This is a genomic window from Nostoc sp. DedSLP04, assembly GCF_034530775.1.
GTDB lineage: Bacteria > Cyanobacteriota > Cyanobacteriia > Cyanobacteriales > Nostocaceae > Nostoc.
This window is the reverse complement of the sequence record NZ_JAVRCL010000052.1, coordinates 1-57,377: the sequence shown is the minus strand read 5'-3', so window position 1 is coordinate 57,377 and position 57,377 is coordinate 1. Positions and strand designations below refer to the sequence as shown.

Annotated in this window: 58 protein-coding genes and 2 pseudogenes (1 of these 60 running past the window's edge); 28 read left to right on the top strand and 32 right to left on the bottom strand. The window is 41.5% G+C overall.

Annotation, left to right across the window (positions count from 1 at the left end):
* The 3 genes from RMX89_RS25165 to ctpB all read right to left on the bottom strand — a co-directional run.
* Positions 1-252, bottom strand: the start of a protein-coding gene (locus RMX89_RS25165; RefSeq protein ID WP_322690866.1) for an EAL domain-containing protein. 1,635 nt of this gene lie to the left of the window's left edge; the window shows 252 of its 1,887 coding nt (coding positions 1-252); the start codon lies at positions 250-252; the stop codon falls past the left edge of the window.
* Positions 253-909: 657 nt separating this feature from the next.
* Positions 910-1,899 (bottom strand): glycosyltransferase, encoded by a 990-nt coding sequence (locus tag RMX89_RS25160; protein WP_322690865.1) that lies wholly within the window; start codon positions 1,897-1,899, stop codon positions 910-912.
* A 148-nt stretch (positions 1,900-2,047) separates the two neighbouring features.
* Positions 2,048-3,388 carry a carboxyl-terminal processing protease CtpB gene (gene ctpB / locus RMX89_RS25155; protein ID WP_322690864.1) on the bottom strand — a complete coding sequence of 447 codons (1,341 nt, stop codon included), beginning with the start codon at positions 3,386-3,388 and terminating at the stop codon, positions 2,048-2,050.
* 312 nt (positions 3,389-3,700) lie between these two features.
* Here ctpB and RMX89_RS25150 point away from each other — a divergent pair, with 312 nt between their 5' ends.
* Positions 3,701-4,399, top strand: a complete 699-nt coding sequence (locus tag RMX89_RS25150; RefSeq protein WP_322690863.1) for a YdcF family protein — start codon at positions 3,701-3,703, stop codon at positions 4,397-4,399.
* Between the two features lies 1 nt (position 4,400).
* On the opposite strand, the gene RMX89_RS25145 is transcribed toward RMX89_RS25150, so the two are convergent.
* Together RMX89_RS25145 and RMX89_RS25140 are read right to left on the bottom strand one after the other, a co-directional pair.
* A complete protein-coding gene (locus RMX89_RS25145; RefSeq protein ID WP_322690862.1) occupies positions 4,401-4,709 on the bottom strand; it encodes a Txe/YoeB family addiction module toxin in 309 nt (102 codons plus the stop codon).
* Entirely contained in the window at positions 4,706-4,948 is a 243-nt protein-coding gene (locus RMX89_RS25140; protein WP_416212007.1) for a type II toxin-antitoxin system Phd/YefM family antitoxin, read from the bottom strand. The genes RMX89_RS25145 and RMX89_RS25140 overlap by 4 nt, the downstream gene beginning before the upstream one ends.
* A 102-nt stretch (positions 4,949-5,050) precedes the next feature.
* Here RMX89_RS25140 and RMX89_RS25135 point away from each other — a divergent pair, with 102 nt between their 5' ends.
* Positions 5,051-5,344 carry a type II toxin-antitoxin system RelE/ParE family toxin gene (locus tag RMX89_RS25135; RefSeq protein WP_322690860.1) on the top strand — a complete coding sequence of 98 codons (294 nt, stop codon included), beginning with the start codon at positions 5,051-5,053 and terminating at the stop codon, positions 5,342-5,344.
* A 13-nt stretch (positions 5,345-5,357) separates the two neighbouring features.
* Positions 5,358-5,663, top strand: a complete 306-nt coding sequence (locus RMX89_RS25130; RefSeq protein ID WP_322690859.1) for a HigA family addiction module antitoxin — start codon at positions 5,358-5,360, stop codon at positions 5,661-5,663.
* 131 nt (positions 5,664-5,794) lie between these two features.
* Here RMX89_RS25130 and RMX89_RS25125 read toward each other — a convergent pair whose 3' ends face one another.
* Positions 5,795-6,997, bottom strand: a complete 1,203-nt coding sequence (locus RMX89_RS25125; protein WP_322690858.1) for a 3-dehydroquinate synthase — start codon at positions 6,995-6,997, stop codon at positions 5,795-5,797.
* Positions 6,998-7,470: 473 nt separating this feature from the next.
* Between RMX89_RS25125 and RMX89_RS25120 the strand changes: the two genes are divergently transcribed.
* The 9 genes from RMX89_RS25120 (at position 7,471) to RMX89_RS25080 (ending at position 17,275) form a co-directional block, all read left to right on the top strand.
* Positions 7,471-8,334, top strand: a complete 864-nt coding sequence (locus RMX89_RS25120; RefSeq protein WP_322690857.1) for an EboA family metabolite traffic protein — start codon at positions 7,471-7,473, stop codon at positions 8,332-8,334.
* 125 nt (positions 8,335-8,459) lie between these two features.
* On the top strand, positions 8,460-9,422 hold the full coding sequence (locus RMX89_RS25115) for a TatD family hydrolase (RefSeq protein ID WP_322690856.1): 963 nt from the start codon (positions 8,460-8,462) through the stop codon (positions 9,420-9,422).
* A gap of 91 nt (positions 9,423-9,513) precedes the next feature.
* The gene (eboC, locus tag RMX89_RS25110) at positions 9,514-10,446 is read left to right on the top strand and encodes a UbiA-like protein EboC (protein ID WP_322690855.1); all 933 of its coding nucleotides are present in this window, start codon (positions 9,514-9,516) and stop codon (positions 10,444-10,446) included.
* A 142-nt stretch (positions 10,447-10,588) separates the two neighbouring features.
* Positions 10,589-11,815 (top strand): metabolite traffic protein EboE, encoded by a 1,227-nt coding sequence (eboE, locus tag RMX89_RS25105; RefSeq protein WP_322690854.1) that lies wholly within the window; start codon positions 10,589-10,591, stop codon positions 11,813-11,815.
* A gap of 121 nt (positions 11,816-11,936) precedes the next feature.
* Entirely contained in the window at positions 11,937-13,310 is a 1,374-nt protein-coding gene (locus tag RMX89_RS25100; RefSeq protein ID WP_322690853.1) for an alkaline phosphatase family protein, read from the top strand.
* Between the two features lie 354 nt (positions 13,311-13,664).
* Positions 13,665-15,158: a catalase gene (locus RMX89_RS25095; protein ID WP_322690852.1), complete on the top strand. Its 1,494-nt coding sequence runs from the start codon at positions 13,665-13,667 to the stop codon at positions 15,156-15,158.
* Between the two features lie 465 nt (positions 15,159-15,623).
* Positions 15,624-16,049: a hypothetical protein gene (locus tag RMX89_RS25090; RefSeq protein WP_322690851.1), complete on the top strand. Its 426-nt coding sequence runs from the start codon at positions 15,624-15,626 to the stop codon at positions 16,047-16,049.
* Positions 16,050-16,246: 197 nt separating this feature from the next.
* On the top strand, positions 16,247-16,492 hold the full coding sequence (locus RMX89_RS25085) for a DUF433 domain-containing protein (protein WP_322690850.1): 246 nt from the start codon (positions 16,247-16,249) through the stop codon (positions 16,490-16,492).
* A 231-nt stretch (positions 16,493-16,723) separates the two neighbouring features.
* Positions 16,724-17,275 (top strand): opioid growth factor receptor-related protein, encoded by a 552-nt coding sequence (locus tag RMX89_RS25080; RefSeq protein ID WP_322690849.1) that lies wholly within the window; start codon positions 16,724-16,726, stop codon positions 17,273-17,275.
* Positions 17,276-17,417: 142 nt separating this feature from the next.
* Here the strand turns inward: RMX89_RS25080 and crtR are convergent, their stop codons facing one another.
* Positions 17,418-18,317 carry a beta-carotene hydroxylase gene (gene crtR / locus RMX89_RS25075; RefSeq protein WP_322690848.1) on the bottom strand — a complete coding sequence of 300 codons (900 nt, stop codon included), beginning with the start codon at positions 18,315-18,317 and terminating at the stop codon, positions 17,418-17,420.
* A 372-nt stretch (positions 18,318-18,689) separates the two neighbouring features.
* On the opposite strand from crtR, the gene pyk reads away from it, so the two are divergent.
* Positions 18,690-20,459 (top strand): pyruvate kinase, encoded by a 1,770-nt coding sequence (pyk, locus tag RMX89_RS25070; RefSeq protein WP_322671537.1) that lies wholly within the window; start codon positions 18,690-18,692, stop codon positions 20,457-20,459.
* Between the two features lie 169 nt (positions 20,460-20,628).
* On the opposite strand, the gene RMX89_RS25065 is transcribed toward pyk, so the two are convergent.
* The gene (locus RMX89_RS25065) at positions 20,629-22,410 is read right to left on the bottom strand and encodes a M61 family metallopeptidase (protein WP_322690847.1); all 1,782 of its coding nucleotides are present in this window, start codon (positions 22,408-22,410) and stop codon (positions 20,629-20,631) included.
* A gap of 467 nt (positions 22,411-22,877) precedes the next feature.
* Between RMX89_RS25065 and RMX89_RS25060 the strand changes: the two genes are divergently transcribed.
* The 3 genes from RMX89_RS25060 to RMX89_RS25050 are packed head-to-tail and all read left to right on the top strand — an operon-like array spanning position 22,878 to position 25,132.
* The gene (locus tag RMX89_RS25060; RefSeq protein ID WP_322690846.1) at positions 22,878-23,240 is read left to right on the top strand and encodes a MoxR family ATPase; all 363 of its coding nucleotides are present in this window, start codon (positions 22,878-22,880) and stop codon (positions 23,238-23,240) included.
* 51 nt (positions 23,241-23,291) lie between these two features.
* Complete coding sequence (locus RMX89_RS25055; RefSeq protein ID WP_322690845.1) at positions 23,292-23,879, top strand: hypothetical protein; 588 nt, start codon at positions 23,292-23,294, stop codon at positions 23,877-23,879.
* On the top strand, positions 23,876-25,132 hold the full coding sequence (locus RMX89_RS25050) for a DUF2201 family putative metallopeptidase (protein WP_322690844.1): 1,257 nt from the start codon (positions 23,876-23,878) through the stop codon (positions 25,130-25,132). The genes RMX89_RS25055 and RMX89_RS25050 overlap by 4 nt, the downstream gene beginning before the upstream one ends.
* 180 nt (positions 25,133-25,312) lie before the next feature.
* Here the strand turns inward: RMX89_RS25050 and RMX89_RS25045 are convergent, their stop codons facing one another.
* From RMX89_RS25045 to RMX89_RS25020, 6 genes are all read right to left on the bottom strand, one after another.
* Positions 25,313-27,352 carry a hypothetical protein gene (locus tag RMX89_RS25045; protein ID WP_322690843.1) on the bottom strand — a complete coding sequence of 680 codons (2,040 nt, stop codon included), beginning with the start codon at positions 27,350-27,352 and terminating at the stop codon, positions 25,313-25,315.
* A 109-nt stretch (positions 27,353-27,461) separates the two neighbouring features.
* Entirely contained in the window at positions 27,462-28,145 is a 684-nt protein-coding gene (locus tag RMX89_RS25040; protein WP_322671542.1) for a Crp/Fnr family transcriptional regulator, read from the bottom strand.
* Positions 28,146-28,334: 189 nt separating this feature from the next.
* Positions 28,335-29,603 carry a pilus assembly protein PilB gene (locus RMX89_RS25035; RefSeq protein WP_322690842.1) on the bottom strand — a complete coding sequence of 423 codons (1,269 nt, stop codon included), beginning with the start codon at positions 29,601-29,603 and terminating at the stop codon, positions 28,335-28,337.
* A gap of 268 nt (positions 29,604-29,871) precedes the next feature.
* The gene (locus RMX89_RS25030; protein ID WP_322690841.1) at positions 29,872-31,059 is read right to left on the bottom strand and encodes a HetZ-related protein 2; all 1,188 of its coding nucleotides are present in this window, start codon (positions 31,057-31,059) and stop codon (positions 29,872-29,874) included.
* A gap of 1,111 nt (positions 31,060-32,170) precedes the next feature.
* A complete protein-coding gene (locus tag RMX89_RS25025) occupies positions 32,171-32,518 on the bottom strand; it encodes a carbon dioxide-concentrating mechanism protein CcmK (RefSeq protein WP_012409276.1) in 348 nt (115 codons plus the stop codon).
* 81 nt (positions 32,519-32,599) lie between these two features.
* Entirely contained in the window at positions 32,600-32,911 is a 312-nt protein-coding gene (locus RMX89_RS25020) for a BMC domain-containing protein (protein WP_322690840.1), read from the bottom strand.
* Between the two features lie 377 nt (positions 32,912-33,288).
* Between RMX89_RS25020 and RMX89_RS25015 the strand changes: the two genes are divergently transcribed.
* Complete coding sequence (locus RMX89_RS25015) at positions 33,289-34,182, top strand: alpha/beta hydrolase (protein WP_322690839.1); 894 nt, start codon at positions 33,289-33,291, stop codon at positions 34,180-34,182.
* A gap of 360 nt (positions 34,183-34,542) precedes the next feature.
* Here RMX89_RS25015 and RMX89_RS25010 read toward each other — a convergent pair whose 3' ends face one another.
* The 3 genes from RMX89_RS25010 to RMX89_RS25000 are packed head-to-tail and all read right to left on the bottom strand — an operon-like array spanning position 34,543 to position 36,237.
* The gene (locus RMX89_RS25010; protein ID WP_322671547.1) at positions 34,543-34,932 is read right to left on the bottom strand and encodes a tautomerase family protein; all 390 of its coding nucleotides are present in this window, start codon (positions 34,930-34,932) and stop codon (positions 34,543-34,545) included.
* Positions 34,933-34,960: 28 nt separating this feature from the next.
* On the bottom strand, positions 34,961-35,602 hold the full coding sequence (locus RMX89_RS25005; RefSeq protein WP_322671548.1) for a hypothetical protein: 642 nt from the start codon (positions 35,600-35,602) through the stop codon (positions 34,961-34,963).
* A gap of 2 nt (positions 35,603-35,604) precedes the next feature.
* Positions 35,605-36,237, bottom strand: a complete 633-nt coding sequence (locus RMX89_RS25000; protein ID WP_322671549.1) for a ParA family protein — start codon at positions 36,235-36,237, stop codon at positions 35,605-35,607.
* Here RMX89_RS25000 and RMX89_RS24995 point away from each other — a divergent pair.
* From RMX89_RS24995 to RMX89_RS24985, 3 genes are all read left to right on the top strand, one after another.
* The gene (locus tag RMX89_RS24995; RefSeq protein ID WP_322671550.1) at positions 36,224-36,418 is read left to right on the top strand and encodes a hypothetical protein; all 195 of its coding nucleotides are present in this window, start codon (positions 36,224-36,226) and stop codon (positions 36,416-36,418) included. The genes RMX89_RS25000 and RMX89_RS24995 overlap by 14 nt on opposite strands.
* 83 nt (positions 36,419-36,501) lie before the next feature.
* Positions 36,502-37,893 carry a cytochrome P450 gene (locus tag RMX89_RS24990; RefSeq protein ID WP_322690838.1) on the top strand — a complete coding sequence of 464 codons (1,392 nt, stop codon included), beginning with the start codon at positions 36,502-36,504 and terminating at the stop codon, positions 37,891-37,893.
* Between the two features lie 51 nt (positions 37,894-37,944).
* Positions 37,945-38,718, top strand: a complete 774-nt coding sequence (locus RMX89_RS24985; protein WP_322690837.1) for a hypothetical protein — start codon at positions 37,945-37,947, stop codon at positions 38,716-38,718.
* Between the two features lie 318 nt (positions 38,719-39,036).
* On the opposite strand, the gene RMX89_RS24980 is transcribed toward RMX89_RS24985, so the two are convergent.
* Complete coding sequence (locus RMX89_RS24980; RefSeq protein WP_322690836.1) at positions 39,037-39,711, bottom strand: PD-(D/E)XK nuclease family protein; 675 nt, start codon at positions 39,709-39,711, stop codon at positions 39,037-39,039.
* Positions 39,712-39,814: 103 nt separating this feature from the next.
* Positions 39,815-40,033 carry a hypothetical protein gene (locus RMX89_RS24975; RefSeq protein WP_322690835.1) on the bottom strand — a complete coding sequence of 73 codons (219 nt, stop codon included), beginning with the start codon at positions 40,031-40,033 and terminating at the stop codon, positions 39,815-39,817.
* A 386-nt stretch (positions 40,034-40,419) separates the two neighbouring features.
* Here RMX89_RS24975 and RMX89_RS24970 point away from each other — a divergent pair, with 386 nt between their 5' ends.
* Both RMX89_RS24970 and RMX89_RS34605 read left to right on the top strand, forming a co-directional pair.
* On the top strand, positions 40,420-40,551 hold the full coding sequence (locus tag RMX89_RS24970; protein WP_322690834.1) for a hypothetical protein: 132 nt from the start codon (positions 40,420-40,422) through the stop codon (positions 40,549-40,551).
* A 5-nt stretch (positions 40,552-40,556) separates the two neighbouring features.
* Positions 40,557-40,670, top strand: a complete 114-nt coding sequence (locus RMX89_RS34605; RefSeq protein ID WP_416212006.1) for a hypothetical protein — start codon at positions 40,557-40,559, stop codon at positions 40,668-40,670.
* Positions 40,671-40,811: 141 nt separating this feature from the next.
* On the opposite strand, the gene RMX89_RS24965 is transcribed toward RMX89_RS34605, so the two are convergent.
* Positions 40,812-41,042 carry a hypothetical protein gene (locus tag RMX89_RS24965; RefSeq protein WP_322690833.1) on the bottom strand — a complete coding sequence of 77 codons (231 nt, stop codon included), beginning with the start codon at positions 41,040-41,042 and terminating at the stop codon, positions 40,812-40,814.
* Between the two features lie 34 nt (positions 41,043-41,076).
* Between RMX89_RS24965 and RMX89_RS24960 the strand changes: the two genes are divergently transcribed.
* Positions 41,077-41,244 (top strand): hypothetical protein, encoded by a 168-nt coding sequence (locus RMX89_RS24960; RefSeq protein ID WP_322690832.1) that lies wholly within the window; start codon positions 41,077-41,079, stop codon positions 41,242-41,244.
* A gap of 75 nt (positions 41,245-41,319) precedes the next feature.
* Positions 41,320-41,454, top strand: coding sequence for a hypothetical protein (locus RMX89_RS24955; RefSeq protein WP_322690831.1), 135 nt, complete (start codon positions 41,320-41,322; stop codon positions 41,452-41,454).
* Between the two features lie 3 nt (positions 41,455-41,457).
* Here the strand turns inward: RMX89_RS24955 and RMX89_RS24950 are convergent, their stop codons facing one another.
* The 4 genes from RMX89_RS24950 to RMX89_RS24935 form a co-directional block, all read right to left on the bottom strand.
* Positions 41,458-41,868: a type II toxin-antitoxin system VapC family toxin gene (locus RMX89_RS24950; RefSeq protein ID WP_322690830.1), complete on the bottom strand. Its 411-nt coding sequence runs from the start codon at positions 41,866-41,868 to the stop codon at positions 41,458-41,460.
* Positions 41,855-42,100: an AbrB/MazE/SpoVT family DNA-binding domain-containing protein gene (locus RMX89_RS24945; protein WP_069069158.1), complete on the bottom strand. Its 246-nt coding sequence runs from the start codon at positions 42,098-42,100 to the stop codon at positions 41,855-41,857. The genes RMX89_RS24950 and RMX89_RS24945 overlap by 14 nt, the downstream gene beginning before the upstream one ends.
* 122 nt (positions 42,101-42,222) lie before the next feature.
* The gene (locus tag RMX89_RS24940; RefSeq protein ID WP_322690829.1) at positions 42,223-42,651 is read right to left on the bottom strand and encodes a hypothetical protein; all 429 of its coding nucleotides are present in this window, start codon (positions 42,649-42,651) and stop codon (positions 42,223-42,225) included.
* A 38-nt stretch (positions 42,652-42,689) separates the two neighbouring features.
* Positions 42,690-44,498 (bottom strand): ABC transporter ATP-binding protein, encoded by a 1,809-nt coding sequence (locus tag RMX89_RS24935; RefSeq protein ID WP_322675323.1) that lies wholly within the window; start codon positions 44,496-44,498, stop codon positions 42,690-42,692.
* A 690-nt stretch (positions 44,499-45,188) separates the two neighbouring features.
* Here RMX89_RS24935 and RMX89_RS24930 point away from each other — a divergent pair.
* Positions 45,189-53,009: a DUF4347 domain-containing protein gene (locus tag RMX89_RS24930; RefSeq protein ID WP_322690828.1), complete on the top strand. Its 7,821-nt coding sequence runs from the start codon at positions 45,189-45,191 to the stop codon at positions 53,007-53,009.
* Between the two features lie 138 nt (positions 53,010-53,147).
* On the opposite strand, the gene RMX89_RS24925 is transcribed toward RMX89_RS24930, so the two are convergent.
* A complete protein-coding gene (locus RMX89_RS24925; protein ID WP_322675321.1) occupies positions 53,148-53,315 on the bottom strand; it encodes a hypothetical protein in 168 nt (55 codons plus the stop codon).
* A gap of 28 nt (positions 53,316-53,343) precedes the next feature.
* Positions 53,344-53,481, bottom strand: a pseudogene (locus RMX89_RS24920) (ABC transporter permease); the annotation flags it as partial.
* Here RMX89_RS24920 and RMX89_RS24915 point away from each other — a divergent pair.
* Positions 53,420-53,569 (top strand): hypothetical protein, encoded by a 150-nt coding sequence (locus RMX89_RS24915; RefSeq protein WP_322690827.1) that lies wholly within the window; start codon positions 53,420-53,422, stop codon positions 53,567-53,569. The pseudogene RMX89_RS24920 and the gene RMX89_RS24915 overlap by 62 nt on opposite strands.
* Before the next feature lie 62 nt (positions 53,570-53,631).
* Here RMX89_RS24915 and RMX89_RS24910 read toward each other — a convergent pair whose 3' ends face one another.
* From RMX89_RS24910 to RMX89_RS24890, 5 genes and pseudogenes are all read right to left on the bottom strand, one after another.
* Positions 53,632-53,814, bottom strand: a complete 183-nt coding sequence (locus tag RMX89_RS24910) for a hypothetical protein (RefSeq protein WP_322690826.1) — start codon at positions 53,812-53,814, stop codon at positions 53,632-53,634.
* Between the two features lie 58 nt (positions 53,815-53,872).
* A pseudogene (locus RMX89_RS24905) lies at positions 53,873-54,142 on the bottom strand (ATP-binding cassette domain-containing protein); the annotation flags it as partial.
* A gap of 235 nt (positions 54,143-54,377) precedes the next feature.
* On the bottom strand, positions 54,378-54,773 hold the full coding sequence (locus RMX89_RS24900) for a hypothetical protein (RefSeq protein ID WP_322684264.1): 396 nt from the start codon (positions 54,771-54,773) through the stop codon (positions 54,378-54,380).
* 84 nt (positions 54,774-54,857) lie between these two features.
* The gene (locus RMX89_RS24895) at positions 54,858-55,139 is read right to left on the bottom strand and encodes a hypothetical protein (RefSeq protein WP_322690825.1); all 282 of its coding nucleotides are present in this window, start codon (positions 55,137-55,139) and stop codon (positions 54,858-54,860) included.
* 95 nt (positions 55,140-55,234) lie between these two features.
* Complete coding sequence (locus RMX89_RS24890; protein WP_322690824.1) at positions 55,235-55,483, bottom strand: type II toxin-antitoxin system Phd/YefM family antitoxin; 249 nt, start codon at positions 55,481-55,483, stop codon at positions 55,235-55,237.
* A 285-nt stretch (positions 55,484-55,768) separates the two neighbouring features.
* On the opposite strand from RMX89_RS24890, the gene RMX89_RS24885 reads away from it, so the two are divergent.
* Positions 55,769-56,605: an Rpn family recombination-promoting nuclease/putative transposase gene (locus RMX89_RS24885; protein WP_322690823.1), complete on the top strand. Its 837-nt coding sequence runs from the start codon at positions 55,769-55,771 to the stop codon at positions 56,603-56,605.
* Between the two features lie 115 nt (positions 56,606-56,720).
* On the top strand, positions 56,721-56,921 hold the full coding sequence (locus RMX89_RS24880) for an AbrB/MazE/SpoVT family DNA-binding domain-containing protein (protein WP_322690867.1): 201 nt from the start codon (positions 56,721-56,723) through the stop codon (positions 56,919-56,921).
* Positions 56,922-57,117: 196 nt separating this feature from the next.
* On the opposite strand, the gene RMX89_RS24875 is transcribed toward RMX89_RS24880, so the two are convergent.
* On the bottom strand, positions 57,118-57,377 hold a 260-nt coding region (locus tag RMX89_RS24875; RefSeq protein WP_322690822.1), incomplete at its 5' end, for a hypothetical protein.

The following is a 57,377-nucleotide window of genomic DNA, read 5'->3' as shown; positions in this document are numbered from 1 at the left end:
AATAAAAAGAATTAATGGTTTACCTACTAAATATTTTTGTTGGACACCGAGCAAAGTTGCTGCTATGTGGTTAGCCTCTTGGATTATTCCGTGAGTATCAGTTACCAAGTAACCATCTGGAACAAACTCGAACAAATCTTGGTAACGCTGGCGCTCTTTCTCTACTGCCGCTCGTGTTACCTTTAACTCCTCGGAAGCTGTCAATAGTTCTTCCATTGCGGTGTTAAGTTCCTCGAAAGCTTCTGTTATCATCTCCGGTTGTGAGTTCAGCTTAGATCCATAGCATTTTAATAGTTCCTGTATCTGTGAGCACAATTTATCTATCTGTTGATTAAATCCATCTACTTTCATGTTGCTCAACTCACAAAACTATAAAGCGTAAGTGTGAATGAAGAAAGCAGTGAAAGCAAACTCCATGCTTTCTTCAAGACTTCAGACGCTATTGAGCAGGCAAGGAGAGAAGGTTACTTGAAAGAGCGGACACTCTATAAATAAATATTAAAGAAGTTGGTTTTTTGATTTACTAATTTATCTTTCAATAATCACGAAGCAATCAAATTTGTGCAGCCTCAATCAACTTTTACCCTTATTTAGTGCCAACCAGCCCTACCTAGTGAAATTTTTATTTTATTAAATACAAGGTACTAAAGTTCAAAGATTAATAACAGCATATTTGCTTTACCTACTTTTGAAAATACTTCTTAAGATACATTCGCTTTTGTGAGCTAAAGAAAGCATAAGGTTCTCAGCCAATGCTTCTAGACTGACAAGAACGTTTTTGCTCAGGTGTTACTAAATTCAGCTATGAAAATGATTTTGCGTAATTTCAAAACCTTTGTAGAGACTAGCAATTGCAACGTCTTTATACCAAAATTTACACATCTAAATCAGCAACACCTTTTTTCTTAATTACAGTCGAGCAATTATCTTGGCATTCTCTGGTAGCTTGGCCTCTCTTTGTCCAGCAGTACGCGCCCTAGCTGTGAATAAACCAATGGGGGTATTTAATAAATCTACAAGGCTGGCTTGACTAGCGATGCCTGCGACGGGCTTCGCCAAAGCCTTTTTAATATCTCTTGGTACTTCCTTCAATAACCAACGTGCCAAGCGATAGCCGTATTCTCTGGGTGTCATCTCTCGCATTAAATCTACACCGTACAGTTCGTGCAGATAGCGATTTGAACGTCCATAACGCCGCCATTGACTTTGCAGTTCTTGAAGTGTAGCGCGGTGGCGGTGCTGAACGATCGCACTTGGAGCAAATTCTAAACGCCCGATGTTTTCTGCCAAAATCCGCCAACAAATATCAGCATCACCACCAGTAGTTAGATAGGGACGAAATAAACCCACTTTTTCAAAAGCAATGCGTCGAATCGCCAAATTAGCTGTTTGACCATAGGGACGAAAGGAATGGTTAAGGGTATGTTTTTGCGATAAAGTTTCTTGACGGTCTGCGTGTTGTTCTAACAAAGTTGTGCCTGGTAGTGCCAAAATTTCACCAGCAACAATTACTACTTCTGCGTTAACAAAAGGCTGAATTAGTGTGTCTAACCATTGCGGTTGTGGGCGACAATCTGCATCGGTAAAAACCATAATTTCACCCGTAGCGGCGCGAATCCCGGTATTACGAGCAGCGTAAGAGCTTTGAATTTGGGTTTCGCTTAAGGGGCGAATTGTAATTGGGGAATTTTCGGCAGATGTTTTCAGGATGGTGAGAGTGCGATCGCTACTGTTGTTGTCCACCAACAAGTATTCTACCCGGTCTTTTGGGTAAGTTTGAGACAACAGACAATTGATTAACTCTGGTAAATCTGCCTCACCGTTATAAATAGGAACAACCACCGACACCATTGGTAAAATGCTGGTGGCGGTGGTTGCATCAACTGGTTGATGATTCATAAATCTGAGATTTTGGAGATGGGATTAGTAGTTAGTATTCCCAAATCAAAATCCTGGAACGGCATATCAAGCAGTTTTCATAACTCCAAAAATCTGGATTTGGGAATACTACTATATAAACACCTGGTAACAAATCATTCGCGTCAATTTAAAATTTCAGGTTATCGGCGCGGCTCATGGGTCGAGTCGGTTGATTTGCTGGTGGCTGGGCAAAGTTATTATTTGATAGAATTGCGATCGCTCGAGCATATTGGGGATCGCTCTTAGTTCCAATTAAATTGGGATTAGAAGCCAATTGACGCTCTTGTGCCTCTGTCAAGTCTAGCTTGATATCAGGTGTAATTCCTTTGTGGTTAATATCCGTTCCTGCTGGGGTGTAGTAATGGGCAATGGTGACAGCCAAGCCGGAACCATCTGCGAGTTCATGAACTGACTGGACTAAGGCTTTGCCAAAGGTTTGACCCCCCACGACTACCGCCCGTTTATTATCCTTGAGTGCCCCTGTAAGGATTTCACTAGCACTAGCTGAATTGCCATCCACTAAGACTGCCAAAGGACGATTTGTCAAAGCAGTGCGATTGGCTTTAGTTTCTTCGCTGCTGCCTACACGGTCTATTGTCTTGACAATTCCGCCGTTGTCATACCACATCCGAGCAATTTCAATGCTTGCCTGCAACAAACCGCCAGGATTCCCCCGCAAATCCAAGACATAAGAATCAACTTTCTTAGTGTTCAAATCGCGGATGGCTCGTTGCATTTGGTCTGCGGCGTGGGCGCTAAATTCCCGCAAACGGATATAGCCAACGCGGCGATTCCCTTCTTGTCTGAGGGTATAGCGTACCGTTGGGACTTCAATACTTGCCCTTGTCAGCTTCAAATCAAAGGCATTTTGGCCTGTGCGTCCTAATCTTAGCTTAATCGGAGTACCCGCTTTGCCACGGATGAGCTTAGAAGCATCATCCACTTTCATTTTGAGAGTGGATTTGCCGTCAATTGCCAAAATTTGATCGCCTGCTTTGATTCCAGCTTTCAGCGCCGGAGAGTTTTCTATGGCTTCGACAACGGTGAGCTGCTGAGTTTTTTCGTTCACTTCCATCCGAATGCCGATACCAGAGACTTCCCCAGATGTTTGGCTAGTTAGAGCTTCAAATTGTTGGGGGTCCATGAACCGAGTGTAAGGATCTCCTAACTTTTGTAAAGCTTCGCGGATGGCAGTGTATGCTTCTTCCTTAGAAGAGTAGTCTTTGCTCAACAAGCTTTGCCTGGTTGCTTGCCAATCTTGTTGATTAAATTTGCCATCAACATATTCATGATTTACCAGTTGCCAAACTTGGTCAACTATCACTTTTGGGCTGTCTTGGAGGGCTAGAGCAGCACGGACACCACGAGTCCAAGCGGGGCCGAATACAGACATGGTAGCAGTTGTGGCGATCGCTCCACCAATCAAGGCTACTTGGAGCGGTGAGTAACTTTTCGCAGATTGGTTCATGTATACTTAGCTGGAATAATTGTGTTGTTGACAGTTTAGCAATCAGGCTTTCCAGAAATTTTTAAGTTTTTATACCCCAGAATCAACTATGTTCCTTCATCATTTTTATCCTTAAATGATGCCAAAAATGCCGCATTAGTTATTAACAATCATTTCTCAGTTTGTTAGTCTACTCCGGAAGGCTATACTGAGCGTGTGACACTTTAATTAGCGTCATCTTTGCATTCTAGATTACTTTTATAAGATAGCACTTTGCTCACTGAATTGCAGTACTGTTATACAGCAATAAAATCAGTTTTTCTTACTTAAGTCATGAAACGCAAATTTACCAACAAATCATTAATTTCTATTAAAAAAAAATCTGCTAATCTGTGGCAATTGTTACAAAAACTCAGTGGTGGATTGTATGTTGTCCTGGGTGTTTGGCTGATTTTTACTACTATAACCTTAGTTTTTGCGTCTTCGCAGCCAGTAGATGCGTTCTTTGTGCTTGGTGGCAGTATTCGTCGAGAAACTTATGTTGCCCAACTAGCAAAACAATACCCGCAAACCCCAATTTTAATTTCTCATGGTTCCCCAGATCCCTGTATACGGTTAATTTTTGAGGCAGAATTAGCAGAGTTACAAAACGTTTGGTTAGAAAAATGCGCGAATTCTACCTTTGAAAATTTTTATTATGGTATTCCAATTCTGCGCCGTTGGGGAGTGCATAAAGTCATGTTGATTACCTCGCCAAGTCATTTACCCAGAGCTAAATGGATGGCACAGGTTCTTTTTGGCGCTCATGGTATTTGGGTTGAGCCAGAAATTGTTCAGGAGTCGGGTATTCCTGGTAATCGGGAATCTTGGACAAAAACTGGATTAGATGTAACGCGCAGCTTATTTTGGGCGATTTTAAGTCAAATTATTCAACCACAATGCTCAAATGTGACAAAACTTACTGATGTGGATATGCAAGCTTGGGAACATCGAGGTTTTCATTGCGAACACCAAGGGGGGCTGAGGAGATAACTTACTCGTAATGCGTCCACATCCGAATTATCTTGACTACTTGCTCGGATTCAATGACCTCATATACCAATCGATGCTGTATATTTATCCTACGAGAATAAGCACCTGATAAGTTACCAACCAGCTTTTCATAAGGTGGAGGATTTTGAAAAGGATTTTCTTTAAGGACTGCGAGTAATTCCTCGGCCTTTTCCTTTAAGTTATTAGAAGCTAATTTCTTCGCGTCTTTTTGCGCTTGTTTTGTGTAAATCAACCTCCAACTCGCTCCTTCGGGGTTTGCAAGTGGCTCCTCAGAAGCTTGCTGACTCACCAATCTAACTCCTCATCACATTCTTGGATCGGGGTTGCTAGTCCTTCTTTTATAGATTCTTGCATTCCAGGGACAGATAATAAGTAAAGAGTCTCTTGAATTGCAGACCAATCTTTTTCCGCTAGCAGAATTGCATTACCACGATCGCCTCGAATGATCACAGGTTTACCCTGCTCTGCAACTTGGTCGATGATCTCTTGCAAATTATTTTGAGCGTCGTTGACAGGAAGCGAAGACATCATAACTTTTTTAACTCACGATAACTTTAATTTAGTTTACTCATCCTACAAAAAATCACTTTGTTTTTTTGATAGCATGATAACCGTGTCATCATGCTAATTATGATAATATCATTTAAGGATCGAGGAACCGAAGATATTTTTGATGGCAATGACTCAAAGGAAGCTCGAAAGCAATGTCCTATATACTGTTGGGAAGTTGCACGGAGAAAATTAGATCAAATCAATGCAGCGTTATCTCTAGATGACATGAAAGTTCCACCAGGTAACAGGTTAGAGATACTAAAAGGTGAGCGTAAAGGTCAGCATAGCATTCGGATTAATGACCAATATCGAATTTGCTTTATATGGACACTCCAGGGTGCATCAGAAGTTGAAATAGTCGATTACCATTAGGAGGTAACAACAGATGAGAGTTCCAAAGTATAGACCTCCATCACATCCAGGTGAAATATTACTTAAAGATTTTCTAGACCCAATGGGAATCACCCAAAGAGAACTTGCAGATGCACTTCACGTTCCTTATCAGCGAATAAATGAGCTTGTAAATCAAAAGCGAGGTATTACACCTAGTACGGCAGTAAGGTTATCAAAATTTTTCGGAAATAGCTCAGAGTTTTGGTTAAACCTCCAACAAAATTGGGAACTTTACCACGTTCTCAAGGAAGAAGAAGAGGAACTAAAAAGTATTTTGCAATTTGGAACCACGAAGTAGCGATCGCTTGAAAAATTAAGCAGTATATTTGCATAAAATAATCACAATTAGGCAAAGGTGAAGAAAATCTTACTCTCCACCTCTGAGCTTGTTATTAAACATCGCTTCTGCTGATTGCATCCAATGGAGAATCAATGCAAAAGTTCCCAATCTTGCAGCATCAAAATAGCATCTCTATACAAAGACAAATCTACCTGGTTAACTTCTATTCCCTCTCCGATTCCTTGTAGAAGGGTAATTGTCAATTTTCCTCCCAAATGTTCGCGGAATTCCGTAAGCCCCCTAAATAGACAATGCGGATGGTCTAGTCGATCTAATTGCTCTGTCAATGCCGATATGTACAAAGTAAAGCCTAATTTTTTGAGTGTAGTTAGAACCCTTTGCCACTCTGATTGCAAGAGTTGCCCTGTTAAATATGAATAGGTTGTATCTAAAGCGATGCCGATCGCAACAGCTTCACCGTGACGTAAGCTGTAATTAGTTAAATGCTCCAGTTTGTGAGCAGCCCAGTGTCCAAAGTCTAAAGGACGCGATGAACCCATTTCAAAGGGATCGCCACTACCAGCAATATGCTCTAAGTGCAACTGAGAACAGCGATAGATCAGTCTTTCCATTATGTCCATGTCTCGATTAGCCAATTTATCGGCATTAGTCATAATGAAATCGAAGAAATCTGCATCTTTAATCAACGCTACTTTTACCGCTTCTGCAATACCCGATCGCCAATCTCGATCGTCGAGGCTAGTAAGAAAATCAAAGTCATTCAAGACAGCATAAGGTGGCATGAATGTACCCAAAAAGTTTTTCTTACCGAAGGCATTGATTCCGTTTTTTACTCCTACACCCGAATCATTTTGCCCTAATACTGTTGTCGGTACTCGTAGTAGCCGAATTCCTCGGTGAGCTGTTGTTGCTGCGTATCCTGCCATGTCTAGGACAGCTCCACCTCCAATTGCTAAAACGTAGGAGTGACGGCATAATCCAGCTGCATTGATCTGCTGATGAATTTGCTCTATAAATCTAGAATCGTTTTTGACTGCTTCTCCACCTGGAACTACTATCGGCTCACCGCTCAGTGTGAATACATCTTCATAGCATTGGGCATAGGCTGATAATTTTTTTAACAGCCCATCTTGATACTGTAAAAATCCTCCATCTACCACTGCTAGTACTTGTTTTGGGGTTGTCTCCCCATCTGCGGCGATCGCTTGTGCAAGTAAAGGATTATCTAAGTGAAACAGACCTCTAGTGAAGTGAACATCATAATTGAAGCTAACACGAACACATTGGTTAATTGGTTGTAGATTAAGAGCGTTTTTTTGTTGAATAGCCATTTGAATATTATTACTTTCTAAGTAATTGTAAATATATACACTATCGCAATTAAATTAACAGCAATATAAACAGAATAAACCCATCAAATAATTCAAAATTTAAATGAACTACTAAACGAATCTATTTACTAAATTAATCATACTTTTGAAGAATTTCACCTAACAGATAAAGTTTAAAATAACATGAATTTACAATTTATATTAATGCCTATCCTTTATATATGAGGTTAGTAATGGAGATCATTATTACATAAAATTCTAATTTTTTTCCGTAAGATAAATTGAGGATTTATCTAATCAAAATGGTATCTTTACAGTATCTTCTTTAAAGTCAGGAGATTTTTATAGATTCAGTGAAGTTACGATCCCAGTAAGATATTATCTAACTGCTTTAAACCCAAAATATCAAGTTTAGTGCTATATTTTATACTTGGTTGTCACAAATAAGTTGGGCAACTTATCCTGAATTTATCATGAGTAAAGTAAACAAATTACTGCATCATTGGCTGTTAAAGTCTGTTTCAGAGAAAGCTTTTACTTGGTTGGAACAGAAGCAAGCACAGATTGCTAGCGGCACTGCTGAACGAGTGTTTTTTACAGCTTTTAGTGCTGTGCCGCGTTATCTAGATAAACAGGATTTGCAGCTAACATTCCAGGACTTGGAAGCAGCAGAGGATCTGATTCCCGGCTGGTATCCTGGTAATTGGAGTGTAGATCAAGCGGGTCGCACACTTTTGCTTTTAGCTTTGCCCCACGATGATGCTGAGGTCTATGTGCGATCGCTCGATCGAGTCTTCTCCACTGCCGATATGGGGGAGTTAGTTGCCCTTTATCAAAGTTTGCCGCTACTACCACATCCAGAGTTACATCGCCATCGTACTGCTGAGGGAATTCGCAGCAATATGAGTAATGTATTTCAAGCTATAGCACTGCGTAACCCTTATCCAGCAAATTACTTAGATAATGCTGCTTGGAATCAGATGGTACTGAAGGCTGTGTTTGTCGGCAGTCCGTTGCATCTAATTTGGGGTCTAGATCGGCGTGCTAATCCAGAATTGGCGAGGATGTTGGCAGACTATGCCCATGAACGTTGGGCAGCTAAACGCACAGTTACGCCAGAACTTTGGCGACCTGTAGGACGGTTTGCCGATAGCGCCATCATCACAGATTTGGAAAAAGTACTAGCTAATGGGGATATACACGAGCAAGAAGCAGCAGCCTTAGCTTGTGCTGAGTCTCCTTTACCGCAAGCGCAAGCATTACTTTCTCATTACCCAGATTTACAGTCATCCATTCAACAAGGTAATCTGACTTGGAGCAGTTTTAGCCGCAAATGAAGGGAGTGGGGACTGGGGAAGAAGCAAGGGAGCAGGGGAGAAATCAATTCAAAATTCAAAATTCAAAATTCAAACATTGTAGAACTTCTGCCTCCTGCCTCGTCTTTCCCAATGCCCAATGCCCAATGCCCAATTCCCAATCCCCAATCCCCAATCCCCAATCCCCAATCATTAAAACTATGATGTTTATCGATCCTCACATTCACATGTGTTCCCGTACTACTTACGATTACTTAGTAATGCGGGAATATGGAATTGTTGCCGTTATTGAACCAGCCTTTTGGTTAGGACAACCCCGAACTAACGCTGGCTCATTTAAAGACTATTTCAGTAGTCTTGTAGGTTGGGAACGGTTTCGTGCTAGTCAGTTTGGCATCCAACACTACTGCACAATCGGCCTAAATCCGAAAGAAGCAAACAATGAGGCGCTAGCAACTGAAGTTATGGAACTGCTACCACTTTACGCCTGTAAAGAAGGAGTTGTTGCTATTGGTGAAATTGGCTATGACGATATGACAGAAGCAGAAGATAAGTACTTTTGTCAACAGTTAGAATTAGCCAAAGAACTCGATAGTTTGGTATTAATTCATACTCCTCACCGTAACAAGAAGGCGGGTGCTAGTCGGAGTATGGATCGTTGTATTGAATATGGCTTAGATCCTTCACAAGTAGTTATCGATCACAACAACGAAGAAACCGTTGAAGAAGTATTAGGACGGGGCTTTTGGGCGGCTTTCACGATTTACCCACAGACGAAGATGGGTAACGCCCGAATGGTAGAAGTTGTCCGCAAATATGGATGCGATCGCATCATTGTAGATAGTAGTGCTGATTGGGGTATTAGCGATCCTTTAGCAGTCCCAAAAACGGCTCAGTTGATGTTAGATAGGGGCATTCCTGAAGAACATGTGCGAGCAGTTTGTTATGAAAATGCCCTAGCTGCTTACAGTCAAACTGGGCAGATGAAAGCTTCAGATTGGCTCAATCCTCAATCTATCGATCAACGTCAAATGTTCAGTGGTAATTCTGTGCTACGGGGACAAGAACCAGGAATCAAATCAGTTTCAGATTTTGTATTGATTGAATAGAAAATTGTGAGGGGGATTGGGCATTGCAAGAGATATTTTCATCTTAATATGCAGTTTATTTTGAAAAATTACTAGGCACGGAGGCAGATAAGTGAATGTTGCAAGCTTAAATTTTCAAAGCTGGCGGGGTTATCTGGAATTGATGCGTCCTGCTAATATTGTTACTGCTTGGGCGGATATTCTTCTTGGTTTTGCTGCTTCTGGTTATGGGATTATTTTTGTTCAATTAATAAATGGAGAAGCAAGTTTTTCCATACTAATTCCATTAGCTTGGTTGTTATTAGCTACAACTGGCTTATACGGTGGCGGTATAGTTTTTAATGATGTTTTCGATGCCGAATTAGATGCCAAAGAACGACCAAATAGAGCAATTCCTAGTGGTCGCGTATCTCGTCAAAATGCTACTTTATTGGGAAGTATACTGTTTGCGATTGGGATTATAGCTGCTTTTCAAGTATCGTTGTTGAGTGCTGCGATCGCAACATTTATTACTCTTTCATGCCTCCTTTATAACTCACTCGCCAAACATCATCCTTTTTTCGGCCCTTTAAATATGGGTTTGTGTCGTGGCAGTAACTTATTATTAGGCGTAAGTGCTGTACCAGAAATAATCGGAGAACGTTGGTATTTAGCGCTGATTCCTGTTCTTTATATTGCTGCTATCACGGCAATTAGTCAGGGTGAAGTTCACGGAGGAAAGAAGATTACGGGAGTACTCGCGCTACTTCTAATTGCAATAGTTTTGACAGCAGTTTTAGCTTTAGGATTATTAGAAGAGTATAGAGCGATCGCAGCCCTACCATTCGCTATTTTCTTAGCTATCAGAATCTTGCCTAACTTTATCAAAGCAGCGCGCGAACCGATAGCTGAAAATATCAGAAATGCTGTGAGAATAGGCGTTTTATCTCTAATAGTCTTAGATGCAACCGTTGCATCTGGTTTTGCTGGTTTGTATTACGGTTTATTTGTTCTAATTTTGCTACCATTTTCTATGAAATTAGCAAAGGTATTTGCTGTTACTTAAATTTGAATGTATACACCCAGTAATACCATTAATCGGCTGTAGGGGCGCATAGATGTGCGCCCCTACCCATGAATATGTAGCAAGTATTTTGTGGAATAGTTTAAGCCAAAGAAAACAGATATACAAAGGATAGAGCTAGAAAATGAAAATTACAAAAAACAATAATTTTCACTTAACTTATTGCAGCAATATTCATCCTGGTGAAAGTTGGCTAGAGGTTTTCGCCAATTTAGAGAAGTATATTCCCGAACTCAAATCACGTTTATTGCCTACAGAACCTTTTGGTATTGGCTTGAGGTTAGCAGATGTTGCAGCAAAAGAACTTTTAGAAAATAATAACTTGGCTCAATTCCAAACTTGGCTAACTCAACAAGATTTATATGTTTTCACCTTAAATGGATTTCCTTATGGTGGATTCCATCGACAGGTGGTAAAAGACCAAGTTTATGCACCAGATTGGTCTACACAAGAACGGGTTAATTATACATTAAATTTGGCACACATTTTAGCTAGTCTATTACCCCAAGGACTTGATGGCGGAATTTCTACACTACCATTATCCTATAAACCTTGGTGGATAAAAGACCAAGCAACTTTTGAGACAGTTATAAAAAAGAGTTGTTTGAATATAGCATCAGTTGTTATAGAAATGATTCGCATCCATGAAGAAACAGGCAAGATCCTTCATATTGATTTAGAACCTGAGCCTGATGGTTTAATTGAAAATACTTCGGAAGTAATTGACTTCTATCAAAATTGGTTATTGCCAATAGGTGGTAGTTATTTATCAGACAAGTTAAATATTGAGCAGGATTTAGCAGAGACTAAATTGCTAGAACACGTTCGAATTTGCTATGACACCTGCCATTTTTCCGTTGAATATGAGCAGCCAAACTCTGTATTTGGACGTTTGCAATCGGTAGGAATTAAAATTGGGAAAATTCAAATCAGCGCTGCAATTAAAGTAAAAATCCCTGCTGAGGTTGAAAAGCGTAGTTTGATAGTTGAACGCTTACGTCCTTTTGCAGAATCTACCTATCTTCACCAGGTAATAGAACGTCGTAGCGATGGTACACTCCACCACTATCCTGATTTAATAACTGCATTACCAAATTTAGAGCAATCTCTAGCTGAAGAATGGCGCACTCACTTTCATGTCCCAATTTTTATTCATGATTATCAAATTTTGCAATCTACCCAAGATGATATTGCTACTGTTTTACAGCTACTTCAGACAAATAATGCTTGCTCACATCTAGAAATTGAGACTTACACTTGGGATGTATTGCCATCAGAAATGAAGATAGATTTGCTGACTTCTATTCAGCGTGAATATGAGTGGGTATTAAAAATAATTCGTAATTTTTAATTCGTAATTCGTAATTAATAAATTAAGATTTTCACTGGTTTTTCTGGTTGAAATCTGTAGAGATATACCATAGCGCATCTCTAGTTATTTCTTCAAATTGGTATAAGAGAGAATTGAATGTATGCAGAAAACAGTTGTTTTAAATGTCGTAGGATTAACGCCCAGTTTACTAGGAGAAAATACGCCGTTTTTATCTTCTTGGGCTAATAAAGGACAAGTGGCTCCCATTAAAAAAGTGCTACCTGCTGTAACTTGTTCAGTTCAAGCTACTTATTTAACAGGAAAGTTGCCTGATGAACATGGAATTGTCGCTAATGGTTGGTACTTCCGCGATGAATGCGAAGTGAAGTTTTGGCGGCAATCGAATAAACTAGTACAAGCTCCTAAAGTTTGGGAAATAGCTAAATCAATCGATCCAAATTTCACTTGTGCCAACCTCTTTTGGTGGTACAACATGTACTCGACAGCAGATTATGCGATTACGCCGCGCCCAATGTATCCCGCAGATGGGAGAAAATTACCTGATATTTATACCCATCCTAGTGATGTGCGATCGCAAATTCAATCTGATTTAGGAAACTTCCCTCTGTTCGATTTTTGGGGGCCGAAAACTACCATTAGTTCTAGTCAATGGATTGCCAATTCGGCAAAATGGATTGAGGAACGTTACAGCCCGACATTATCACTAGTTTATTTACCACATTTAGATTACTGTCTGCAAAAATTTGGTAACAATCAAACAGAGATTAAAGCAGATTTGCGAGAAATTGATGCTGTTTGTGGTGATTTAATTGAATATTATCAAGCACGCAATACTCAGGTAATTATTCTTTCTGAGTATGGCATTACCCCAGTTTCTAAAGCTGTGGATATCAACCGCGTACTACGGGAAAATGGTTTAATTGCTGTGCGGGAAGAATTAGGGCGAGAACTGCTCGATTTTGGGGCTAGCATTGCCTTTGCCGTTGCCGATCATCAAGTTGCTCATGTATATGTGAACGATCCGGCGTATATCCCGAAAGTGCGATCGCTCCTAGAAGCGACTGAAGGCGTAGCGCAGGTATTGGATGAAGAGGGTAAACAAACGTACCATCTCGATCATCCTAGATCGGGAGAGTTGGTAGCGATCGCACAATCTGACGCTTGGTTTACCTATTATTATTGGCTCGATGATGCCAAAGCGCCTGATTTTGCTAGAACCGTAGATATCCACCGCAAGCCTGGTTACGATCCTGTGGAACTTTTCCTCGATCCGCAAATAAAATTTCCTCAAGGAAAAATTGCTCTCAAGTTATTTAAGAAACAACTAGGCTTTCGCTACTTAATGGATGTGATCCCTCTGGATGCTTCGCTGGTGCGTGGCTCTCACGGTAATATCACCACTTCTGTTGCTGAAGGGCCTCTATTTATCACCCATCAAACTCACCTAGTTAATGAACATCAAATTGAGGCGACAGATGTTTGCTCGTTGATTCTCAAACATTTAAATACCTGAAAGGCAGTATAGAGGCGATATATCGTCTCTACATCTTACCAAAACACAAAAAGATTTCTTGTAATTCATAATCATATCGAGTATGCTTTACATATAAACTCGTTATGACTATGAATTAACTTGAGTTCGACAAGTCTTATTTGACCTCTCCCCCAACCCCTCTCCGACACGGAGAGGGGAGCAAAAAGCTGAATTTTTCATTGCTCCTCCCTTTCCGTTTCGGAGAGGGAGGCTGGGAGGGAGAGGTTCATCGAACTCACGTTGAATTAGATTGTTCTATCAGTAGGTATCTATCTACTGACTAAAATGTACTGTGGGCAATCTGAGTAACTTACATGGAGAGCTTCTTGAACCATGACTGAACCCCAAAACTTGACAACTGCTGACGGTATTCCTGTTGCTGATAATCAGAACTCACTCACGGCTGGATCGCGTGGGCCTGTATTAATCCAGGATTTTCATCTCTTAGAAAAGCTGGCTCATTTCAACAGAGAACGTATTCCTGAAAGAGTTGTCCACGCTAAAGGTGCGGCTGCTTTCGGTACTTTTACTGTCACCAATGACATCACCCGCTACAGTAAAGCTAAACTTTTTTCTGAAATTGGCAAGAAAACTGAAGTTCTCCTGCGCTTTTCTACAGTCGGGGGAGAAAAAGGTTCAGCAGATGCCGAGCGCGACCCTAGAGGTTTTGCTATCAAGTTTTATACTGAAGAGGGCAACTGGGATATCACAGGTAACAATACCCCGATTTTCTTCATCCGTGACCCCCTGAAGTTTCCTGATTTTATCCATACCCAAAAGCGCAATCCTCAAACTAATTGCAAAGACCATAATGCAAGATGGGATTTTTGGTCACTCAGTCCAGAATCGCTTCACCAAGTGACAATCCTATTTTCAGATCGGGGAATACCCAAAACCTATCGACACATGGATGGTTTTGGTAGCCACACCTTCAGCTTAATTAATGCTCAGGGCGATCGCGTCTGGTGTAAATTTCACTTTAAGACTCTGCAAGGGCATCAAACCTTGACAGAGGAAGAATCGGCTAAGATTAAGGGTGAAGATCCAGATCATGCAACTCACGATCTGTTTGAAGCGATCGCTAACAAAGATTATCCCAAATGGCGGATGTGTATTCAGGTGATGACCGAGGAGCAAGCGGCCAAACATCCTGATAATCCTTTTGACTTGACCAAAGTTTGGAAGCACTCAGATTATCCTTTAATCGAAGTCGGGATATTAGAGCTAAATCGTAACCCTGAGAATTATTTCGCCGAAGTAGAGCAAGCCGCTTTTAGCCCTAGTGCAGTGGTTCCTGGCGTTAGTTTCTCTCCAGACAAAATGCTTCAAGCTCGAATTTTTTCTTACCCAGATGCTCAACGGTATCGCTTGGGTGGTAACTATCAGCAACTACCAGTCAACCAGCCCAAATGTCCAGTGATGCATTATCAGCGAGATGGCTTTATGGCATCGGGGAACAACCACGGTAGCGCTCCTAACTATGAACCGAATAGTGCTGAGGGTACGCCTAAAGAAAATCCAGCTTATGCAGAGCCACCTAACCATTTGGGCGATGTCACAGTCGATCGTTACAGTCATCGTGAAGGAAACGACGATTACACCCAAGCAGGTAATTTGTATCGGTTACTAACTCCTGAGCAGCAAGAGCGTCTTGCTCATAATATCGTCGGCAGTCTCTCTCAAGCAAGGGAAGATATCCAAATGCGCCAACTTTGCCACTTCTTCCGGGCAGATATTTCTTATGGTCGTCGTGTAGCTGAAGGATTGGGCATTTCAATCGATCCCTCAATGTTTTCTCCAACTGCTCAACCTGTAGGTAATTGGTAGCCTTATCCAAAATTTTGTGGGGTGGGCATCCTGCCCGCCCGGAAATACAAGGGACGGGCTTTTCGGCCCATCCCACAAAACTAGTAAAATCATCCCGCAATTATGCAACGCCCTAAAACGAATTCGTGTAGCGATGCATCTAAATACGCATTAATAACGAATCAGGCGTGGAAGGATTAGGCGATACTTACAAGTAGAAGCACTCCAAGTCACCTACCCGGATGCAGAAGTTCAGTTGTAGCGTGAGGATGAACAGACGCTCGTTACGAAAGTTTATGCTTATGCACTTTGCCAAGTGAGAGTATCTTAATAATGTAAGAGTTTGCATTCATGATATTCAAAAATTTTTTAGACAAAATCCATCCAAAGATATGGATAGTAGGAAATCAAAGCATTTTTGCTACACGCAACTGTTCACCTAAGTTGAGAGAAAAATTAAATAATTATTCTGTGGATAGGTAAGATATGAATATTAGTAAACATTCCGATTTAGAAATAGAAATTTTACTTTTGGGAAAATGGCGTTTTAATACTGGTTCGGAAAAAATAACTATTGAATTTAAAGATGATATGACTTATGAGCAAACCAGGATTCAAACATTACTTTTATCTAAACCTAAAGAACTTCTAACAGGTAATAAATTTACTGGAGTATGGTACGTTAGTCAAAAAAAGTTGTATTTAAATGTTAAAACTATGCCAAAATCATTTTTTAATTTTAAGGTTCCATTAGTATTTAAGATTTCTATTGCAGATATGGTAGCTACTTTAGGTTCAGTGTTTGTGGCAGAAATGTATGAGGTTATTAGAATTAATAGCTCTAAATTTCTCATAAAAGATAAAGAGCAATCAATTCTTGGGACAAAAATAAATAATACTAGGAAGTACTAAAGAATCTTGACAACTGCGAACAGATTCGATGGCATATTTATTTGATAATACATTGTCATACCCTATGTTTAATTGTAATACTAATTATTTATTAAGCTGCGCTAAATAAGGCTTCAAGAATATGGAATATATGCTGAGATTTACGAGATAATCAAAGCTAGGATCGGAAGGTTATCTGTCGCACGCATACTAACTATATGACATCTACATCGCGTGTTGTTCATAGCGACTCTGATATATTGGGAGGAACCCCTGTTTTTGTTGATACTCGTGTGCCGATAAAAACCTTAGTCGATTATCTGGAAGCGGGTGACTCACTAGATGAGTTTTTAGATCGCTTTCCCAGTGTCAGCCGTGAGCAAGCGATGTCTACGACGGGCTACGCCTACGCCGCTCTCGAATTAGCAAAGGAAATGCTGACTGCCTATGCGAATTCTGCTTGATGAATGTGTTCCACGACCCTTGAGGCGTGAACTCACTGATTATATTGGTATTAGAGCGATGTAAATTTTATGGCTCAACGCTTAGATTTCAGAGTAGATATTGAAGAAGCTATAAAAACGCTAAACCTTTCTTCTGAGTCTATGACTGAAAAGATACAATTTTTATTCTAAGGTCATTGGTAAGGCGATCGCGCTCAAAATCAAGATATTGAGTTGTAAAGGGAATTTGCAATGAATCATCAAAAACAACTCACTGCAATGCTTGTTCCGTTCTACTTAGGCGAGCAACGCGATTCAGAAGGTCGGACAATTCAAGAGATGTGGACTTGGGATTTTGAACAATTGGAGTGTACCCATGATTACATTCAGTGGTTGTTCCCTTTGCCTGAGCGAAGTGCATTCAATTCTAATGCACCCATTGTTGATGAGGAAGTAATTCAAGCATTTCAAAGCAACCTACACCTACGTCAAAATTTGCTGCGTTCCTTCACAGTTATGCTTAAGTTTTATGGGTTGCAACGCCACGAGAGTAATGACGGAAAAATACTTATCAGCCAGTCAGAAGACTATCCGAATCGTAAAGGCGAATGGGTGTATATCTTTAACCACAATTATCTTCGCATCACCCGTATTTTAAAGTGTTTAATAACATTTGGATTGGAGAATGAAGCCCAAGCGTTTTATGAATGCTTGCGGCAAATCTACCGTGAGGATAGCGATCGCATTGGAGGTAAAACATTTCAGTATTGGACAATTGCAGTTAAACCCAATGCGACATCTTAAAGTATCTGCCAGCAAGCTAAATCTTGGGCAGGGCAGTATAGGTTATCGATCCAGTCTAATCTGAAAATTCCTTCGGGGCGGATGTTGTCAAAGATAAGTTCTTATACATCAATTTCAATAGCGATCGCTTTATGCAACAACTCTATTCTTTTTGATGATGAAATCTAATTCCTAAAAAGATGTCATAAACAAACTCAAAAAAGTCCTTTTTCTGCAACAATCCTGAAGTTTGATAACATCCTTTTTCATCTAAAAGTGGCTTCATTACATAGTATGCAGGTTGATAATTATACCAAGGAATAGAAGGCCACAAATGATGAATTAAGTGGTAATTCTGTCCCATAATCAAGATATTCAGAATCAGGTTAGGATAGACGCGAGCATTTTTCCAGCGATCGCGCTCCGCAAAAGGACGATGGGGCAAATAATCAAAAAATAATCCTAGTGCTATTCCCACCACAAAAGCTGGTATAAACCAAAAATTCAAAATGTAACCTAAAAAGTGGTATTGCACTGAGATATAAACAATCACACCGACAATTGAGCGGCTAATGAACCATTCTAATAGCTCATATTTCCGCCATAATCGCCGTTGAAAGAAAAACACCTCGTGGTACAAAAAGCGCACTGCAATCAACCACAACGGCCCGCCTGTAGAGACATAATGATCTGGGTCGTCTTTGGGATGGTTGACATGACCATGATGCTGTAAATGCACTCGCGTAAACACAGGAAAAGCAAAAGCTAGCATCAGAGCGCTGCCATGCCCTAACATCGCATTTATCACCCGGTTGCGATGGGCAGATTGGTGACAGGCATCATGAATTACGGTTCCAGCACAATGCAAGGCAATAGTGTTTACGATAAAGCATAGCCAGTGCGGCCATTCCCAAAGCCAGTAACCAAAGTTAGATAACACCAGCATTGCTACAGCTACCAAAAACAACAGTAGCGTGGGATTAAAATCACCAGGAGGCGCTAAAAATTCCTTTGGCGGGATTGTCAGTGGCTTTTTTGCCTCCGATGCGATCGTCTCCAACATTGTCTCCTTCTTAATCAAACATTACGAATATACGATAAATATTAGGGACGAATAAAGTTTTGTAAACTTTTGTATAGCAAGATTTATCGACAGCTTTGCATATCAGCAGATGAATAACGCTATGATTCCAGACGAAGCCTAGTCTTTACTGATAAGTGGGGTATGACAATCGGCAAGAAGTTGATGCAATAAACTCCTTCGTTGGGAGGATAGATACAAGATTGATGTACTATATCTAGTCTATCCCACAGCCCCCACTCTCCCATAAACCCTCATCTAACTGCTTATATCTAATTGATATAGCAGTGACTGAAAAGGAGATGCCACTTAAGTTACGATGACTTCCCAGATAGCTCCCTAACTTCAGCCCTTATGCAATTACGAGATTCTCTGCGTCGGACAAAAATTGTCGCTACTATTGGGCCCGCCACTAGCAGTCCTGAAATACTCAAGGCGATTATTGAAGCGGGAGCCACGACGCTGCGGCTAAACTTCTCCCACGGAACTCATGCCGACCATCAGCGTAGTATTCGCTTAATTCGGCAAACCGCTTTTGAATTAAATCAGCCAGTGGCTATTCTCCAAGACTTGCAGGGCCCAAAAATTCGCTTGGGGAAGTTTGATAACGGCTCTATAGTTTTAGCAAAAGGCGATCGCTTCACCTTGACAAATCGTCCAGTTGTAGGCACGCAGGAAATTAGTTGCGTCACCTACGATTATTTAGCTGAAGAAGTCCCAGTTGGGGCAAAAATTCTCCTTGACGATGGACGAGTAGAAATGCTGGTGGAGGAAATAAATCGGGACAAAGGTGATTTGCATTGTCGCGTCACCGTGCCTGGTAAACTTTCTAACAACAAAGGCGTAAACTTTCCCGGCGTTTACCTGTCAATTAAGGCAATGACCGACAAAGACCGAGAGGATCTAATGTTTGGTCTAGATCAGGGTGTCGATTGGGTGGCACTTTCCTTTGTCCGCAATCCCCAGGACATGATCGAAATTAAAGAACTAATTTCTAGTACAGGCAAGCAAGTGCCGGTGGTTGCCAAAATTGAAAAGCATGAAGCCATCGAACAAATGGAAGCGGTTCTGGCTTTGTGTGATGGCGTGATGGTTGCCAGAGGCGACTTAGGGGTGGAATTGCCAGCAGAAGATGTTCCGGTACTCCAAAAGCGGCTAATTGCGACAGCAAATCGCTTGGGGATTCCCATCATCACTGCTACTCAGATGTTAGATAGCATGGTGAGCAATCCCCGTCCCACTCGCGCTGAAGTTTCGGATGTGGCAAACGCGATTTTAGACGGCACAGACGCGGTGATGCTCTCCAATGAAACCGCTGTGGGTAGCTTCCCTGTAGAAGCAGTGGCGACGATGGCACGAATTGCCGAACGTATGGAGCAGGAAGAAGCCCAACACTTAAACTTACGTTCTTTGAGAGATTCCCGCCGCTCCATTCCCAATGCGATTAGTCAAGCTGTTGGTCAAATTGCCGAGCAACTAGGTGCAGCAGCAATTATGACCCTAACGCAAACTGGGGCAACAGCTCGCAATGTCTCTAAGTTTCGTCCTCACACACCAATTTTGGCAGTGACACCCCATGTAAATGTGGCGCGGCAGCTACAGATGGTGTGGGGAGTCAAACCGCTGTTGGTGCTAGGATTACCTTCTACTGGTCAGACATTTCAAGCTGCGATTAACGTGGCTCAAGAACTTCAGTTACTGTCCCAAGGAGATTTAGTAGTGATGACCGCTGGTACACTCCAGGGGATTTCTGGCTCTACAGATTTAATTAAGGTAGAGGTGGTAACGGCAGTACTAGGTCACGGAATTGGACTAGGACAAGGTTCAGTAAGTGGTCGCGCACGGGTAGCTAGTACTGGTATGGATGTGAGTAACTTTAATCCCGGAGATATTTTGGTTGCACCCCGCACTAGTGCCGATTTTGTTGAGGCAATTCGGAAAGCTGCCGGGATTATTACTGAAGATGAAAGTCTTACAAGTCACGCAGCAGTGATTGGCTTGCGTCTCGGTGTACCAGTCATTGTCGGCGTGAAGCAGGCAACACAGGCGATTCGGGATGGAGCGATTATAACGCTAGATTTGCAACGGGGTTTGATTTACTCTGGGGCGGTGAGAACGGCTTAGAAGTGGGGAAGAAGCAGGGAGCAGGGGAGCAGGGGGCAGGGGAGCAGGGGAGCAGGGGAGCAGGGGAGCAGGGGAGCAGGGGAGCAGGGGAGCAGAGGAGAAGTTCAGTAAGTTTTTCCCCTCTGCCTCTTCTGCCAATGCCCCATGCCCCATGCCCCATGCCCCTTAATTAAACAGTTGCGATCGCAGCCCCAAGCCATCCAGCAAAGTTTTGTTGCTGGGTGGAGTTAGGATACTCAACAGGTTTTACTTGATATCGAGTCGGATGTGGTAACGCCAGGGTGATGGAATAGGTACGCAGTTCGTCTTGGTGGAAAACTGCGACTTGAATGGTATCGTTTGGTTGATAATCTTTCAGGCGATCGCTTAAGCTACCTGCTGTTATTTTAATCCCATCAATTGCTAACAACTCATCACCTGTATCTATTCCCCCTACTTGTGCAGGTGAACCAGTTTCCACAAACTTAATCATCTCCCGCCCATTTTCTGTATTTATTCTCACGCCCAGGTAAGGTTCTTCTTGCTGTTCCGCTACCAACTGCAAGCCAAAGGGTTCTAAATACTGATTGAAAGGCAAATCATCAGTACTATCAATGTAGCGTTTAAAGAAATCAGTCAAATCGATTCCAGCAACAGATTCGATAACTTCTTGCAACTGTTCTGGGGTATAGCCGATTTCATCTTGCCCAAATTGCTGCCACATTTTCAGCATCACGTCATCAAGGGAGCGCTGATTGTTGTGAGTAGAGCGAATCAGCAAATCCAGCAATAACGATACCATTTCTCCTTTTAAATAGTAGGAAATTTGGGAATTACCGCTATTGGCATCCGGGCGATAAAGTTTTATCCAGGCATCAAAACTCGACTCGGAAACGGGTTGCACCTTCCGCCCTGGTGTCATTTCATATCTGGTAATTTCCTTACCTAAGTTATTTAAATACGACTGAACATCAAAAATTCCCGCCCGCAAAGGAATTAACAAGTCATAGTAACTAGTAGTACCTTCACAAAACCATAATGATGGTGTGTAATTTTCTTGGTCGTAATCAAAAACCTCTAATGCTTTTGGGCGAATTCGCTTGACATTCCACAAGTGAAAAAATTCGTGTGCAACTAATTGCAGAAAGCGATCGTATTTTTCCTGAGCGCGAAATCCAAAACGCTGGTAAATTAAGGAACAAGAGTTTTTATGCTCCAAACCGCCAAAAGCTTGGCTAAATAAATGTAGCAGAAACACATATCGTTGATATGGTAAACCGCCGAACATCTGCGCTTCTACTTGAATAATTTTTTGGATATCAGCAATCATTTGCTGAACTTGGTAATTACCTTGTCCCCAGATTGCCAATTCGTGGGTTTTTCCTAATACCTCAAATTTATACAATTGGTGGGAACCAATTTCAAAGGGAGTATCCACCAGAGTATCAAAATCGCTAGCCAAGAAAGTATTTGTTTCCTCGGCAACGGGTGGTAAGGCAGTAGTTACCTGCCATTTTGGCTGTGGTGGTACGATGGTGACGCGAATAGGTTGCTTATCCCAGCCAGGTATTCTAAAAAATAGTGCCGCACCGTTAAAATAACCGTGAGTGGTATCTAAGTGATTGGTTCGTACCGATAGCTCATTCGCAAAAATGCGGTAACGTACAGTTAATTCTGAAACATTTATTTTGTCTATCTGCCAATGATTTTTACCAAGCTTACGCCAAGTTAAAGGCTTATTTTCTGCAAAAGCCTCAAAATCCTGTAAATTCTTGGCGTATTCTCGGACTAAATAGGAACCTGGTGTCCAAACGGGCAATTTTAAATCAAGAATCGGTAAGGGATAATCGACAAGGTGTAAAGTCACCTCAAACAGATGGGTTTCTGGTTGAGGCATAGCCACCAGGTAATGAATCGTTGGCCCAGTTTCCTCGACGTAGGTATTGGGACGAATTGCTGTTGCTTCAGTCATCTTGTTTGCTGAGGTAATTGTTAATGGGCTTTGCTCTCAAATAAAGATTACACTTTATTTCTTTTTCATAACTAAAGTTATAAGGCTGTCTTTAGTACATAAATACTATACAAAATTTGGCTATTTCAACCATATTTAGCTGTGTGCGAAGTCTACGACGGGCTACGCCAACGCACCAAAAATCCGCACTAGTGAGGCCAAGTTAGAAGTAAGGGGAATGGCGCAGATTCTCTAATTGTAAAACCCCATTTTGAAAATCTAGTTTTCAGCTAAAACCTGTAAATGCCAAATATAATACCCGTATCCTTGACTTTTCACCAGAAATCGAAGTTCCATCTACTAAGCATTTATCGAAAATCAAAAATCCATGACCGAAAACGAAAAGGATATAGAGCAACTAAATTTATTCATGGGGATCGTTAATTTTAAATTTTGAATTTTGAATTTTGAATTCGGAGCGAAGCGACGTGACACCTTCCGATCTAAAAGCATATTTAGACAACCTGATCCGTAAAAACTTGCAAATTAGTACGATGATTTGGGGGCCTCCTGGCATTGGCAAATCCAGCATTGTCGGACAGATAGCTCAAGAGTATGATATCGAGTTTGTGGATGTCCGCCTCAGTCAACTTGCGCCCACCGATTTGCGCGGTTTACCTGTTGCCGAAGATGGTATCTCCAAGTGGTATCCACCAGAATTTCTCCCTCGTGACGGTAAAGGCATCTTGTTTTTAGATGAACTAAATATGGCACCGCCAGCAATGCAGGGAGTCGCTCAACAGTTGATTTTAGATCGAAAAGTCGGCTCTTACGTTGTACCATCAGGTTAGTTTGTCTGGGCCGCTGGCAACCGCAAAGAAGACCGTGCAGCTGTATTTGATATGCCTACGCCTTTAGCAAACAGGTTTTTACATCTAGAGGCACAAGCTGATTTTGATAGCTTCAAAGCTTATGCCTTAGAAACAGGCGTACACGAGCAAATAATAGCCTTTCTTTCCTTCCGTCCTACATTGTTGCACAAAATCGATCCCCAGCAACCCGCTTGGCCTTCACCTCGTTCTTGGGAAATGGCAAGCGTCCTACACCACGCAGAATTAGATATCACTCCGGCGGTGGGGGTTGCTAGTGCGACTGAGTTTCAGGCTTTTATTCAGCTTTACAAGACACTACCGAATCTGACACCTATTTTGGCAGGTAAAGGCGATCGCATTCCTTGGCCTCAAGAACCAAGTACCAAGTATGCCACAGCAATTGGTTTAACAGTGCGTGCTGCTGACGCAAATCAAGCTTACAACGCTTTTATTTGGCTAAGTCAAGTCGCAACAGCCGAATGGGTGCAGTTGTTTGCTGTGGATTTATTTCGAGTTATGCGGAGTAAAGGACATCTGGGTGTTTTGGCGCAATTAGTCCAGAAAGACCCAAAATTACAGCAGTTTCTAAAAGATTTTCAACAGCTAATGGGTTTATGAATAATGAAAATAGCTCCCGGATTATCAGTGCTTCAGTGCTGCGTTTGCGGATGAAGTCGCCATTTTTCGCTACTTTGGCTTTGTTTGCTCGTTTTGTTCCTTCACCACAAATACCAATAGCTGCCACTGACGGTAAAGATATCTTTTTTAATCCAGAGTATTTGCTTTCTTTACCCACACCTCAACAGGACGGGCTGCTACTGCATGAAGTGTTACACGCTGCACTGCTTCATGTGCTGCGCCGGGGTGTGCGCGAAGCCGAATTGTGGAATATTGCCGCAGATATTGTAGTCAATGGCATTATTAGCCAACAGAGTGTATTTGAACTGCCTCCGGGAAGATTGCGAGAACCTAAACTAGAGCATTTGAGTGTAGAAGAAATTTATGAATTACTATTAAAGAATACTAATGAGTCCGTAAAACTACTGCATCCCGATCTACTCAATGAAGCCCCTTTTAATGCCTCATCCTTTTCAGATGTGACTAACAAGGACACCAAAAATCAGGCAGGAGAGACTCAGGAAACAGGAAAGACAGCACACCCTAACAACTTTGCCCGTCCGGCTGCTGAAACTTCTTCCACAAACAGCGATAGTCTGTCAGAAGCGAGAAAAGCAGCATTAGAGACACACTGGCGCAATGCTTTGCAACAAGCTGCTGTTATTGCTCGTACAGTTAATCAAGGCTTACTACCAGCAGGGATAGAACGGGAATTGGGAGCATTAACTACTGCTCAAATTAATTGGCGTAGTTACCTTTGGCGTTATTTAGTACAGACACCTACTGACTTTGCAGGATTTGACCGCCGCTTTATTGGGCGGAAACTGTATTTGGAAACTCTACAAGCAGAAAATGTCGAGGTATATGTAGCTGTAGATACTAGTGGTTCTATTGATAATGAGCAATTGTGGATGTTTTTAGGCGAGGTGCAGGGAATTATGAGTGCTTATCCTCATTTAAAGTGTGAGCTTTATTACGTTGATGCCGAAGCTTACGGGCCCTACAAACTCAATCTCGATTTTACCCTGCCAAAACCTCAAGGTGGTGGTGGCACATCATTTGTACCGTTTTTTGAGAAAGTCGCAGAAAGTTGGGATGGGCAAACTCAAGGCGTTTGTATTTATTTAACAGATGGTTATGGTACTTTTCCTGTTAAAGTACCGGAATTACCTGTGTTGTGGGTGGTAACTCCTGGTGGTTTGACTTTGGCAGAGTTTCCTTTTGGGGAAGCGGTGCGGTTATTGTCGGTTTGAAAAATAAGGGACTTCCAAGAAATAAATTATTTAAATAAACGTAGATGCAGAATGGCTTGCTGTAGGCTACCACAGAGACGCAGAGAACACAGAGAGAAAAGAAATAGAGAGAATTTTTGCCTCAGTTTTGGGATGTTTTTTTATTTGGAAGTCCCTAAATCTTCTGCTGCGAATATAGGATTAAGAGAGATCCTGCAATGTAGCTTTTGCTGCTGCTCGAACCAACTGATTGCCGTCTTTTGCCAGCTGATTGAGGATTTTTTGAGCAGCTTGTGGATTTTGAGCCACAGCTAATCGTTCCAACCAGTAAATAGAAAGGCTTTTTTCCTGTAGTAATTCCTGAGAAATCTGGGGTTGAAGTAGGGCAATAAAACGAACCCAAAAAGACTCGGACTTGGCATAGTAATTGATTACCCTAGCCTTGCTATCAGGATGACGAGATAGAAAATCAGGATTCAGTTTCAAGTAATCTGTTGCATATTCCCCGCAAAGAGTACGTTCCACTGCTTCTTTTGGTAAACTGGGATTCACCATTGCCTTTTCATGCACTGCACTAGATGATTTCTCAACCGCTAGTTCTTCTAAAGTCTCAGGCGACAGGTTAATTTTTGAAGCGGTATGCATCCGAACTGTACTATCTTCGTCTCTGGCTAATTTTTCCAAGGCGCTGGTTGGTGTATTCGCGTTTTGAGCTACAGCCTGACGCACCTTAACCTCTGTTGCTTCAGTAAGTTGTGCCAATATATGAGCAGGTAAATCAACGCGACGAGCTAAAAACAGACGAGTCGCCTCTCCTCCCTCGCTTACTAATCTCTGCAAAATGGTTTCTAGGTGGCTGGTACTTTCTTCATTTAGGATATTTAAGATACTCTTCACCTGGGGGGAGTGATATTGTTCTCTTGACATTTGATAAGCTATTGTATCGCTTAACGATGCGTCTCTAGCAAATAGCTTAAACAGAAGACTTAATGGTGTATTCGGATTTTGGGCAACCTCCTGCCGAACTGTAGAAGAGTCATCATCAGCCAACTGTTCTAAAATATTCACTGGTGCGTTGGGGTTTTTAGCCACCCATTCACGAACTTGTGAGTTAACGCTTTTGGAGAATTCTAAAAGCAGTTCGGACGGTGTATTTGGGTGTTGGCAGACAGTCTGGGGGTCTTTTTCTGCTAACTTTTCCAACACATGGGGGGGAGTTTTCGGGTTTTTTCTGACTGTTTCAGCAGTATATTCCCCTTGTTGTTCTCCTATTGCTCTAGTAGCAGCCTCAGCAACATTTCTCTCTGTATCGTTTCCTAGATATTGAAGTACAGTTAGGGGTGTGTTGGGATTTTCAGCGACGCTAATACGAACTTTTTTATCTCGATCTTTGCTCAAACTCTCCAAAACATCACTAGGTGTATTTAGATTGCGAGCAAGAAAGATTCGAGGTTCTCCTGCTTCCTGTTTGCTTGCCAATTTTCGTAAAGCTTCTGCGGAAGTATTGGGATTTTGGGCAACTCCATTCCGTGTATAACCATCAGTATGATTGGCTAAATGTTTGAGAATACTGGCAGAGGTAGCAGGAGAATAAGCAATCCTCCTACACAAATAATGCTCATAGATTGGCTCCCTTACCCAACATTCAACAATAAATTCTGGGATAAAGCAAATTTGAGCAGGGACAACAAGATCGTAAGCAAAAACATTGCGATCGCAAGAGATGGCTCCTTGAATTACCTCTTTAACTTTTTGCTCGTATCCCTCTGTTAATTCACCAGCTAAATTGATGTGTAAACGAGCAGATTCGACAATATAAGAATCGTTGATTTGATTTAACCGATTGAAAACTACTTTTTGAGTTTGGACGTTGTTAACTAGCGCTAGTAGTTGTACTTTGTAATCTGACTTATCTGCTAATTTTTCTAGAATAGACACAGGAACATTTTCTAGCCTAAGAATGCTTCGTAAGGTAGGTAAGGGAATTTCTGCAACTAAATTGAGATTTTCCAAAAGTAGTAATGGAAACACGGGGTTATCTAGCAATTGGGACGGAAATTCTGCTCCCAAACGCAACAGGATATCAGCAGGAGTATTAGGATTACCTGCAACGGACTGACGGGTTTTTTGGTTAGTAGATAATGCCAGTTCCCGCAACAGTTCAGGGTCAGTACTAGGTTCTGCTGCTACTAATTGTGCCTGTGTGACGTTTTTTGTCAGGGGTGGAATGGTGTTATCCATTGGACTAATTTCGTGAAGTACCTACACCTCTAATAAGTAAGTCAACCGAAGCATCTTATCGGTTGACTTACTTAATACCAAAATTTGTATCGCTGAATAAATAAAACAATTACACTTTGCCAGCCAAGTTCATCAACTGTTTGAAGTTCACAAGATAAGTGATGTTGTTGGCGCTATCAATTTTGATCCACCCTTTTTCATGCAGCTTTTCCATGATTTTGGTGGTTTCTTCAACGCCGATTTCTGTCACCTCTGCTAAATCTTTAAAGGGAATGTTAAAAATTTCTTTTCCTAAGTCTGATTCCTGACCATAACTTTCGCCTAAACTCACTAGGGTATGGGCGAGTTTGACTGCTGGTGGTGAAGACCGCATTTGTAGGCGCAGGTTAATTTGTCGCAATCGCCGCACCATGAGTTGCAACATCCGGTGATGTAACTGCGGGTCTTTAAACAATATTTGAATAAACCGCTCTCTGGAGATACTAAGCAATTTCACTGATGAAAGGGCAATGACATCGGTTGAGCGTGGAGATTCATCCAAAATTGCCATTTCTCCAAAAAAATCGCCACGACCAAAAATTGCCAGAGCTACTGAATCGTCCCCGACGGTACGCCGGACTTTGACCCAACCAGAAACCACGAAGTAAACGGCGTTACCCCAGGCATCTTCCATCACAACGGCTCGCCCAGATGGATATTCATGTTCAATTGCAACGTTAAGTAGCCATTCCAATGTCTGTGGATTGGCTGTACTCATTAAGGGGAAAAGTTCACTAAAAACCTCAGTTAGCATGAAATATTTGCAACAATAGGATTCAAGAGCGGGTAACTAACTTTGCTACTATTAAGTTTGTCTAAACCGTAATCTTACTCAGAATACGATCGCAAAATTTGTATTTATTTAGAGATGAATCTCTAAGCTTTATCAGTCTAGGATTCCATTACAACATAACAATTATGTATGCGAACGAAATCAGCGTTTTCACCTACTGACTGATGATTTACTCTTTGTTGGTAGATTGCTATCTAGTGCCAGTATTTTGATCTGTTGGTCTAAATTTTTCACTAATTGATTCAGGGCAACTAAAGCCTCTAATTGCTGAGAATCAAGGCTAGGATTCAGTAAAAGTTGTTCTTGTAGTTCATGTAACTTAATGCTTAGTTGTTGAGAAATTCCTAAAGCATCGCGGCCTATACGCGTCAATTGTTGTTGTTGATAGAATTTTAATGCTGCTCCCCGCAATACTTGGAGTGTTGCCTCTTCGCCGTAGATTCCCGGCATGACTCGCAAGCGTAATAATAAGCGGTTTTTTTGATACACGTATTCCTTTTCTACCTGTTTTGGTTCTGCAAGCGTGGTTACAGGTAGGGAAGCAAACCGCTTTAATTCATTCAATACTCCTTGAAAAACTGAGAGCGGCAGTTTGTCTAATACAGACTGCAAAACTCCATTGTCACTCCACAATATTCTGCCTTCGTAAGCTTGTCTTTCTAAGTACAGCCGACCAATTCCCCCAGCAAAAATTCGCCCTAGTAATTCTTCTAGTAATTTTTTTGGTGGCAGTGTTGTTAGCAACTCAATCGGATTCAGTAGTTGGGAAGCTTGTGTGGGAAAAATAGGTAAATTGTTTGATGATGTGGGTTCAGAATCCTCTCCCGATTGAGTTCTAGAAATAGGGGTGAAGAACGTCGTAGTTTGAGATGATTGGTCTAGCTCTGGGATAGGAGGCAAGTCTACCCGCTGTCCAGAATTTTGGCGCTTTTGTGTCTGAAACACCGTCAATACTGGTTGTTGATTTGATTCTGAGTCGGCATCTAGAGAAGGACTGGGTATGTCAGTAATCGTAGCTGGGCTATTTGTTGGGGGAAAGTCCACTGTTGGCTGATGCAGTTGTTGGGCATCTAGCTGGGATATATTCTTATGATTGAGGTAGGCTGATAGTATTCTGCGGTGAGCATCGGCTGCGATCGCCTCAATCACCATTGTGCAATTGATATAAGACAAAATGCGACCAACATAATCTAGGGCTTCGCTCTCTTCTGGATAAACCATACCTAGCAAGAGGTTTTTGTCTTCTAATCTAAAGGGTAAAATCTGGTGGTAGAGGCAAGCTTCAAAGGACAAAAGATGATCGATTAGGTGGAACATTTGTTCGCGATCGCCTTCTTGCTCCCACCTAGTTTGAGCGGCAGTTGGCATTTGCTGTCCATTTGCTACGGTATCATTTAGTTCGCCCTTTGAAGACAACATAGATTTGATTCGTTGGTGTTTACTTATATTTTGCCTCTAATTCAATAGGTAGTTAATAAAGATACTTTGTTAAATTGTTAAAATTCCAATTATATATACTTAAGTAAATGTAAGTAAAGTATGAATTTTAGATTAGGGACTGGGGATAATACTGAAGATTGGGCATTGGGCATTGGGCATTGCGCGTTGGGCATTGGGTATTAATTATTCTCCCCTGTTTCCCTGCTTCCCACTCCCCACTTCCCTATGCTCCATTTTCCACTACAGGCTACTCTTGGGTTCTTAAAGCTTGGGCTGCAAGATAGACTTTCGTCCATTCGCCAAGCACTTGATGGGTTTTGAGTTTTAACTGTTCGGCTATGGCTTCTATTGAATTACCTGCTCTGCGCAAATCTAAGATTTGCCGCCCTAGAGGAGTCAATTTTTCATCAAGTTGCTGCCATTGGTTTTGGGTTAATCCCAAGTTATGTTCTTGCAAGGAAATTGAGAGCCAGTTGTCTACGAGTTCTGGATTGCCTTTGAGAGCAAAAACACGTACAGCATGGTAACTAATTTTTTCTCGCAAACGGTAGACTTCTTTAGTCTGCTTATTCAGTTTTTTGGCGATCTCTTCTTGGGACTTACCTTGTAGATACAACCGTAGCCATTCCACTGCTTCTGTGCCAAGATTTTCTTGTAAATAATTTTCAAATTCTTTTTGTACTGACTGGCGCAGCCCCTGTTGTTCCTCTAGTTGTTGTGCTTCAATATATTCTGCGATCGCCTGACTATCGACTAAGTTAACTCGATTGTCACTGTCGTCTGTAAGAACTTCTTCTGAGACTAGGCGAACCAAATCACGCCCTGGCACTTGGGTTAAACCACCGCGCTGAGTGCGACGCAAATAATTTACAAATCGATAAGCTAATAGGGGTTGATTCCTTACTGGCCGCAAACAATATTCTTCTAAACTAGCAAATAGCAGAGCATCTCCCAATCGTCTATCGGTTGTATATTTGGCAATATCAGCCATTTGCTGTTGCATCTGGCTATCGTTTTGCAGTAACTCTTGGAGTACTTCTTGTAATACATCCATTACACTACGCTGGCGATCGCGGCTGAGGGAAACCCAAGTCTGAATTTTATTCCGTAATGTTACTAAACTCCCCAATCGGGTTATCAAGTTGCGATAAGCACGTTCTCGCCCCAACCCCAAGTAGCGTTGACGTAAAATCCTCCAGCGATATTCCATCGCTTGCTTGGCGATATCTAGTTCTTTAGGATTATACAGATCGAACCGTTTTGAGTCAGATCCCAGCAGCCAGAGAATAATGCTTTGCCTTGCGGCTTCATTTTGGTCTGGACATTCCACAGCCAAGCGCTTTTGCCAATCTAGAGCCAGTTTTTCTACATCTATTGTCATAATGAGATTGCATTCCTCGAAACTCAATTTTGAAGTTTGCATTACAACCCCCATTCGTCCCACCTAATTGTTTAACTGGCAGCTGCCCCAGATTTCATGAGTTTCATGAAAATAGCTCAGTGATTCTACTTTTATTACGTCTAGATTCACTAAAATTATGCAGAAATTTCTACATTGATGTTTTACTTTTAGTTTAAAAAGTCCAAACCTACTATGTATCAAGCATTTGGGGCATTCTGCCAATTTAAATTTTTTGTAAAGTTATGTTTTTTTAGTTGAGAACAGAAATCTGCTTAAAGTGTGGAGGATACACCTTTCACAAAATGGATCGGGTAAATCTGACATTTTGTAACAGATCCGAGGAACGAATCTAATTTAACTCAAAGTTGGACGTTATTCCACTAGTATAAGTTTCGACTCTGTACAAACCCTTACGTCATATAATATTTAGTTTAATCTCAATATACTTAGAGGTTGTTTGAAAAGTCGCAAAGTATACTACAAACCCCACTTCCATTCTTCTCCCCGTTGGCGTCAGCCTGCCGTTAGGCAAGCAGAGAGAGGCTTTGAAACCCCCATTCCCTTGTAGGGAAGGGGGGCTAGGGGGGTTAGGTTTCTGAGACTTAAATGTTACCAAAAATACTTTTTAAACATCCTCTTAGTGTTGATGAGATTTTGCCTTGGAAGATTCCCTAATCCCTCTGAAAAAATTGGCTGAATTCCCTACTTTTGAAAGAGGATCGGGCTTTCACTGAATCGTATTAAGTTATGTTTTGTAAAATTTTTTGATTTAATTAAGTGTATATACGGTAATTAGCGCTTCCAAGGATTTTTGGTAATTAGTTGTATAAAATGATATCAGGTATTTATAAGTAAATTTATCTTTTTTAAACTAGCTTCAGTCACAACTACACCTTTCATATTGGTAAGTTATTCTTAAAGCTTTTATATTTCTAAAAATGAACAGTCAACAGTCAATATTGGTTTTGACTATTGACTTTGACTGTTGCTTTCTTTCTGCTTCAAAATTCAACTTATGCAAAATCTAAAAACAGAAGGAATGTAATCCTCTAAAGTTTTGATAGTCAGAAGCCTGACAAAAAACTTCTCTTTAAATTCATTTATGGGAAGTTTTTGTTTTGAATTCCCCCGCAGGAAGTTAAATCTATCGATTGTTCGATCTAACAATGGGATTTTCTACAGATTCTCGATAACCTTGGACTTGTTCTGTATAAGCAATTGGTAGAACAGCTTCAACGTTTTCATGGGGACGAGGAATAATCACCCAAGATTCAAGTGTACCGCCGTAAACATTTTCTGCGGCTTCAACACCGGCAGCCATAGCGGCTTTTACTTCAGAAACATCACCACGAATATTAACTGTAAAACGAGCGCTACCTACTCTGATATAACCAACAAGGGTAACTCGACCAGCTTTTACCATAGCATCTGCTGCTGCTAGCACCGCAGGAAAACCTTTAGTTTCAAGTGCTCCAACTGCCTGTAATGACATTATTAATCTCCTGTATGAACAAACTGGGGGCTACAAGTTAATTGTACGAAGCTTCGCTACAGATTTTAATAGCAAAATTGCTTAGAAGATGCGGAAAGGTTCTGATTCTTCGGTGAAATGGATTGGTAATATGGTTTCGACATTTTCTGGGGGATTGGGAACGATGTAGTAGGTAATTACTGTACCAGCTTTTACTTCCTCACCCGCTACGATTCCGGCTTCAACAGCTCTATTTACTTCAGAAACCTGTCCCCGGACGGCGACTAACAAGCGAGCGCTCTCCGCTTGACCATAATACACAATTGTAACTGCGGCAGCTTTGACCATTGCATCTGCTGCTGCTAAGACACTCGGAAAACCTAAAGTTTCAATTACGCCAACCGCCATTGGCATGGCATTAGCTCCTGGATTAAGGGATAAGCGATTTTAATTGTACGTGGCTTTAGTCCCAATTTTGACATTTTGGGAAACTTTCTTTGATGCCATATTTTTTGGGGGAGTAGAGACGCGATTAATCATGTCTGTTGGGAGTTAGAATATTTTGATAGTCCCTGCCTTATGTTTTATATATATATTACAAATAATACTTCAGCATCTTAGGTTGTGTAACTTTATTGTTTAACAAAATTAGTTATGGGTGGAAGCAAACTAGTACCGCAAGGCAGAATTAAAAATTAAAAATTAAAAATGAATACAGCATAAGCATTTCATTGATTTGGAATGGGTGGTTTATTTCCACCGTGTTGTACTAGTACGATAAACTGAAATTTATGTTTCCGAATTTTCTTCCTACGGCAGTTGGGCAACTTACAGAACCTACTTCGATCGCACTAGCTAGGAGTATTCAAACAACTGCGATCGCTACTCCTTTAACTAATCAAGCAGTTACCACAACATTTGTCAAGCAAGGGTGTGGTGGAACTCCAATTTTATTAATTCACGGCTTTGACAGTTCTGTATTAGAATTTCGGCGGCTTTTGCCACTGCTTTCTGAAGATAATGAAACTTGGGCAGTGGATTTGTTGGGTTTTGGATTTACAGATAGACTTTCAGGAATTGCCTATAGCCCAATTGCAATTAAAACCCATCTTTATTCTTTCTGGAAAAGCCTAATTAACCAACCTGTAATTTTAGTAGGCGCTTCGATGGGCGGTGCCACAGCGATTGATTTTACATTGGCTTACCCAGAAGCGGTAAAAAAGTTGGTGTTAATTGACAGTGCGGGGTTAGCGGGTGGTTCGCCATTGAGCAAATTCATGTTTCCCCCATTAGATTATTTAGCAACTCAGTTTTTGAGTAATATGAAGGTGCGCGATCGCGTTTCTCGCATTGGATACAAAAATCAAACTCTTGCCTCTATCGATGCGTTATATTGTGGAGCATTACATTTACAAATGCCGAGTTGGCATCAAGCTTTGATTTCTTTCACTAAAAGTGGTGGTTACAGTGCTTTTAGATTCACAGCCATATCAAAAATTGTGCAACAAACACTAATTTTGTGGGGCGATTCTGATAAAATTTTGGGTATTAAGGATGCCATGAGATTTAAAAGGGCAATTCCACACAGTACTCTTAAGTGGATTCAAGATTGTGGTCATCTCCCACACTTGGAACAACCACAAATAACTGCCCAGCATATTTTAGATTTTCGAGTTGAAAGATAGCCCAACTTTCAATAATTTTTCTCTAACGCCGATCTAGAAAGTTTTTCATCTGTTGCTAATGGCTTCTGTCATAGCTACTATTTTTCTCTTTAATTGTGTTATACCAATTCAATTAATGATTACAACACATCCTGGGGTAAAGACGCGATTCATCGCGTCTCTACAAACGATCTATTTGTCGCATTTTTTTTCAAATTGGTATTACTTTTACAGAATTTTAGGAAACTCTGTAGCTACGATCGCAAACCTGTTTTGTAAAAAGATAGCAGTTTATTACTTAGTAGGTAGACATGAGATTTTTATATGAGTAAATCAGATTAGTATGGGCATCACAATGCATGCCTTACAAGCTCAAAAGATTTATACTTGCACTTGGTAATTTAGGTTTAATTCATCTCCTGTTGTTCCCCGGATACCCCAGTTGTGTTTTGGGGTTTCTGTAATCGTGATTTCTATATCTATAGGTGCAATTGCAACTTGTTCAGATAAGCAAGAAAACAACAACCTAATTAGTTTCTTTTTCGTTTCAATAGTGCGTCCCTCAAACATACTAATCTCAATGATGATGTATTTCTCTGAACGTCCTAAAGGGTAGATGAAATCATCGGTTTCTAGAGGAAAGAACCGATGGACACGCTTATCTTGAGGATATACTAGAGCTTCAACAACACAAGAATGAATTGCGTCAGAAATGGCACTGCGATAATGACGGATAAATGAAGCAGTGCCATAGATTTTGATTTGTACCATTAACCTTTAACTGAGTGATGAACTGACTCTAGTCAAGTAACCACATCTCATTAGAACTATCAGGATACTCATTCGGCTGATTTTGTGGTTGATTTTGAGCGAGTGTTTCTGATGACCGATGTGATTTTTTGTAGTTAAGTGGATTGTAGTGGTCTTTTACTGGTCTGATCGCGCTAGTTTCTTTGACAACAAGTTTAGATTTCTCTTGTACTTTTTGTTCTACTTTTGGCTCTGCTTTTTGTTTTAAAGAATTAATTTCTTCTATAAGCAGGGAATTTGCTTCTGCAAGTTGCAGTGCTGTTTTTTTGGTCTCATCAAGTTCTTTTGTTAGCTGTTCTAGTAATGATTTTTGTTCTGATACAAATGTTTTTTGTTTAGATAATTTTGATTGCAAATCAGCGACTTCTTGTTCAAGAGATGCTTCTTTTTTGTGGCTTGTTTCTAGATTACTTGTCAACTCTTTGACATTTGCTTCTAAATCAGCTTTAGTGGGACTTGTGCGCTTAGTAGAAGTTGGCTCAAGTGTTTGTGCTGACGATTCTTCATCAGATGCAGCCTGTTCTTCGGCTATTTTTTCGGCTGTAACCTCGATCGCAGATTCACCTTCTGGGGGTGTAAATTTTTGCGCCTCTTCTTGTAGTAAGTCAGAGAGACTTTGTTTCCTAGCCATTATTATTTTCTCCAATCACGCTGTAATTCATCAGCTGCACGGCGGTAGTCTAATTCCGCCTCCCGTGCATTTCCGCCTCGCCATTGAGTAATCGCTACACCTTCAAGTGCTGCTCGTTCATGAGCTTTATAGGCACGGATGAAGGTATTACAAGTAGGAATACCTAAGCGAGTCAGAGTGTTTTTTGCTTCTTGTGCTTCCCCCAGACTGCGCGTATCGACTTTGGTGAGCAATACCCGATGGGGGGTTCCCACAGGGATGACGGCTTCCTTGACTGTTTCCACGAGGATTGCTAAATCCATTGCAGATGGGGGTGTCGGCAAAACTAGATAATCTGCGATCGCAACTACCGCCACTAATGCTTCAGAGCGTAGCGCGGGAGGTGTATCCACCACTACTAAATCGTAACCTGTTATCTTTGCTAAATCACCTAAAAGTGCGGGATCTGTTTCTTGAGATAAATCAAATCCCATTCCCTGCTGACTGCGCCCAAACCACCAACTGGCAGAACCTTGAATATCTGCATCAATCAGCAGCACCTTTTTTTTCTTCGCAAAGTTTGCAGCCAGATTGACTGCGGTAGTCGTTTTACCGACTCCTCCTTTACCGTTGAGAATAGCGATGATTTTTGGCACTGCTTACTTCCGATGCTGCCTTTTGTTAGCGGTAGCGGGGCGTTTAGCCCGTGCTGAGTTAGGAGTGCTGAGTGCTGAGTTAGAAGTAGAGACGCGATTAACCCTTGTCTGTACAAGAGTTATTATTATCCTCTTTGTCTTCTTTTTCAGTCCCCAGCTTCCAGTTTCTAGTCCCCAATGATGAATATACCGCTTTCTGTAACCCTAAGTAACATGAAAAGTCGTAACAATAAAATTCAGAAGCCATTAACTCCCTAAAATTCTATGACAACAACTTACAATCTGCCCGATGGGCCTCAAATGCCACGCTGGTTACGGATGATCAAGTTTATTACTCAGCCAGTGAAATATGTGGATGATTTTGCCCAAATCTACGGTGACACTTTCACCATCAGGAGTAATCGCTCTGATAACCATCTAGTATATTTTAGTCAACCCCAAGCGCTTGAGCAGATTTTTACTGCTGATTCCAGGCATTTTGAGGTTGGCAGGGGGAACATAGGACTAAAATTTTTACTTGGCGATCGCTCTTTTATGTTAGCGGATGGCGATCGCCACCAGAGGCAACGGCAATTATTAGCTCCTCCCTTTCATGGCGAAAGAATGCGGGCTTACGGTGAGGAAATTCGGGAAATAACCCGACAGGTGACTAATGAATGGCAAATTGGCAAGCCTTTTAAGATCCGTGAGTCGATGCAAGAAATTACCTTGCGTGTTATTTTACGGGTTGTATTTGGTTTGAATGATGGAGAACTGTTTGAGGAACTGAGGCGATCGCTAAGTGACTTACTAGACTTCATCACTTCGCCCATAATGTCCAGCGCCTTCTTTTTCCAGTTCATGCAAAAAGATTTCGGTGCGTGGAGTCCGTGGGGTTGGGTTCTGCAACAACGGCAAAAAATCGATCGACTGATTTATGCTTTACTTCGAGAACGTCGGGCTGAATCTGAACAAAATCGTCAAGATATCCTAAGTTTGATGATGGCGGCTCGTTACGACGATGGTCAAGGGATGTCAGATGAAGAATTACACGACGAGTTAATGACGCTGCTAGTTGCGGGACATGAAACCACCGCTTCAGCATTGACGTGGGCTTTTTACTGGATCGATCGTTTACCAGAGGTGCGTGAGAAGTTGCTAAAGGAACTCAACACCATTGGAGTTAACCACGATTTGAGTAGTGTAGGTAAATTGCCGTATTTGACAGCAGTTTGCCAAGAAACACTACGACTTTACCCAATTGTCATGACTGCTTTCCCTCGGATTGTGAAAACCCCAATTACAATTATGGGCTACGAACTGCGAGAGGGAACGGTAATAATCCCCAGTATTTATTTAGCGCATCATCGGGAAGAAGTTTATCCCCAATCCAAGCAGTTCAAACCAGAACGCTTTTTAGGAAGACAATATTCACCTTATGAATATTTACCCTTTGGTGGCGGTAATCGTCGTTGTATTGGAATGGCATTTGCCCAGTATGAAATGAAAATTGTCTTGGCAACTGTTTTATCAGAATTTCAAGTTTCGCTAGTGAATAAACGTCCCGTGCGTCCTGTGCGCCGTGGGTTAACTTTAGCTGCACCAGCCGGAATGCGGATGGTTGCAACACCTCAAGTTAAGCGTGCGAATACAATTGCTGCCTCTAGTTTAAGTTGATTTACTTAAGTGAAGCTATATTGAAAGCGATCGCTTTGATTCTCTAACAATATGGACACACGAAATAATAGCTGGGATGACTATTGTGTAAGTTACTTAGCAGCACGGGGAACTGATTTAGCTGATAAAACTCTGAAAAATTTATGGTCTGAGACTGGGCAGCGTTTTTTAAGTGCATCTGAAGAAGATATCAATTGGTTTATCCAAGCACTTAGAGATGAACAACGTAAATTATTTGTTGTCTTCATGGTCAACAAAGTTACTAAATCTGCTCCCAAGCGCCTTAAAGAAAGGCTGTTTTCCCCTCTCATCCGCGCTGCTGTCTATGAAATAAATCCCAGCTTTAATCGTTCATTCGTAGAACCATGTGTTATTGCTTTCGGTCATCGTCTTGTCAATGAAGCTTTGCTAGAATTTGTTGAGCATGGGTCAAATTTCGAGAAAGCAGGGGCGGTAAACGCACTGTATTGGGCACAGGTTCCCTTGCGCTTTGATAGAGAAGTTCCTAGCTTTAGTAAAGAGTACGCAACACCAGAATCACAGGCAGTTTATGATGCCTTAGCTGATATTCAGCTATGCAAGCGCTGCCTGTTTCTTAGAGAGTTCGTTAAAAATTCTAGCATCGAAGTACGCCGCAGTATTATTCCTAGTCTTGTACTAGATCCATTGCTTTATCCCGATGAACTTAGACATCTTATACCAGAAGCAATTGCGATCGCTAAAACTCATCCGGATAGTTATATTCGTCATCGGATAGAGGTGCAGTTAGGAACACAAAGTCTACTCCAGGCATTACCCCCGCGAAATCCCAACTATCAAACCTGAAAATTTACCTTGAATCACTTTCAAGGAGGTTGATTTTATTGTTTATTAGTGAGTTGTTCATAAGAATACAAAATGATCCCTAAAACACCTGTTAATAAAAGGTATATTGAATTACTCAAATCATTTCCTCCTCGTCCCGTAACTTCCGAGGAAGAATTGCTGGCTACGCAAGAAGTCTTTGATTCTCTAATAGTTCCTTTCGTCCTACATCTCGAAGTGAGGTAGGAGGCAATGCATGATTAGCAGTATTTCTTTAACGACGATCGCAGCAATTTAAATCAAAGCACTTACCGCATCTTTGAACCAGAATCTCACTCATCAACTCCAAACACTTCTGCGTTCCCAATATTCGGCGACTCTTTTTTCCCATTGCTGCCAGTAACCTTTAATCGCTGCTGGTTCAAACCAAAATACCTCGGCTGGCATCTCTGGAATTGCGACTACTAACAAAGCATGATTTAGCTGAATACCATAATCCCGATAATAGTTGTTAATTGCTCCAATGTATGCTGTAATTTGCAGTGGATGTTCGTATAAATGCTCGATTGAACCTTTAGGTTTGTCTGCTGTTTTCCACTCGCAAATACAGGGAATGCCTTGATAGCTAGCAATACAATCTACTTTGCCAGAATAGCTCAAATCGTAATGAAAAACGGAGCCTTCTACAAGTTTTACTGTGTCGATTTCTGCTAAAACTGGCTGAATACTTTCCCAGTAAGGGCGACTGGCTTCTGGACAAACAGGATTTTGTCCCAGGAGGTAACGCTCAATTTGTTTGTGTGTTTGGGTTCCCCGACGACTGGCATTTGTAGATATGCGGGTGGCTTCTTCTGTTCCAACACGCGCTTTCCAATTTAGTAATCTGTCTCTGTCTGCTTGGGGTTTGGTGACATTAAGTATTGTGGTGACGCTGGGGAAGCGGTTTCCCTTGGCATCTACATAATATTGTTTGCCATTTTCTCTCAGGGATTTACTATTAATTTGAGGTAGCATTTGTAATTCGTAATTCGTAATTCGTAATTCGTAATTAAGAAAGTAGCGATTAGAAATCGCAGTTCATCTTGCACACAAGCAAAACTTTGGATAATCGCTCTTGTTATAGTTGTGCTAATGCTTCATCAATATTTAGAGGTATTTCATGTTCTACTGCCTTCATTGCTAAGATAAGTCCTTGATCCTCAATAGCTTCTAGCAAGCGTAGATAGTCATCAAAATCTATAACTACTTTGCGGATATTACCTTCCATATCAGTAATCAGTTCTTGAGCAAAAGGGTATTTATCAGCTTGCATTTGGGTTGTGATTTTAATAGTCATACTATGACTTTAGCGTTATTAGCGTAACGCATCAGTTAAAGGTTTTGGTGCTTTAGGCTAGGCCATAACACAACGCCAGTCCGCTCAAGTCAAGAAACCCACTCTTAGCAGAGGGTTAACGTTAAAAACTGTGTCTGCACAAACAAAATCAAGAAATGTGATGATCGGGCTAGGCTAGAATAGCTTTCAGTGAAATTTCGGTTGTTATTCATAAAATTATGAAACCTGTAACACTAACGGCTGTTGCAACTGCGTAGGCGTAGCCCGTCGTAGACATCGCTACTATAGTTTTAACTAAAGCTCTAGAAAAAACTGGCGAAAAGCTTGGGGAAGCAGGGTTAGAAGCAAGCGGTAAATTAATCGCACAGCTACGTAATAAAAATAAATTGCCCTTATTAGCAGAGGCGACACCAGAAAATACACAGCCACCGTTAGATTATGGCAAAGCTGTACTAGAGTTGAAAGCCGCAGCAGAGGCAGATACAGCGAAGCCGAACCCCATTACATCCAAGCTTTAGATATTTTGGAGCGACGGTTAAGGGTGAATCATCCTAATACTATTATTTGTCGTGAAAATTTAGCAAATTTGCGCGTAGGCGAAGCCCGCCGCAGGCATCGCCTCACCTCAGAACAGTAAAATTCATGTTCCCAACCTCATCAATCAAGCTTTTATCTCCAAGTTTTCTGTTCTGACCTCGAAGTTTCATGTTTTAAACAAGAACGTTTCTGTTTCAAGTGAGAACGTTCTTGTTTTAAACGAGAATATTCTTGTTCCAAGTCAGAACATTCCTGTTTCAAACGAGAATGTTTCTGTTCCAAGTGAGAACGTTCCTGTTTCAAACGAGAATGTTCTTGTTCTGAGGTGGAATGATGGTGTTATGAGGGCGATCGCTCCACCTAAATTGTAGAATGATGTGCGATCGCCTTTGATAGTTGAGAGATAATTGCGATCGCGATCGCTTTTTGAGCCACAATGGATAGAACGATAGGGAGTCCATAGAACAAACAATAGCTAAAAAGAAACCAAATCAGGAGAAGGCTTGATGCAATCAGCATTACGCATTGAAACTAAAGTGTTACCAGGCAACAAAATTGAAATCACTTTGCCTGACGATACACTCTCAACCTCTGTAGGACAAACTATTGAGGTAATTGTCCTGATACCACAAAAAACGACACTACGAAGGACAATCGATTATCCACCTGCTTGAAGAAATCCACAAACAGCGTCCTGTTGGCAGAAGTGTAGAAGAAATCAATCAAGACCTCCAAGCAGAACGAAATGCATGGGACAACTAATTCTGCCAGTTGTGATTCTAGATGAGGTACTGACATCATTCATGAGCGATCGCTTTTATGTGTTCGTTGATAATGGAGACCGATGTCTGCGATGGGCTACGCCTACGCCGATTACAAAATAAGCATTATTCAAGTAAATTAAATCCCTGTTCGCTTCTTAACTTTCTGTCAAAAGTTACTGTTGAACTACAACTATTATGTTGAGCGATGCCTGCGGCGGGCTGCGCCAACGCGCCGATTAAATAGTCTGATAAATCTGCCTTTCCCTGATGAAATCGCTGTAATGCTTGATAAACTAAAGAGCGATTTTCTAACTCAAACACTGAACATTGCAACATTAACTCTATAGTGTTGCTAATTTCTTCCTTACTAAATTGATATGGCTTTCCCCGTAAAACCCAAACCAACTCACAAAGAACTATATTTGCTACAAAACATTGCTCTCCTGCTTCGATAATTTCAGCAGCTTGTTTCCACTGCTTTTCATCATCTTTTGTGAGGTAGCGCACTAAAATATTCGTATCAACTCCAATCACTTGCGCCTTCTTGGATTGCTGCTTCCATTTCTTCTAAAGTTGCACTTTTCATCGCCGGACGATGTAAAATGCCGGACAGAGTTTGAACAGGAACATTGAGTGGAATTAGTTTAACTGTCCCATTTTCATCAATGACAAAATCAACCTTACTACCTATATCAAGATTAAGATAATCCCGAATTTCTTTAGGAATAATTACTTCTCCTTTGGTGGTGATGGTGACGCTAGCCATTACGTTTCCTGACATAAATTATTTACCTAAATATAACGTTTCTTAGCAAATCAACACAGCAAGCGGTATAAATAGAGTCTTTTCTCCGCGTACCTCTGCGCTTCCCTCCGCGTCCCTCTGCGTTAAAAAACAATCTCCTCCCTCATCCTCTCCTCCAACACATCCAACAACTCATCCACATCCTTCCCAACTTCCTCAAAACAAATCGGTGGCGCTGGTTCCGGTGCAAACTGAATTAACTTAATTTCCCCCTTCCCAATCCCAATCATCACAACTTCCACATCCGGCTTGTGATTCTCAACAATTCCCAAAATTTCCTGAAGCCGATTATCAACCTTAATATTTAAATTCTCTATCTGCTCTTTCGGACAATAAACAAAATGCGGCGTTGGTTGCAAATCAATACCAACAGTACCCAGACTGTCACCATTTGCTAACCATAATCCCCAAAACAGCGCCGCCAATTCCTGCTGATTTGCTTTGACAAACTTATCCAACTGGCGACGCCACTTAGTATCACCTGATTCTGGTTGACTATTACCAAAAAACATAAATAATTCGTAATGAAGACACAGACAATAGGCGAAACTTATCTCAAACCTGACTGTACACGCCAGAGGCCGGAATAAATACCGTCTTTCTCTAGCAATTGCTCGTGGGTTCCCGACTCTACTAATTTCCCATGTTCCATGACATAAATGCAATCAGCATTGCGAATAGTGGAAAGACGATGAGCGATCGCAATTGTAGTTCTATCTACTGTAATCCGTTCTAGCGATCGCTGGATTGCTGCTTCTGTCTCATTATCCACTGCCGAGGTAGCTTCGTCTAAAATCAGAATGGGGGGATTTTTGAGAACTGCACGGGCGATCGCAATCCGTTGTCTTTGTCCACCAGATAACTTTTGTCCTCTTTCCCCGACAATTGTCTCATAACCTTCGGGCAATTCAATAATAAATTCGTGCGCCTCGGCTATCTTCGCCGCCGTGATGATTTCTTGTTCTGTAGTTTCAAAGCTACCATAAGCAATATTCTCTGCTACAGTGCCATGAAATAGAAAGACATCTTGACTTACCAAACCAATACAGCGACGTAAATCTTGCAAATTCAAACTTTGCAAATCAATGCCATCAACAGTAATGTTTCCACCTTGCACTTCATATAACCGCAATAAGAGTTTGACTAAAGTGCTTTTCCCAGAACCAGTAGAACCAACAATTGCAATAGTTTTCCCCGCAGGAATATCCAAAGACAGATTTTTAATTACTGGAAATCTATCTTTATAAGCAAAATAAACATTGTTAAATTGCACTTCCCCGCGTACTTCATTTACAGGTAACGCCACATCACCTGTATGAATGGCGATAGGAGTATCTAATAAATTCATGACTCGATTAGTAGAAGCCATTGCCCTTTGATATTGGTCAAAAGTTTCGCCTAATCTAGTTAAAGGCCACAGCAAGCGCTGGATTAAAAACACTAATACGCTGTAAGTACCTACAGACATGGCTCCCGAAACTGCTGCCATTCCGCCATATAAAAGTAATGCCGTAAAACCCACCAAAATCAGCATCCGAATTAACGGCACAAAAGCAGCAGAAAGAGTAATTGCTTTAGAATTACTGTGACGATAAGCGTCACTATCTAATTCCAAACGATAGGCTTCATAAGCTTCAGATGTGAAGCTTTTAATAGTAGTAATTCCGCTGATATTGTTTGACAACCGCGAATTGAGAAAACCTACCTTTTCGCGGACATTAGCATAGCGAGGCGCAAGTAGCCGTTGATAGGCAAAAGAACCCCAGAGGATAAATGGCATCGGAGACAAAGCCATCCACGCTACACTAGGAGCCAGAATAAAGAAAGCAGCGCCAATAATTAGAACCGTTGCAGAAACTTGGATGATATCATTTGCTCCCCCATCCAAAAACCGCTCTAATTGGTTAATATCATCACTGAGGACAGACATTAAACCGCCAGTGCTGCGTTCTTCAAAATAAGCCAATTCCAACTCTTGCAAATGTTTGTATGCATCCAAACGCAAGTCATGCTGAATATTCTGAGCCAAATTTCGCCAAAGTCGAGCATAGGCGTACTCAAAAACCGATTCTAGTATCCAAATGATGACAGTCAGCAAGGAAATAATCAAAAATTGCCCAAAGACATCCCGTACCCCTAACTGGGCAATTATGGAATCCTGTTGCTTGACTACCACATCCACCGCGATACCAATTAAACCGGGTGGTGCTAAGTCGAAAAACTTATTGAGGATAGAATAAGTAGTCGCCAGCCAAATTTGTTTACGATACTGGTGTCCATACTCAAGCAAACGTTGGAGAGGATGCGCTGAATGTTTACGCCTTCTTGATGCCCGATGAGATTTTAATACAGTAGCCACGGTTTTTTGCGATTTCGTGTGACTGATATTACCACGGAACAAAGTCTTGAGTCCTAAGTCCTGAGTCTGAAGATTGATTCAGACAGACTAGTGAGAAACTAGTAACTGAGTTTATTCAAGAGCTAGCTGGGGGGCAGGGGAGCAGAGCAAAAACTTGCAGTAAATCTTCTCCTGAAGCATCTTTCCTCTCTGCCCCTCTGCTCCTTTGCCCTAGAGCGATGCGATCAGTGTTAATAGGCCAGTATAGGTAATCGGAATGATAAGTTGTTCGCAAATCTGGTTTTAAGATTGATTTAGCATCTCCTTTTGGTAGAAAAGCCTCTGCTGAGGGAAAACTTAAAACAAGACCCCGTGCTGAAAAATCTAATTGTCATGGGACAGCTTTGGTCATTTTTGAAAATTAAAGTAATAAATATTACTCTCTTTTCTGAAATCTTTACAATATCTTGACAATATCTCAGAAAATACATCGATGCAATTCAGACAGTATATAAAGAAAATATTACTATCATAATCGCTATCTTTTTTGATGGATTGTCATTTTATAAAGATAAAAAATCAGGCTAATTTATTGAATAAATTGCTGGTCAATAGTTTCTGGTTTTTTATCATTCAATGTTTCATGTTTAATCCTGAGTTTTAATAACAATTAAAACTCAAAATTCCAACTATCAATATAATACAGTGGACATGAAAAATACAAACATTATTTTCATTGATTCTTCGGTAATTAATTACGAATTATTACTTAAAAATTTAGTATCACAAGTAGAGGTAGCTATCCTCGATCGCTACCAAGATGGGGTAGAACAAATTACCGAAGTACTATCACAGCGCCGTGGAGTTGAAAGTGTACACATCATCTCTCATGGCTCCCCTGGTTGCCTCTACTTAGGTAACACCCAACTTAGCCTCAGCACATTGCAACGCTACGCTCAAGAACTACAAACCTGGTCTTCCCATCTCTGCGTTTCTCCATCTCTATTACTCTATGGCTGTAACGTTGCTGCTGGAGACGCTGGAGAAGAATTCATTGAGAAGTTGCACAAGTTGACAAAAGCTGGCATTGCTGCTTCTGCCAATCTCACAGGGAATGCTGCTTTAGGCGGAGACTGGAATTTGGAAATCAGTCGAGGCGAGGTGACAACTGTTCAGATATTTAAACCAGAAATATTAGAGACTTACAACTTCGTTTTAGCTTCCTTTAATGACAACTTTGCTAACCGTATTGTACTTTCTGGTAACTCAGGCAGTAGTACAGGCAATAATGTAGGAGCCACAAGCGAATCAGGCGAGTTAATTCAATCAGGAGCCACCAACTCAGTCTGGTGGAGTTGGACTGCTGCCGCTTCTGGAAACGTTGTTTTTGATACTATAAATAGCGGCTTTGATACTTACCTTAGTGTTTACACAGGCAATGCTGTTAATAGTTTGAGCCTGGTTGCTGACAATGACGACAGTAATGGAACTAGTGCTAGTAAGGTGAGCTTTACAGTTACTGCTGGAACAACTTATCACATTTCTGTAGATGGCTATCAAAGTAGTACGGGTAATATTACTTTGAATTACTCTTTTACCCCTGGTGCTACCACATCTAATAATGCTCCTACACTAACTGACACTGTTGTTACCCTCAATTCAATTAATGAAGATTCGAGCGCACCTTCCGGAGCAGTGGGCACCTTAGTTTCCTCATTAGTAAGCCTTGGTGCAAACGTCAGCGACTCCAACACTGGGGCAGTAACTGGTATAGCTATTACTGCCGCCAACACCATCAGCGGTTCGTGGTGGTACAGCACTAACAATGGGCAAAACTGGTATAGCTTGGGTACAGTATCAAATAGTAGCGCCCGGTTGTTGGCGGCAGATGCTAACACCCGCGTTTATTTCCGTCCCTCCTCTAACTTCAACGGCATCATCAGCAACGCCATCACCTTTCGTGCTTGGGATGAAACTAGTGGAACAAATGGAAACTTGGCAAACACAAGTACTAATGGCGGCTCCACTGCTTTTAGTAGTACTACTGACACAGCTGCAATTACGATTAATGCTGTCAATGATGCACCTGTAGTTACACCCATTTCTTTCACCATTCCCGATAATGCTAGCAACGGCACAATTATTCGTACATTGACGGCTACGGATGTTGATAGCAACACTACTTTCTCTAACTGGACAATTGCCGGGGGGAACATAGATACAGATGGTGACGGCAATCAAGCTTTCAGTATAAATCCCAATACCGGACAGTTGGCTATCAATGATATTGATGACCTTAATCCCCAAACTAACCCTACTGTAAATCTGCAAGTCAACGTCAGCGATGGTATTGCAACCAGTACAAACGAAAACATTACTATCAAACTCGTACAGAACCCTGGTGACCTCGACCTTAACTTTGGTAATGGTGGTACGGTCACTACCAAATTTGGTTATGGCGGGCCTGCCTATAGTGTTGCAATTCAGCCGGATGGCAAAATCTTGGCAGTGGGTTATGTTTACATGGAAAACAATAACGTCAGTGCCCCTGACTTTGCTCTAGCACGCTATAATCCTGATGGCAGCCTAGATACCAGCTTTGGCAATAGTGGTACAGTTACTACTCATATAGTAGGTACTTCCAGCGATTTTGGTTATCGTGTTACTCTTCAGTCCGACGGGAAGATTATTGTTGGCGGCTATAGTTGGGGGGACAGTACCCAACCTAACCAACCAGATTTTGCTCTCACGCGCTACAACGCTGATGGTAGCTTAGATAGCAGCTTTGGCAATGGTGGTAAAGTTATTACCAACTTTGGTGAAGACTTCGGTCATAACGTCTTGCTTCAGGCGGATGGCAAAATTATTTTAGCGGGGTACATCGGCAATGGTAATCCAGATTATGTTCTATTACGCTACAACACCAATGGCAGCCTAGACACAAGCTTTGGTAATGGTGGCAAGGTAAATGGCACAAACGGCTATGCTGTTGCGATTCAGCTTGATGGTAAGATTGTAGTTGGAGGAAGAGCTTCCAATGGCAATAACAATGATTTTGCCATAACACGCTATAACACCAATGGTAGTCTCGATACGAGCTTTGGCAATAGTGGTAGAGTTCTGGCCGCGATAGGTACTTCTTTTGAGAATATCGAAAGTCTTGCAATTCAGTCAGACGGCAAAATTGTTGTTACTGGATATGTGTGGAATGTATGGAATAGTTCTAATCAAGAAGACTTTGCTATTGCCCGTTTTAATACGGACGGCACTCTAGACTCTAACTTTGGCAATGGTGGTAAAGTTATTGCTCCTCTTAGCGTTAGCACTGGTGACCGTGGTACTAGTTTGTCGATTCAGCCAAATGGCAAAATTGTTGTCGGTGGCTATGTAGAAAGCGATACTCAAAGCCTTAATCGCACTACTGTTCTATTAGCTTACAACCCTGATGGAACTTTAGATACAAGCTTTGGCACAGCTGGTAAGGTTACAACTTCGCTTAAGAGTAAATATGATGAGACTCATGTCCTTGCAACTCAATCAGATGGGAAGATTGTTGTTGTAGGTAATGTCAATGGCTACTTTGCAGTGGCACGTTTCCTCGGTGTTTCTAATGAAGTACCAACTGCGGCTGCGAATACAGCACCTGCGTTATCTGATACTGTTGTTACCCTAAGCGCAGTCAATGAAAATGCAGGCGCACCTTCGGGGGCAGTTGGAACTTTAATATCTTCCATAGTCAGTATAAATAGTAATATTACTGACCCCAATAGTGGCGGTTTAACAGGTATAGCCATTGCTGCCGCTAACACTATTAACGGTACTTGGTGGTACAGCACTAACAGTGGTACAGTCTGGAATCCTTTAGGGCCGGTTTCTGAAAGTAGCGCTCGTTTGCTAGTAGCAGATGCTTATAGCCGCATTTACTTCCAGCCCAATGCTAATTTTAATGGTGATATTGCTAACGCTATTACCTTCCGAGCTTGGGATAGAACTAGTGGTCTCAATGGTAATCTTGCCGACACCACAAGCAACGGTGGTACAACTGCCTTTAGTAACGCCACGGACACCGCCTTGCTCACAGTCAAATCGATTGCTCCTGTTTATCATCAACTCGCACTGAGCGACTTTAGTCAAGACTGGTCAAACACAAGTTTAATTACCACTGATGATGATTGGCTGAACATACCCAGCATCAGAGGATTTCGAGGCGATAGTTTAGTCAGCAGTGTTGGCGTTGACCCACAAACAGTACTTGCTGACGGTTCTGCTACTCCTATTGATGTTAATGCTAATCAGACCAATCCCAGTACCTACACAAATGCTGGTGTGGCGGAGTTTGTCTATGAAAGCAACCCAACTATTGCCCTGCGAGGTTCATCAACAGCTACAGCACCGCACTTGGTATTTTATTTAAACGCTACAGGGCGTCAGAATGTCCAGTTAAATTTCACGCTCAAAGACATTGACACCTCAACACGCAATGCAATTCAACCTCTTGCCGTCCAGTATCGCATTGGTAATACAGGGGATTTCATCAATCTGCCAGCAGGTTTCGTCTCTGATGCTTCCAATAACGGCACAACACCCTATTCCTACGATGCACGAGAAGCACGCTTAAGCGTTTTGTTACCACCGGAAGTTAACAATCAAGCACAAGTGCAAATTCGCTTGATTACAACTGATGCCAATGGGGAAGATGAGTGGATTGGTATTGATAATATCAAGGTTACGAGTACAGCGATTAGCGCTAATCAAGCACCGGTGGCAACAAACGATAGCTATTTGGTATCTGAAAATACCTTATTTAGTACTGCCGCTGCTACTACAGCCCTGATTTTAGATAGCGATCGCGGTAACTATATCGGTCAAAGCGATTATTATAGCTATACTCCGCTCACAGGTAATTTTGGAGCCTCACGCGCCTACTCAACAAACACCAGTAGCAATAACGCGATACGAATTACCTACAGCGAACCTGGAAGTGGCGGCAAGTGGTGGGATCTTTCATTTGCAGCTCCATTTAACGCCCCACTCACAACAGGTACAACATACACAGGTGCAGCGCGTTTCCCATTCCAAGCGACTAATCAGCCTGGTTTAGACGTAAGTGGTGATGGACGCGGATATAACAGTTTGACTGGTGAATTTACTATCAATCAAATTATTTATGGTGTTGATAGCCAAATTGTCAGCTTTGATGCCACATTCCGAGAAAATGGCGATGGCGATCCTATAAACGAAAGCTATCGGGGACGAATACAATACAATGCAACAACTGGGAATCGACTTCCTGGTGTCCTGACAAATGACACCGATAGCGAGAAAACACCTCTAAAAGCAACTTTGGTGTCCGGGACGCAAAATGGGAGCTTAATTTTCAATCCTGATGGTTCTTTTAACTACACGCCTAACACTGGCTTCAAAGGCATTGATACCTTTACTTATCGAGCAGGCGATCGCATTGCTGATTCTAATATTGCCACGGTCACTTTGAAAGTTGGTGTGAGTGATGCTCCAATAATCAGCAGTTGGCCGGGATATGCTGCTAATTATACAGAAAACGCTGCTGCCATTTTGATTACAGAATCTTATGTCAAAGTTACAGACCCAGATTCTGTTAACTTCGACAATGGCAAATTGACTGTTCGCATCAAAAACGGTGTTAGCATTGATGACCGTCTTGCGATCCGTAACGAAGGCACTAACATTACTCAAATTAACCTCAACGGCAACATCATCAAGTACGGTACTCTGCAAATTGGTACTTTCTCTGGAGGTATTGGCACTGAAGATTTGGTAATTGGCTTGAATGCCAATGCAACACCCTTTGCCATCGAAGCTTTAGTGCGGAATATTACTTACGTTAATGTATCTGAAAGCCCCTCAACCACTCCTCGGACTATTGAAGTTGTCCTCACAGATGGTGATGGTGGTATTAGTAGTGCGGTGACTAGAACAATTAATGTTACTGCTGTTAATGATACCCCAACTATTTCTGATTTACCTAGTGTTACTGTCAATGAAGATGCTTCAGTCACAATTCCTGGCATTGCGATTAATGATGTTGACGCCGGAAATTCGCTTCTTAGCGTTATTCTCACAGCAACCAAAGGTACAGTTACAATAAAAAGTGATGTAGTCGGTGGTTTAACCTCAACCAGTATAAACAACAACAGTAGCAGTAATGTCACTCTCACTGGTACTGTTAGTCAAATTAATGCCACCCTCGCTGATATTGCTGGACTGACTTACAAAGGTAACGCCAATATCAATGGTACTGATAGCCTTAGTATTGTTGTGAACGATGGAAATACAGGGGGAAGCACTTCTAAAAAGCTGCTACTTACTATTAACTCAGTGAATGATGCTCCTGCGATTGCCGCAGGCCAAAGTTTTAGCATTAATGAAAGTATTGCCAATGGTACGGTGGTTGGCACCATAGCTGCAACAGATGTGGATGGCAGCACATTTTCTAACTGGACAATTATTAATGGTAACTTGGATAGCGATCGCGATGGTCAGGTTGGCTTTAATATCAACTCCAGCACTGGAGAAATTACTGTCAACGATAGCGACGACCTCGACTTTGAAACTAACCCCACCTTTGAGTTGCAAGTTACTGTTAGCGACGGCATTAGCACTAGCAGCGTAGAAACTGTCACAGTTAGACTTCAAGATGTCAGCGAAAATACTTTATTTGGTACGCGTTCAGCTGATACCCTGACGGGAAGCGTAGCTGATGATATCATCTTCGGCTACGAAGGTGGCGATCGCCTTTATGGAGAAACAGGCAAAGACAACATTTATGGTGGTGCTGGCAATGACTCTCTCTATGGTGGTACGGGTAATGATATCCTTGACGGTGGTGATGCCAATGACTATCTCTACGGTCAGGATGGACACGATCGCCTCATCGGTGGTGCTGGCAATGATTACCTTTATGGTGGTGTAGGTGATGATACCCTCGACGGTGGCATTGGCACTGATTCTCTGAATGAATCAGGTGATGTCAACTTTACTTTGACTAATAACCAACTTTCTGGCTTAGGTAGTGACAGCCTAGCTGGTATTGAAAAAGTAATCCTGACTGGTGGTATTACTGGCAATATTTTAGATGCATCAGCCTTCACTCTTGGTAGCGTCTCTCTCTATGGTGGTGACGGCAACGATACCTTGTTCGGTGGTTCTGGCAATGACACCTTGGATGGAGGTTTAGGAGATGATAGCTTGATTGGTGGAATCGGTAATGACATTTACACTGTAGACAGCATCAGCGACTCTATTCTTGAATCCGTCAATGCAGGCACAGATTTAGTCAAGTCTTCGGTAAGTTGGTTGTTAACAGATAACCTAGAAAACTTGACCCTGACTGGAAGTAGAGCAATTAATGGTATTGGTAACAACCTTAATAACATCATCATAGGAAATACTGCTGCTAACACCTTGAATGGATCTGATGGCAACGATAGTCTAATTGGTGGTGACGGCAATGACACCTTATTCGGCGGTTCTGGTAATGACACCCTGGATGGAGGTGTGGGAATAGATAATCTCAATGGTGGAGTCAGTGATGACATTTACACTGTAGACAACCTAAGCGATACGATTACTGAAGGCCTAGATGCAGGTACAGATTTAGTTAAGTCTTCCGTCAGCTGGGTTTTAGCAGATAACATAGAAAACTTGACCCTAACTGGAAGTGGGGTAATCAATGGTACTGGTAACAGTCTCAATAATATCCTGACTGGAAATACTGGCGCTAACATCTTGAATGGAGTTGATGGCAACGACAGCTTTATTGGTAGTTCAGGCAATGACACCTTGTTCGGCGGTGCAGGCGATGACACTTTGGATGGAGGTGCAGGGACTGACAATCTTAATGGTGGAGTTGGCAATGACATTTACATTGTAGACAACCTGAACGATAGTATTACTGAAGGCTTAGATGCAGCCACTGATTTAGTCAAGTCTTCGGTTAGTTGGGTGTTGGGAAATAACCTGGAAAACTTGACCTTGATTGGAACCGGAGCAATCAATGGTATTGGCAACAGCCAGAATAACATCCTGACTGGAAACACTGGTGTTAACACGTTGAATGGAGTTGATGGTAATGATAGCCTAATTGGTGGTACTGGCAATGACACCTTGTTCGGTGGTGTAGGCGATGATCTACTGAGTGGTGGAACTGGTAAAGATGTATTGACTGGTGGAATTGGTCGAGATAGCTTCTACCTGACTGATACACGCATTGGAGGCTATGATATTATTGCTGATTTTACTGTTGGAGATGATACTATCTTTGTTTCCAAGGCAGAATTTGGACTTAGCCAATCTCAAAATACTTCTCTTGAGGCTAGCTTATTTCGACTTGGTGCTAATGCTGTAACAGCAAGCGATCGCTTCATCTACAATCAAACTACAGGCAACCTATTCTTTGATAAAGATGGACTTGGTGGTACAGCACAAGTTCAAATAGCCCAATTCTCGAATCAGGCAATTATTACTCATGCAAATATTACTGTGATTGCCTAATGAAAACTATATTGTCTACTCTCAGAATGAGGGAGAGGAACAAATCTGTTTTCATAAAAGCGCTATGTGATTGCCGCTTGTGAATACTTAGTGAGAAAATTTACATTAGACCTCTTGCAAAAATATATTTTTGCACTCTTAGGGGAAAGGGTAAATGCCAAACTTAAGCCAAACCTGCCACTTGCCTAGATATCCGTTCCAGTAAGGCTCACCATCAGCAACGCCGATAGCTTTGCTGACTGTGGAGACTAGCTCGCTGTAGAACTGACCGGCACTTTCAATCCCCTGGCATAATTTTAACTTCAAGCCTTTCCACCCCTGAACAGCCTCATCTAAATCCAAAGTAGGTAGAGAGAGATTCTTGAAATAGGATTCTGTATGCAGTGATGGGATTTGCCCCAGCAATTAGCATGAGGATAGCACCGACGATGAGAGCGGAGGCGATGCCTACGGCAGGCTGCGCCAACGCAATTAGCGGTGATAAGATTGGTAACAGGAATTTTATGCGATTAGTTGCGATCGTTAGGTTTGGAGATATGATTTCCTATGCAGTTCATTAACTCCTCAAAGCTGAATCAAATTGAACAATTTATAAATATCATTTTCAGTTTTAAATTTTGTTCTAACTGTTCTGCTGATTTTGAATCGCTGTAATTTCATCAGACGTTAAAGTTACAACCTTTCCTTCTCTGATAATACTAATCGATTGACCAAGTTTACGATGTCGTTCTATTGCTGCTGCAATTGCTGCTTTGACTCCAGCATCAATTTTACAATGTAACTTTTTCATCTCTTCTTCAGTCATTTAATACCTCTAGAATTTGGTTCCAAGTCTCATTTATATAAATAAGAGGCTGTTGATGAATAATGCGTTCAGCAACGAAAGAAATATACAAAATTGCCGCACCGCGATCGCGTTCTGTTAAGATTCGAGACTGGACGGCTATTGTCGCCCCCACATCTAACTCTCTTGTGGGTTGCATAGCGATAACTAAAGCTGGTGTTTGCGCCAGTTCTCGCGCTAACACCACTTTTTGTTGATTTCCTCCCGAAAGCTGACTTACCTTGATATCAATCCCATTCGCCCGAATGTCAAACTCTTGCATTGCAGCTTGGGCACGATTTGCGATCGCTATTTTAAACCCTTCAGCACCACCCGTTGTTGTCGCTGTTGGTGTCGTCGGATTACTACAAGCTTGCAGCAGTAAGCTGGTAGTAAACCCTCCTGAACCCAGCAAGATAAATTCACGCCGACTAAAGTTTGTTGTCATACCTCGCCTTCAGATAGCTATTTGAGTTATTTCAACACTCTCAAGTCGGAGGTGGTGCTTTGGAAACAATTTCTGTAGGATTTTTTAAAATTGCATTTTATGCAGTTTTAGCATTTTCATCAGATGCTTGTTCTGCAACATTTTTCAAGCGGCTCGATCTGATTTTGCGGGTGCGATCGCTATAGCGAACACCACCCGCCATCCCATATTCGCGGCTGTCTTTGCCGTACTTGATCGCAACCACCATCAGCATTTTTTCAGAAAGCTGACTCAAGTTTTTTTCCATCTCTTCAATTTCAGTTTTAGAAGAGTCAACCACAGACAGAGCAGTATTATAAACATCAATTTTGCTGCGTAACTGGTCGATTGACTCAACTAATTTTTCTAGACTATAATCTTCATCAAATTTGACGCTTGGAACAATCGATTTTAGTCCGGCGGATCTTAACTGAGCTTTTTCTAAAACACGGGATGTGCGTTTTTTACGAGACATAAAATTACTCCTTTAAGATGCTCTTAGAGCTAGCTTGCCTCAATTAAACTGCGTTCCGGTTCAGTAAAACTCGCATTTTTTTTACTAAAGTTTTTGATTGATAACAGTAATTTTTCGGTACTTAATTACTAAATGTAGGTATTTATAAGCTCCCATAAGTTCTGTAGCTGTTCCCATAAGTTCTGTAGCTGCTCCCGTAAGTTCTGTAGCTGCTCCCGTAAGTTCTGTAGCTGCTCCCACAAGTTCTGTAGCTGCTCCCACAAGTTCTGTAGCTGCTCCCATAAGTTCTGTAGCTACTCCCATAAGTTCTGTAGCTGCTCCCGTAAGTTCTGTAGCTGCTCCCGTAAGTTCTGTAGCTGCTCCCATAAGTTGGGGAGTGCGTAGGCAAAAATTTTGTAAGCGATCGCTTTATTCTGTAAGAAAGACCGATATAGGCGATCGCAGTCTGTAGAAAGTCATTACTAAACGAGGTTAGAATTTTCAAAATCACTCAAGATTTCTTCTGGTAAAGGATCGTTGAAATCTGGTGCAATAAACACTTTACCTTTATCTAAGCCTGGAATGCGAGGAGAACTGGTATTCGTAAGAGCAACTAAACGTGCAACTGGAATCCCCTGTTCAGCAATCACGACTTCTTCACCGAGCAATACCTGACTCAGAAGTTCGCTAAATTTGGCAGTTGCTTCGGCGACGTTGACAGTAATAGTCATCTGCCTTGGTAATTAATTCCTAATATTCTTTACGATAACACTGGATGAGTGGGCGATGCCTACGGCGGTAAACTACGCAGTTTTTGGAAAAGCGATCGCCTAGTATTATGTAGGAAAGACCAATATAGGCGATGCCTACGGCAGTAAACTACGCAGTTTGTGAGAAATAGTGCGATCGCTTATTGTGGAAGGGCGATTGCCATTATCATACGAAGTTAGAACTTTCAAAATCACTCAAAATTTCTATGGTAGTGTGGACTCGGTTCAGCAAAATAAGAATACTTCATGCGCCGAGACTCGATATTTTACAAACTATTTCAACAATCTCCCACGTTATTATTTGAATTATTGACCAATCCGCCAACAAATGCTAATGCCTATAGATTTGACTCAGTAGCAGTTAAAGAACCCAAATTTGAAATTGACGGCGTATTCCTCCCACCAGAAAATGCAGGTGCAGGAGTAGTGTATTTTTGTGAAGTCCAATTCCAAAAAGATGAACAGCTTTACGAAAGAATATTTGCTGAGTCCTCACTATATTTTTACCGCAACCGTGAGAGATTTAGCGATTGGCAAGTAGTCATAATTTACCCATCTCGCAGTCTGGAACAAAGCCAGATTCATCCCCATCGCTCATTGCTTAATGGCGAACAAGTGCATCGAATATATTTAGATGAATTAGGGGATATTCGTACCTTACCTTTATGGGTAGCGCTGATGGTATTAACGACAATTAACGAAGAACAAGCACCAGAACAAGCCAGATATTTATTAACTAGAACTCGGCAAGAAGTATCATCACCCACAAGTCGCGCCATAATAGAGATGATTACGACGATTATGGTGTACAAGTTTGAGCAATTAAGTAGAAGGGAGGTAGAGTCGATGCTGGGAATCACACTCAAGGAAACGCGAGTTTATCGGGAAATTAAGGAAGAAGGGCGCGAGGAAGCAACAGTGAATCTAGTTATGCGACTGCTAAAAAAGCGATTTGGCGAACTGACTCCAGAAATGCGTTCTGCCATCACTGGTTTACCTTTACCTGTTCTGGAAGACTTGAGTGAAGCATTGTTAGATTTTACCAGTGTGGCTGATTTACAGTCGTGGTTAGCAGAACGATAAGTCCACTCTTCTGTAGGTGCTGCTAAGATAGAAGCGATCGCATTGCTTAACTTTTAGATAGTCGCTTACATCTATAGTTTAACGATGAGCAACTGCAATGCCGAAAAGTAATATCATGAACACCGCCAAACTCAGCACTGATGGCACTCACCAAATCGTTATTTTGCCGGAAGATTGTCAACTCACTGGCACAGAAGTCTATATAAAAAAAATTAGTAACGCTATTGTTCTCATTGCTAAAGATAATCCCTGGCAATCTCTCATCGACAGTCTAGACAATTTCTGTGATGATTTTATGACTAATTGCGATCGCTAACTCATCGACACCAGAGAGAGTTTGTAAATTCGATACCTGCTTGATGGTTGAGTAGCTGTAAAAGGCGATCGCACTTCGCTAAAAACTATAGATCCTGCATCCCCTTATACCAATTGACCAAAATCACGCTACAGATACAAGTTAAATCTGACTCTCTTAAATTACGAATTACGAATTACGAATTACGAATTAAAAATTATTTCCACCATCGCCCCACATCCACAATCGCACGGGCAATTTCTGCCGTTGCTGCTTTACCACTTAATGCAAAGATAACTGGAAACAATGCCTCAATATCTTGCAGCAAATTAGGGCGAGTGCGAAGAGATAGTTCATCAAGTGTATCTTGCCAAAGGGAAAAAAGTTCGGCAGCAGGCATTTGTGACAAACTGTCAGCTAAAGCACTCAAGGCTTCGGCACGAAAATACTCATCCTGAATTGCCCTGGCAGCAGCAA

What these genes read in the sequence shown, in the direction of transcription:
- RMX89_RS25065 (WP_322690847.1), bottom strand. Translation starts at nt 22,410, where the DNA reads ATGACTGAAGCAACAGCAATTCGTCCCAATACCTACGTCGAGGAAACT.
- RMX89_RS24915 (WP_322690827.1), top strand. Translation starts at nt 53,420, where the DNA reads ATGAGGATAGCACCGACGATGAGAGCGGAGGCGATGCCTACGGCAGGC.
- RMX89_RS25150 (WP_322690863.1), top strand. Translation starts at nt 3,701, where the DNA reads ATGAAACGCAAATTTACCAACAAATCATTAATTTCTATTAAAAAAAAA.
- RMX89_RS25010 (WP_322671547.1), bottom strand. Translation starts at nt 34,932, where the DNA reads ATGGTACAAATCAAAATCTATGGCACTGCTTCATTTATCCGTCATTAT.
- RMX89_RS25130 (WP_322690859.1), top strand. Translation starts at nt 5,358, where the DNA reads ATGAGAGTTCCAAAGTATAGACCTCCATCACATCCAGGTGAAATATTA.
- RMX89_RS25135 (WP_322690860.1), top strand. Translation starts at nt 5,051, where the DNA reads ATGATAATATCATTTAAGGATCGAGGAACCGAAGATATTTTTGATGGC.
- RMX89_RS25025 (WP_012409276.1), bottom strand. Translation starts at nt 32,518, where the DNA reads ATGTCATTACAGGCAGTTGGAGCACTTGAAACTAAAGGTTTTCCTGCG.
- RMX89_RS24895 (WP_322690825.1), bottom strand. Translation starts at nt 55,139, where the DNA reads ATGGGAGCAGCTACAGAACTTACGGGAGCAGCTACAGAACTTACGGGA.
- RMX89_RS24990 (WP_322690838.1), top strand. Translation starts at nt 36,502, where the DNA reads ATGACAACAACTTACAATCTGCCCGATGGGCCTCAAATGCCACGCTGG.
- RMX89_RS24980 (WP_322690836.1), bottom strand. Translation starts at nt 39,711, where the DNA reads ATGCTACCTCAAATTAATAGTAAATCCCTGAGAGAAAATGGCAAACAA.
- RMX89_RS25140 (WP_416212007.1), bottom strand. Translation starts at nt 4,948, where the DNA reads ATGTCTTCGCTTCCTGTCAACGACGCTCAAAATAATTTGCAAGAGATC.
- RMX89_RS24975 (WP_322690835.1), bottom strand. Translation starts at nt 40,033, where the DNA reads ATGACTATTAAAATCACAACCCAAATGCAAGCTGATAAATACCCTTTT.
- RMX89_RS25125 (WP_322690858.1), bottom strand. Translation starts at nt 6,997, where the DNA reads ATGGCTATTCAACAAAAAAACGCTCTTAATCTACAACCAATTAACCAA.
- RMX89_RS24910 (WP_322690826.1), bottom strand. Translation starts at nt 53,814, where the DNA reads ATGACTGAAGAAGAGATGAAAAAGTTACATTGTAAAATTGATGCTGGA.
- RMX89_RS25160 (WP_322690865.1), bottom strand. Translation starts at nt 1,899, where the DNA reads ATGAATCATCAACCAGTTGATGCAACCACCGCCACCAGCATTTTACCA.
- pyk (WP_322671537.1), top strand. Translation starts at nt 18,690, where the DNA reads ATGCAATTACGAGATTCTCTGCGTCGGACAAAAATTGTCGCTACTATT.
- eboE (WP_322690854.1), top strand. Translation starts at nt 10,589, where the DNA reads ATGAAAATTACAAAAAACAATAATTTTCACTTAACTTATTGCAGCAAT.
- RMX89_RS25055 (WP_322690845.1), top strand. Translation starts at nt 23,292, where the DNA reads ATGCCTACGCCTTTAGCAAACAGGTTTTTACATCTAGAGGCACAAGCT.
- RMX89_RS25120 (WP_322690857.1), top strand. Translation starts at nt 7,471, where the DNA reads ATGAGTAAAGTAAACAAATTACTGCATCATTGGCTGTTAAAGTCTGTT.
- RMX89_RS25045 (WP_322690843.1), bottom strand. Translation starts at nt 27,352, where the DNA reads ATGGATAACACCATTCCACCCCTGACAAAAAACGTCACACAGGCACAA.
- RMX89_RS24945 (WP_069069158.1), bottom strand. Translation starts at nt 42,100, where the DNA reads ATGGCTAGCGTCACCATCACCACCAAAGGAGAAGTAATTATTCCTAAA.
- RMX89_RS25035 (WP_322690842.1), bottom strand. Translation starts at nt 29,603, where the DNA reads ATGTTGTCTTCAAAGGGCGAACTAAATGATACCGTAGCAAATGGACAG.
- RMX89_RS24880 (WP_322690867.1), top strand. Translation starts at nt 56,721, where the DNA reads ATGAACACCGCCAAACTCAGCACTGATGGCACTCACCAAATCGTTATT.
- RMX89_RS25020 (WP_322690840.1), bottom strand. Translation starts at nt 32,911, where the DNA reads ATGCCAATGGCGGTTGGCGTAATTGAAACTTTAGGTTTTCCGAGTGTC.
- RMX89_RS25030 (WP_322690841.1), bottom strand. Translation starts at nt 31,059, where the DNA reads ATGGGGGTTGTAATGCAAACTTCAAAATTGAGTTTCGAGGAATGCAAT.
- RMX89_RS25115 (WP_322690856.1), top strand. Translation starts at nt 8,460, where the DNA reads ATGCCCAATTCCCAATCCCCAATCCCCAATCCCCAATCCCCAATCATT.
- RMX89_RS24955 (WP_322690831.1), top strand. Translation starts at nt 41,320, where the DNA reads ATGGGACAACTAATTCTGCCAGTTGTGATTCTAGATGAGGTACTGACA.
- RMX89_RS24900 (WP_322684264.1), bottom strand. Translation starts at nt 54,773, where the DNA reads ATGTCTCGTAAAAAACGCACATCCCGTGTTTTAGAAAAAGCTCAGTTA.
- RMX89_RS24940 (WP_322690829.1), bottom strand. Translation starts at nt 42,651, where the DNA reads ATGTTTTTTGGTAATAGTCAACCAGAATCAGGTGATACTAAGTGGCGT.
- RMX89_RS24930 (WP_322690828.1), top strand. Translation starts at nt 45,189, where the DNA reads ATGAAAAATACAAACATTATTTTCATTGATTCTTCGGTAATTAATTAC.
- RMX89_RS25090 (WP_322690851.1), top strand. Translation starts at nt 15,624, where the DNA reads ATGAATATTAGTAAACATTCCGATTTAGAAATAGAAATTTTACTTTTG.
- RMX89_RS24890 (WP_322690824.1), bottom strand. Translation starts at nt 55,483, where the DNA reads ATGACTATTACTGTCAACGTCGCCGAAGCAACTGCCAAATTTAGCGAA.
- RMX89_RS24985 (WP_322690837.1), top strand. Translation starts at nt 37,945, where the DNA reads ATGGACACACGAAATAATAGCTGGGATGACTATTGTGTAAGTTACTTA.
- RMX89_RS25040 (WP_322671542.1), bottom strand. Translation starts at nt 28,145, where the DNA reads ATGCTAACTGAGGTTTTTAGTGAACTTTTCCCCTTAATGAGTACAGCC.
- ctpB (WP_322690864.1), bottom strand. Translation starts at nt 3,388, where the DNA reads ATGAACCAATCTGCGAAAAGTTACTCACCGCTCCAAGTAGCCTTGATT.
- RMX89_RS24885 (WP_322690823.1), top strand. Translation starts at nt 55,769, where the DNA reads ATGCGCCGAGACTCGATATTTTACAAACTATTTCAACAATCTCCCACG.
- RMX89_RS25050 (WP_322690844.1), top strand. Translation starts at nt 23,876, where the DNA reads ATGAATAATGAAAATAGCTCCCGGATTATCAGTGCTTCAGTGCTGCGT.
- RMX89_RS25085 (WP_322690850.1), top strand. Translation starts at nt 16,247, where the DNA reads ATGACATCTACATCGCGTGTTGTTCATAGCGACTCTGATATATTGGGA.
- RMX89_RS24960 (WP_322690832.1), top strand. Translation starts at nt 41,077, where the DNA reads ATGCAATCAGCATTACGCATTGAAACTAAAGTGTTACCAGGCAACAAA.
- RMX89_RS25080 (WP_322690849.1), top strand. Translation starts at nt 16,724, where the DNA reads ATGAATCATCAAAAACAACTCACTGCAATGCTTGTTCCGTTCTACTTA.
- RMX89_RS25100 (WP_322690853.1), top strand. Translation starts at nt 11,937, where the DNA reads ATGCAGAAAACAGTTGTTTTAAATGTCGTAGGATTAACGCCCAGTTTA.
- RMX89_RS25015 (WP_322690839.1), top strand. Translation starts at nt 33,289, where the DNA reads ATGTTTCCGAATTTTCTTCCTACGGCAGTTGGGCAACTTACAGAACCT.
- RMX89_RS25005 (WP_322671548.1), bottom strand. Translation starts at nt 35,602, where the DNA reads ATGGCTAGGAAACAAAGTCTCTCTGACTTACTACAAGAAGAGGCGCAA.
- RMX89_RS24995 (WP_322671550.1), top strand. Translation starts at nt 36,224, where the DNA reads ATGATTTTTGGCACTGCTTACTTCCGATGCTGCCTTTTGTTAGCGGTA.
- RMX89_RS25095 (WP_322690852.1), top strand. Translation starts at nt 13,665, where the DNA reads ATGACTGAACCCCAAAACTTGACAACTGCTGACGGTATTCCTGTTGCT.
- crtR (WP_322690848.1), bottom strand. Translation starts at nt 18,317, where the DNA reads ATGTTGGAGACGATCGCATCGGAGGCAAAAAAGCCACTGACAATCCCG.